52 protein-coding genes (2 of these 52 cut by a window edge) are annotated in these 55,393 nt (G+C 70.3%); 37 read left to right on the top strand and 15 right to left on the bottom strand.

The window, feature by feature from the left end; translation table 11 throughout:
• The 5 genes from ACN4JJ_RS01295 to ACN4JJ_RS01315 all read left to right on the top strand — a co-directional run.
• Positions 1 to 2,183: the 3' portion of a S8 family serine peptidase gene (locus ACN4JJ_RS01295; protein WP_440708097.1), read on the top strand. It extends 76 nt beyond the left edge of the window; 2,183 of the gene's 2,259 nt are visible here — the last part of the coding sequence; the start codon falls outside the window, past its left edge; the stop codon is at positions 2,181 to 2,183.
• Positions 2,184 to 2,297: 114 nt separating this feature from the next.
• A complete protein-coding gene (locus ACN4JJ_RS01300; RefSeq protein ID WP_440708098.1) occupies positions 2,298 to 3,638 on the top strand; it encodes an NtaA/DmoA family FMN-dependent monooxygenase in 1,341 nt (446 codons plus the stop codon).
• Entirely contained in the window at positions 3,635 to 4,525 is an 891-nt protein-coding gene (tenA, locus tag ACN4JJ_RS01305) for a thiaminase II (protein WP_440708099.1), read from the top strand. Before ACN4JJ_RS01300 ends, tenA begins: the two co-directional genes overlap by 4 nt.
• Before the next feature lie 55 nt (positions 4,526 to 4,580).
• Positions 4,581 to 5,630, top strand: a complete 1,050-nt coding sequence (locus ACN4JJ_RS01310) for an amidohydrolase family protein (protein ID WP_440708100.1) — start codon at positions 4,581 to 4,583, stop codon at positions 5,628 to 5,630.
• Positions 5,627 to 7,030 carry a GMC family oxidoreductase gene (locus ACN4JJ_RS01315; protein WP_440708101.1) on the top strand — a complete coding sequence of 468 codons (1,404 nt, stop codon included), beginning with the start codon at positions 5,627 to 5,629 and terminating at the stop codon, positions 7,028 to 7,030. The genes ACN4JJ_RS01310 and ACN4JJ_RS01315 overlap by 4 nt, the downstream gene beginning before the upstream one ends.
• Before the next feature lie 3 nt (positions 7,031 to 7,033).
• Here ACN4JJ_RS01315 and ACN4JJ_RS01320 read toward each other — a convergent pair whose 3' ends face one another.
• Positions 7,034 to 8,410: an amidohydrolase family protein gene (locus tag ACN4JJ_RS01320; protein WP_440708102.1), complete on the bottom strand. Its 1,377-nt coding sequence runs from the start codon at positions 8,408 to 8,410 to the stop codon at positions 7,034 to 7,036.
• Between the two features lie 234 nt (positions 8,411 to 8,644).
• Between ACN4JJ_RS01320 and ACN4JJ_RS01325 the strand changes: the two genes are divergently transcribed.
• From ACN4JJ_RS01325 to ACN4JJ_RS01355, 7 genes are all read left to right on the top strand, one after another.
• Positions 8,645 to 9,982 (top strand): amidohydrolase family protein, encoded by a 1,338-nt coding sequence (locus tag ACN4JJ_RS01325; protein WP_440708103.1) that lies wholly within the window; start codon positions 8,645 to 8,647, stop codon positions 9,980 to 9,982.
• Positions 9,983 to 10,102: 120 nt separating this feature from the next.
• Complete coding sequence (locus tag ACN4JJ_RS01330) at positions 10,103 to 11,149, top strand: ABC transporter substrate-binding protein (RefSeq protein WP_440708104.1); 1,047 nt, start codon at positions 10,103 to 10,105, stop codon at positions 11,147 to 11,149.
• Between the two features lie 4 nt (positions 11,150 to 11,153).
• Complete coding sequence (locus ACN4JJ_RS01335; RefSeq protein WP_440708105.1) at positions 11,154 to 11,792, top strand: TenA family protein; 639 nt, start codon at positions 11,154 to 11,156, stop codon at positions 11,790 to 11,792.
• A 1-nt stretch (position 11,793) separates the two neighbouring features.
• The gene (locus tag ACN4JJ_RS01340) at positions 11,794 to 12,687 is read left to right on the top strand and encodes an ABC transporter permease (RefSeq protein WP_440708106.1); all 894 of its coding nucleotides are present in this window, start codon (positions 11,794 to 11,796) and stop codon (positions 12,685 to 12,687) included.
• 1 nt (position 12,688) lies between these two features.
• On the top strand, positions 12,689 to 13,495 hold the full coding sequence (locus tag ACN4JJ_RS01345) for an ABC transporter ATP-binding protein (protein ID WP_440708107.1): 807 nt from the start codon (positions 12,689 to 12,691) through the stop codon (positions 13,493 to 13,495).
• Positions 13,492 to 14,568 carry an LLM class flavin-dependent oxidoreductase gene (locus tag ACN4JJ_RS01350; RefSeq protein WP_440708108.1) on the top strand — a complete coding sequence of 359 codons (1,077 nt, stop codon included), beginning with the start codon at positions 13,492 to 13,494 and terminating at the stop codon, positions 14,566 to 14,568. The genes ACN4JJ_RS01345 and ACN4JJ_RS01350 overlap by 4 nt, the downstream gene beginning before the upstream one ends.
• A gap of 48 nt (positions 14,569 to 14,616) precedes the next feature.
• Entirely contained in the window at positions 14,617 to 16,098 is a 1,482-nt protein-coding gene (locus tag ACN4JJ_RS01355; protein ID WP_440708109.1) for an SDR family NAD(P)-dependent oxidoreductase, read from the top strand.
• A gap of 8 nt (positions 16,099 to 16,106) precedes the next feature.
• On the opposite strand, the gene ACN4JJ_RS01360 is transcribed toward ACN4JJ_RS01355, so the two are convergent.
• Positions 16,107 to 17,411, bottom strand: coding sequence for an NtaA/DmoA family FMN-dependent monooxygenase (locus tag ACN4JJ_RS01360; RefSeq protein ID WP_440708110.1), 1,305 nt, complete (start codon positions 17,409 to 17,411; stop codon positions 16,107 to 16,109).
• Positions 17,412 to 17,560: 149 nt separating this feature from the next.
• Between ACN4JJ_RS01360 and ACN4JJ_RS01365 the strand changes: the two genes are divergently transcribed.
• On the top strand, positions 17,561 to 18,013 hold the full coding sequence (locus tag ACN4JJ_RS01365; RefSeq protein ID WP_440708111.1) for a helix-turn-helix domain-containing protein: 453 nt from the start codon (positions 17,561 to 17,563) through the stop codon (positions 18,011 to 18,013).
• Positions 18,010 to 18,348 (top strand): HepT-like ribonuclease domain-containing protein, encoded by a 339-nt coding sequence (locus ACN4JJ_RS01370; RefSeq protein ID WP_440708112.1) that lies wholly within the window; start codon positions 18,010 to 18,012, stop codon positions 18,346 to 18,348. Before ACN4JJ_RS01365 ends, ACN4JJ_RS01370 begins: the two co-directional genes overlap by 4 nt.
• Positions 18,349 to 18,367: 19 nt before the next feature.
• Here ACN4JJ_RS01370 and ACN4JJ_RS01375 read toward each other — a convergent pair whose 3' ends face one another.
• Together ACN4JJ_RS01375 and ACN4JJ_RS01380 are read right to left on the bottom strand one after the other, a co-directional pair.
• Positions 18,368 to 19,030 carry a GntR family transcriptional regulator gene (locus ACN4JJ_RS01375; RefSeq protein ID WP_440708113.1) on the bottom strand — a complete coding sequence of 221 codons (663 nt, stop codon included), beginning with the start codon at positions 19,028 to 19,030 and terminating at the stop codon, positions 18,368 to 18,370.
• 114 nt (positions 19,031 to 19,144) lie between these two features.
• Positions 19,145 to 20,641 carry an aldehyde dehydrogenase family protein gene (locus tag ACN4JJ_RS01380; protein WP_440708114.1) on the bottom strand — a complete coding sequence of 499 codons (1,497 nt, stop codon included), beginning with the start codon at positions 20,639 to 20,641 and terminating at the stop codon, positions 19,145 to 19,147.
• A 210-nt stretch (positions 20,642 to 20,851) separates the two neighbouring features.
• Between ACN4JJ_RS01380 and ACN4JJ_RS01385 the strand changes: the two genes are divergently transcribed.
• The 12 genes from ACN4JJ_RS01385 to ACN4JJ_RS01440 all read left to right on the top strand — a co-directional run bounded on the left by ACN4JJ_RS01385 (position 20,852) and on the right by ACN4JJ_RS01440 (position 33,916).
• On the top strand, positions 20,852 to 21,496 hold the full coding sequence (locus tag ACN4JJ_RS01385; protein ID WP_440708115.1) for a GntR family transcriptional regulator: 645 nt from the start codon (positions 20,852 to 20,854) through the stop codon (positions 21,494 to 21,496).
• A 95-nt stretch (positions 21,497 to 21,591) separates the two neighbouring features.
• Entirely contained in the window at positions 21,592 to 22,800 is a 1,209-nt protein-coding gene (locus ACN4JJ_RS01390) for a M20 family metallopeptidase (protein WP_440708116.1), read from the top strand.
• 52 nt (positions 22,801 to 22,852) lie between these two features.
• Complete coding sequence (locus ACN4JJ_RS01395) at positions 22,853 to 23,848, top strand: LLM class flavin-dependent oxidoreductase (protein ID WP_440708117.1); 996 nt, start codon at positions 22,853 to 22,855, stop codon at positions 23,846 to 23,848.
• The gene (locus ACN4JJ_RS01400; RefSeq protein WP_440708118.1) at positions 23,845 to 24,870 is read left to right on the top strand and encodes a 2,5-dihydroxypyridine 5,6-dioxygenase NicX family protein; all 1,026 of its coding nucleotides are present in this window, start codon (positions 23,845 to 23,847) and stop codon (positions 24,868 to 24,870) included. The genes ACN4JJ_RS01395 and ACN4JJ_RS01400 overlap by 4 nt, the downstream gene beginning before the upstream one ends.
• A gap of 15 nt (positions 24,871 to 24,885) precedes the next feature.
• Entirely contained in the window at positions 24,886 to 25,992 is a 1,107-nt protein-coding gene (locus tag ACN4JJ_RS01405; protein ID WP_440708119.1) for an aminotransferase class I/II-fold pyridoxal phosphate-dependent enzyme, read from the top strand.
• Positions 25,989 to 27,419, top strand: coding sequence for an amidase (locus tag ACN4JJ_RS01410; RefSeq protein WP_440708120.1), 1,431 nt, complete (start codon positions 25,989 to 25,991; stop codon positions 27,417 to 27,419). Before ACN4JJ_RS01405 ends, ACN4JJ_RS01410 begins: the two co-directional genes overlap by 4 nt.
• A gap of 21 nt (positions 27,420 to 27,440) precedes the next feature.
• Complete coding sequence (locus ACN4JJ_RS01415; RefSeq protein WP_440708121.1) at positions 27,441 to 28,688, top strand: MFS transporter; 1,248 nt, start codon at positions 27,441 to 27,443, stop codon at positions 28,686 to 28,688.
• A 22-nt stretch (positions 28,689 to 28,710) separates the two neighbouring features.
• Positions 28,711 to 29,637 (top strand): LLM class F420-dependent oxidoreductase, encoded by a 927-nt coding sequence (locus ACN4JJ_RS01420; RefSeq protein ID WP_440708122.1) that lies wholly within the window; start codon positions 28,711 to 28,713, stop codon positions 29,635 to 29,637.
• Positions 29,638 to 29,711: 74 nt separating this feature from the next.
• A complete protein-coding gene (locus tag ACN4JJ_RS01425) occupies positions 29,712 to 29,870 on the top strand; it encodes a hypothetical protein (RefSeq protein ID WP_440708123.1) in 159 nt (52 codons plus the stop codon).
• Between the two features lie 49 nt (positions 29,871 to 29,919).
• Complete coding sequence (locus ACN4JJ_RS01430; RefSeq protein ID WP_440708124.1) at positions 29,920 to 30,216, top strand: putative quinol monooxygenase; 297 nt, start codon at positions 29,920 to 29,922, stop codon at positions 30,214 to 30,216.
• Positions 30,217 to 30,486: 270 nt separating this feature from the next.
• Positions 30,487 to 32,937 carry a DEAD/DEAH box helicase gene (locus ACN4JJ_RS01435; protein WP_440708125.1) on the top strand — a complete coding sequence of 817 codons (2,451 nt, stop codon included), beginning with the start codon at positions 30,487 to 30,489 and terminating at the stop codon, positions 32,935 to 32,937.
• Between the two features lie 16 nt (positions 32,938 to 32,953).
• Entirely contained in the window at positions 32,954 to 33,916 is a 963-nt protein-coding gene (locus tag ACN4JJ_RS01440; protein ID WP_440708126.1) for a DMT family transporter, read from the top strand.
• Between the two features lie 11 nt (positions 33,917 to 33,927).
• Here ACN4JJ_RS01440 and ACN4JJ_RS01445 read toward each other — a convergent pair whose 3' ends face one another.
• Positions 33,928 to 34,422 (bottom strand): Ig domain-containing protein, encoded by a 495-nt coding sequence (locus tag ACN4JJ_RS01445; RefSeq protein WP_440708127.1) that lies wholly within the window; start codon positions 34,420 to 34,422, stop codon positions 33,928 to 33,930.
• Between the two features lie 57 nt (positions 34,423 to 34,479).
• Between ACN4JJ_RS01445 and ACN4JJ_RS01450 the strand changes: the two genes are divergently transcribed.
• A complete protein-coding gene (locus ACN4JJ_RS01450) occupies positions 34,480 to 36,369 on the top strand; it encodes an O-antigen ligase family protein (protein WP_440708128.1) in 1,890 nt (629 codons plus the stop codon).
• A gap of 14 nt (positions 36,370 to 36,383) precedes the next feature.
• Here ACN4JJ_RS01450 and ACN4JJ_RS01455 read toward each other — a convergent pair whose 3' ends face one another.
• Complete coding sequence (locus ACN4JJ_RS01455; protein WP_440708129.1) at positions 36,384 to 37,199, bottom strand: energy-coupling factor transporter transmembrane component T family protein; 816 nt, start codon at positions 37,197 to 37,199, stop codon at positions 36,384 to 36,386.
• Positions 37,196 to 38,959 (bottom strand): ABC transporter ATP-binding protein, encoded by a 1,764-nt coding sequence (locus ACN4JJ_RS01460; protein ID WP_440708130.1) that lies wholly within the window; start codon positions 38,957 to 38,959, stop codon positions 37,196 to 37,198. The genes ACN4JJ_RS01455 and ACN4JJ_RS01460 overlap by 4 nt, the downstream gene beginning before the upstream one ends.
• Positions 38,960 to 39,180: 221 nt before the next feature.
• Between ACN4JJ_RS01460 and ACN4JJ_RS01465 the strand changes: the two genes are divergently transcribed.
• Positions 39,181 to 40,695: a hypothetical protein gene (locus tag ACN4JJ_RS01465; RefSeq protein WP_440708131.1), complete on the top strand. Its 1,515-nt coding sequence runs from the start codon at positions 39,181 to 39,183 to the stop codon at positions 40,693 to 40,695.
• A gap of 143 nt (positions 40,696 to 40,838) precedes the next feature.
• Positions 40,839 to 41,078: a hypothetical protein gene (locus tag ACN4JJ_RS01470; protein WP_440708132.1), complete on the top strand. Its 240-nt coding sequence runs from the start codon at positions 40,839 to 40,841 to the stop codon at positions 41,076 to 41,078.
• Here ACN4JJ_RS01470 and ACN4JJ_RS01475 read toward each other — a convergent pair.
• The 3 genes from ACN4JJ_RS01475 to ACN4JJ_RS01485 all read right to left on the bottom strand — a co-directional run bounded on the left by ACN4JJ_RS01475 (position 41,075) and on the right by ACN4JJ_RS01485 (position 42,617).
• Entirely contained in the window at positions 41,075 to 41,614 is a 540-nt protein-coding gene (locus tag ACN4JJ_RS01475) for an ECF transporter S component (protein ID WP_440708133.1), read from the bottom strand. The genes ACN4JJ_RS01470 and ACN4JJ_RS01475 overlap by 4 nt on opposite strands.
• Positions 41,615 to 41,699: 85 nt before the next feature.
• The gene (locus ACN4JJ_RS01480) at positions 41,700 to 42,029 is read right to left on the bottom strand and encodes a hypothetical protein (RefSeq protein WP_440708134.1); all 330 of its coding nucleotides are present in this window, start codon (positions 42,027 to 42,029) and stop codon (positions 41,700 to 41,702) included.
• A 51-nt stretch (positions 42,030 to 42,080) separates the two neighbouring features.
• Positions 42,081 to 42,617: a hypothetical protein gene (locus ACN4JJ_RS01485; RefSeq protein WP_440708135.1), complete on the bottom strand. Its 537-nt coding sequence runs from the start codon at positions 42,615 to 42,617 to the stop codon at positions 42,081 to 42,083.
• A gap of 239 nt (positions 42,618 to 42,856) precedes the next feature.
• On the opposite strand from ACN4JJ_RS01485, the gene ACN4JJ_RS01490 reads away from it, so the two are divergent.
• Positions 42,857 to 43,828 (top strand): hypothetical protein, encoded by a 972-nt coding sequence (locus ACN4JJ_RS01490; protein ID WP_440708136.1) that lies wholly within the window; start codon positions 42,857 to 42,859, stop codon positions 43,826 to 43,828.
• A 74-nt stretch (positions 43,829 to 43,902) separates the two neighbouring features.
• Here the strand turns inward: ACN4JJ_RS01490 and ACN4JJ_RS01495 are convergent, their stop codons facing one another.
• On the bottom strand, positions 43,903 to 45,858 hold the full coding sequence (locus ACN4JJ_RS01495; protein WP_440708137.1) for a cell wall-binding repeat-containing protein: 1,956 nt from the start codon (positions 45,856 to 45,858) through the stop codon (positions 43,903 to 43,905).
• A gap of 48 nt (positions 45,859 to 45,906) precedes the next feature.
• Positions 45,907 to 47,157, bottom strand: coding sequence for an isochorismate synthase (locus tag ACN4JJ_RS01500; protein WP_440708138.1), 1,251 nt, complete (start codon positions 47,155 to 47,157; stop codon positions 45,907 to 45,909).
• 115 nt (positions 47,158 to 47,272) lie between these two features.
• Between ACN4JJ_RS01500 and ACN4JJ_RS01505 the strand changes: the two genes are divergently transcribed.
• From ACN4JJ_RS01505 to ACN4JJ_RS01520, 4 genes are all read left to right on the top strand, one after another.
• Positions 47,273 to 47,974, top strand: coding sequence for a class I SAM-dependent methyltransferase (locus ACN4JJ_RS01505; RefSeq protein ID WP_440708778.1), 702 nt, complete (start codon positions 47,273 to 47,275; stop codon positions 47,972 to 47,974).
• Between the two features lie 9 nt (positions 47,975 to 47,983).
• Positions 47,984 to 49,030, top strand: a complete 1,047-nt coding sequence (locus ACN4JJ_RS01510; protein ID WP_440708139.1) for a polyprenyl synthetase family protein — start codon at positions 47,984 to 47,986, stop codon at positions 49,028 to 49,030.
• A 74-nt stretch (positions 49,031 to 49,104) separates the two neighbouring features.
• A complete protein-coding gene (locus ACN4JJ_RS01515; protein ID WP_440708140.1) occupies positions 49,105 to 50,460 on the top strand; it encodes an FAD-dependent oxidoreductase in 1,356 nt (451 codons plus the stop codon).
• A 15-nt stretch (positions 50,461 to 50,475) separates the two neighbouring features.
• A complete protein-coding gene (locus tag ACN4JJ_RS01520; RefSeq protein WP_440708141.1) occupies positions 50,476 to 50,703 on the top strand; it encodes a DUF1653 domain-containing protein in 228 nt (75 codons plus the stop codon).
• Between the two features lie 64 nt (positions 50,704 to 50,767).
• On the opposite strand, the gene ACN4JJ_RS01525 is transcribed toward ACN4JJ_RS01520, so the two are convergent.
• Entirely contained in the window at positions 50,768 to 51,823 is a 1,056-nt protein-coding gene (locus tag ACN4JJ_RS01525; protein WP_440708142.1) for a DMT family transporter, read from the bottom strand.
• Between ACN4JJ_RS01525 and ACN4JJ_RS01530 the strand changes: the two genes are divergently transcribed.
• On the top strand, positions 51,822 to 53,255 hold the full coding sequence (locus tag ACN4JJ_RS01530) for an aminotransferase-like domain-containing protein (RefSeq protein WP_440708143.1): 1,434 nt from the start codon (positions 51,822 to 51,824) through the stop codon (positions 53,253 to 53,255). The genes ACN4JJ_RS01525 and ACN4JJ_RS01530 overlap by 2 nt on opposite strands.
• Positions 53,256 to 53,399: 144 nt before the next feature.
• Here the strand turns inward: ACN4JJ_RS01530 and ACN4JJ_RS01535 are convergent, their stop codons facing one another.
• Together ACN4JJ_RS01535 and ACN4JJ_RS01540 are read right to left on the bottom strand one after the other, a co-directional pair.
• A complete protein-coding gene (locus ACN4JJ_RS01535; protein ID WP_440708144.1) occupies positions 53,400 to 54,089 on the bottom strand; it encodes an NUDIX domain-containing protein in 690 nt (229 codons plus the stop codon).
• A gap of 26 nt (positions 54,090 to 54,115) precedes the next feature.
• Positions 54,116 to 54,613 (bottom strand): YajQ family cyclic di-GMP-binding protein, encoded by a 498-nt coding sequence (locus ACN4JJ_RS01540; protein ID WP_440708145.1) that lies wholly within the window; start codon positions 54,611 to 54,613, stop codon positions 54,116 to 54,118.
• Here ACN4JJ_RS01540 and ACN4JJ_RS01545 point away from each other — a divergent pair.
• Both ACN4JJ_RS01545 and ACN4JJ_RS01550 read left to right on the top strand, forming a co-directional pair.
• Positions 54,603 to 54,761, top strand: a complete 159-nt coding sequence (locus ACN4JJ_RS01545; RefSeq protein WP_440708146.1) for a hypothetical protein — start codon at positions 54,603 to 54,605, stop codon at positions 54,759 to 54,761. The two genes, ACN4JJ_RS01540 and ACN4JJ_RS01545, sit on opposite strands and share 11 nt — an antisense overlap.
• A 41-nt stretch (positions 54,762 to 54,802) precedes the next feature.
• On the top strand, positions 54,803 to 55,393 hold the 5' portion of the coding sequence (locus tag ACN4JJ_RS01550) for a lytic transglycosylase domain-containing protein (RefSeq protein WP_440708147.1). The gene runs 186 nt beyond the window's last position; the window shows 591 of its 777 coding nt (coding positions 1-591); its start codon is at positions 54,803 to 54,805; its stop codon lies off the right edge, out of view.

Here is a 55,393-nt window from a genome sequence, read left to right on the forward strand (position 1 = left end):
CGGTGCCGGCCGCAGCGCACGCCGATCCCGCTCCCGCCGGCGGCTCCGTCGTCAGCTCCGACGGCGTGCTGGCCTCGGCGCTCGAGCGGCTCGCCGCATCCGGAACCTCACCGGGTTCGGCGGAGGGCGCGTTGGCCGCCGGGCTCCCGGCCGAGGGATCCGGCAGCCTCGTCGTCGACGACGCCGACCGCGTGGTGGTCGACATCCGCTTCACCGGTCGAGCCGAGCAGGAGGCCGCGGTCGACGCCGTCTCCGCACTCGCCGAGGTGCGCTCGGTCACCGAGAGTGCGCCGACCATCGTGGCGTACGCCACCCCCGAGAGCTTCGCGGCGCTCGCCGCCCTGCCCGGTGTCGCGGCCGTGAACCCGGCCCTCACCCCGGCCGTGACGGGCGCCGCCACGCTCACCACGCCCGACGACGTGACCGGGGCCGCCGAGGCGGGCGCCGCCGCCGGATCCACGGCCGGCCCCGCACCGGCCGCCGCGAGCTGCCGCAGCATCCCGGTCAACTCCGCCGCGCCGCTGAAGGCCGACCTCGCGCGCGCAGAATTCGGCGTCGACGGCACCGGCGTGCGCGTGGGCATCATCTCGAACTCCTTCGACCTCAGCGGCCCGTCCGAGCCCGACGTGCTGGTCGGCAGCCTCCCCGGGCCCGGCAACCCCTGCGGCTACACCACGCCCGTGACGGTGCTCGAGCAGGAGAACCCGAAGCTGCTGAAGGCCACCGACGAGGGCCGGGCGATGGCCCAGGTCGTGCACGGCATCGCCCCCGGCGCCACCCTGAGCTTCTCGACGATGGGGGTGACGGATGCGGAGTTCGCCGACAGCATCCTGAAGCTGCAGCGCGACGGCGCCGACGTGATCGTCGACGACGCGGTGCAGTACGACGAGCCCTGGTACCAGCAGGGCCTGATCGCCCAGACCATCCGGAAGGTCACCGAGCAGGGCGTGCTCTACATCGCCGCGGCGCAGAACGAGAACAGCATCGGCACGATCGGCACCGACCCGGCCTACCGGAGCGTCGGGTCGTGGGAGGCCGAGGCCTACCGGCCCACCGAGTGCATCCCGGCCGTGGCCGAGTACGCGAAGACGCACTTCGCGCACGACACCTTCGACTGCAACGACTTCGCCCCCGACGGTGCGAAGGCCGACCCGCTGCTGATCGCCCAGTTCGACGTGGGCGACCCGGTGAACCCCATCAACATCGTGGCGCAGTGGACCGAGCCGGTCGACGGGCTGCAGACCACCATCGTGCCGTTCGTCGTGTTCAAGGCGTCGGCGGATGCCGCGCCGGTGGTGCTGGGCACCTCGAGCACCCTCGGCGCCGATGTGCCCGCCAGCCTGGCCCAGGTGATCACTCCGCCCGGCTCGAACGGCACCTACGGCGTCGTGCTCGCCCGGGTGACCAACCACGGCACTCCGCAGCAGCCGGGAGTGAAGATGATCTTCGCGCTCGACGACGCCGGCGTGGCGAACATCGAGTACTCGGGCGAGTGGCCCGCCGGAGTGACCATCGGCCCCTCGGTGTTCGCGCATCCGGCCGACCCGAGCACCTTCACGATCGGTGCCGCACCGGCCTTCGTGCCGACCGAGATGGAGCCGTACTCGGGCACCGGACCGGCGCGGTACCTCTTCGGCCCCGTCGAGACGGAGCGGCACAAGGCGGCCGAGAGACTGGCCGAGCCGACGGTGCTGGTGAAGCCCGACGTCGTGGGCGTCGACCAGGTGCAGAACACGTTCTTCGGCACCTACGTGCCCTCGGGGCCTCTGGAGGGGTACTACTTCTCAGGCACGTCGGCGGCGGCGCCGAACATCGCCGGTGTGGCAGCCCTCGCTCTGCAGCACTCGCCCGAGGCGACCGTGGGCGAGCTGCGCGCGGCGTTCGAGTCGACCGCCGTGCCGCTTCCCGCCCAGCGCTGGAGCTACGGCGTGAGCGATGAGAACGTGTGGGGCAGCGGACTCGTGGATGCCGCCGCCGCGCTCGCCGCACTGCCGGCGGCGCCCGCACCGGTGCCGGCTGCGGTGCCGGACAGCCCGCGCCTGGCCGCCACGGGTGAGGCGTCCGAGCCGCTCGGAGCCGTCGCGCTCGCCGCCGTCGCGGCGCTCGCGGCCGGTGGCGCGTTGCTGCTCGTGCGCACCCGCGGCCGCACTCGCCTTCGCGGCGCCGGCCGACGCCCCGAGTGAGCGGCGGGGGATGACGGCGGTCCGGACTCGCAACGTGATCGAAACGACGACGTGACCTCGCTGTAACCGGAATATTAGATCCTAGATCTCAAATAGATCTAGGAGGCGCGGACGATGTCGACAGACGACGGGCCTGGCGGCCGCATGCTCCATCTGAACCTCTTCATGAGGCTGTACGGGCATCATCCGGCAGCCTGGCAGCGACCGGGGACGAGCGTCGAGAGCGCCTTCGATCCCGACACCTTCGCGTCGCTCGCGCAGACCTGCGAGCGCGGGCTCTTCGATGCCGTCTTCCTGGCCGACTCGCACCTGGCGTACTTCGGCGGCCTGCACAACAGCGCCGCGTCGATGTTCGAGCCGATCTCGCTGCTCTCCTACATCGCCGCCACGACCACGAACATCGGCCTGATCGGCACGATGTCCGCCTCGTTCCACGACCCGTACAACGCCGCGCGGTCGCTGGCCTCGCTCGACCTGCTGAGCGGGGGCCGGGCGGGCGTGAACCTGGTCACCTCGCAGAGCGACGCCGAGGCGCCGCTGCACGGGATGGCGGCGCTGCTGCCGCCCGCCGAGCGGTACGCCCGGGCGCAGGAGTTCGCCGAGGTGCTGCTCGCCCTCTGGCAGAGCTACCCGCGCGACGCCGTGCGGATGGACAAAGTCGGCGGCGACTTCCTCACCCCCTCCGCCTTCCGCCCGATCTCCCACCACGGCGCCGCGTTCGAGCTGGAGGGCCCGCTCAACATCCCGATGAGCGACCAGGGCCGCCCGGTGATGGTGCAGGCCGGTGCCTCGCCGCAGGGCCGGGACCTCGCCGCGCGCTACGCCGAGGGCATCTACGGCATCGGCTCCACGATCGAAGACGCCCGCGACTACTACGAGGACATCAAGCGCCGCACCCGCGAGCACGGCCGCGACGAGCACGACATCGTGGTGCTGCCGGGGGTCGTCACCGTCATCGGCGACACCCAGGCCGAGGCCGTCGACAAGAAGCGGTTCCTCGACTCGCTCAAGTCGCTCGACCGCCAGCTCGCCGTGCTCGGCGGCTACATCGGCATGGACTGCTCGCGGCTCGATCCGAACGAGCGGATGCCGGAGCTGCCACCGCTCGACGACTTCCCGGGCCCGAAAGGACGCTACGTGATGATGCAGACGCTCTCGGTCGACGACGACGGGCAGAAGGTGACCGTGGGCACCATGCTCGAACGGATCTCCGCCGGCGGCGGCCACTTCACCTGCGTGGGGACGGCGTCCTCGATCGCCGACGAGCTGGTGCGCTGGTTCGACGGGCGCGCCGCCGACGGCTTCAACGTGAACGCGTCGACCCTGCCGGAGGGCATCGAGGAGTTCGTCGACCGGGTGGTGCCCGAACTGCAGCAGCGCGGGGTGTTCCGCACCGAGTACAGCGGATCGACGCTGCGCGGCCACTTCGGCGAGCGTCTGCGGGTGCCGGCATGAACGCCCCTGCTTCGAGCGCTCCCGCCACGGCCGCGCCGGCTCCCGCCACGACCGCGCCGGCTCCCGCCACGGCCGCGCCGGCTCCCGCCACAGCCGCGCCGGCTCCCGCCACGGCCGCGCCGGCTCCCGCCACAGCCGCGCCGGCTCCCGCCACGGCCGCGCCGGCTCCCGCCACAGCCGCGCCGGCTCCCGCCACGGCCGCGCCGGCTCCCGCCACCACGGCCGAGCTCCGCGACTCGGTCGGCGGCCTCTGGAACGCGCTGATCGAGCATCCGTTCCCCGCGGGACTCGCCGACGCGAGCCTGCCCCTGGAGCGGTTCCGCTTCTACGTCACCCAGAACCTGCTCTACCTGCCCGACTACGCGCGCATGCTCGCGGTGGGCGCCTCGCGCTCGCCCGACGGCGTCGTGCTGGCCGAATACACCGAGGCGCTCGTCAACATCGTGCAGGTCGAGATTCCGCAGAACGAGCGGATGCTCGCCGCCGTGATCGACCTGGCCGGCGCCGGCCCCGCCCGCGAGGGCATCCGCGCTCCCGCCACGGTCGCCTACACCTCGTGGTTGCTGTCGGTCGCGGCGAACGGCGACGCGAACGACATCGCGGCGGCGCTGCTGCCCTGTGCGTGGAGCTACGGCGAGATCGCGCGCGGTCTCGCCGCGGGGGCCGTCGAGCATCCGGTCTACAGCGGCTGGATCGCGTTCTTCTCCAGCGACGCCTACGACGCGGTGGTCACCACTCTGCGCGACTCGTTCGACCGCGAGCTCGCGGCCATGCCCGAACCCGCCCGCCGGCGCGCCGCCGACATCTTCGTCACGGGGTGCCGCCTCGAGCGCCAGTTCTGGGATCAGGGCTTCACCGGGAGCACCTGGCCCGACCTCACGGACTGACCGAACCGCACCGAACCGCCCCACCCCGGAACGCACCGAGCAAGAGAGCACCGCCATGACCCTGCAGATCGACGCCCACACCCACATCCTCTCGATGGGCACGGATGCCGCCTTCACCAAGCGCTACGGCCGGGAGGGCTCGCTCACCATCTACCGTGCCGAGGGCAAGCTGCCGAGCCATCGCTGCCCGGTCGACCACGAGTGGGAGGAGATCGAGGCCGCGGAGGGCAAGGACGGGTTCGGGGTCGTCGGTCCGCACGAGACGGTCGCGGCGCATCCGGGATTCGACAAGATCGTGGCCCTCGCCGTCAGCCCGCAGTACCTCGAGGGGCGCCTGATGGGCACGGTCGACGTGCTCGGCCAGACCGACGTGACGGGCGAGCAGCATCCGGAGCGCTGCAACGAGTACATCGCGGGATGCGTGCGCGCCGAGCCCGACAAGATCATCGGCTTCGCCTCGGTGAACCCGGCCTATCGCGGTGTGAAGGCCGCCGTCGACGAGCTGGCTCGGGCCGTGCAGGAGGACGGGCTCAAGGGCGTGAAGCTCTACCCGATGTATCAGCACTGGTCGCCGGTCGACCGCGACCTCGCCTTCCCGGTGCTGGAGGCGGCGCGCGACCTGGGCATCCCGGTGATGATCCACCAGGCGGGGTCCACCCGCATCGACGCGAAGATGGAGTACGGCCGGCCGGCGCTGCTGGACGACATCGGCCGCAACTTTCGCGACCTGAAGGTGATCATCGCGCACTGCGGCATCCCGTGGATCGAGGAGGCGATGTTCATGCTCACCAAGCATCCGAACTTCTACACCGAGATCAGCTATCACATCGCCACGATCACCCGCCGCGACCTCTTCCTCTACCTGCACCGTGCCGAGCCGTTCTTCGTGCCGCTGGAGAAGATCATGTTCGGCACCGACTTCCCGGGCTTCCTGTACGACCCGGTGGGCCTGCGGGCCAAGCTGCTGACCGTGAACGAGGAGGCCGCCGCGCTCGGGCTCGACCCGATTCCGCAGCACAAGCTCGACGGGGTGATGGGCGGCAACTTCGCCGTCCTCCTCGGGCTGGAGCAGCCCGAGGCGACGGATGCGGGGGTGACCGCATGAAGATCGTCATCGCCGGCGGCGGCAACGGCGGCATCCTGGCCGCGCACCGGCTCGCCGACCTCGCCGAGGTCACCCTGATCGAAGCCGGCGTCGACCCGGGCGACCCGGTACCGCGCCGGTTCCTGCACGAGCACGCGTTCCCGGATGCCGACTGGGACTACACCGACCTCGACTCGGGCCGTCACCTGGTGCGCGGCAAGGTGCTCGGCGGCGGCTCGAGCGTGAACGCGGCAGCCGGATCGCGCGGCCAGCCGAGCGGCTTCGAGGCCTGGGGCGAGGGCTGGCAGTGGAACGACCTGCTGCCGGGACTGCGGGCGATCGAGACCGACGAGCAGTTCGGCGAGCAGCCCTACCACGGTGACGCGGGCCCTATCCGTGTCACCCGCCTCTCCCAGAGTCCGCTCGACGACGCGTTCGCCGCCGCCTCACAGCGGAACGGGCATCCGGATTGCGCCGACCACAACGCCCCCGGCACGCAGGGGGTGGGACCCTGGCCCACCAACCGCGTCGACGAGGGGCGCTGGGGCGCGCTCGCCGCCGTGATGCCCCTCGTGCGCTCGCGGGTCACGCTCCGGGACCGCACCTTCGTGCGTCGGGTGCTGATGGAGGGGACCACCGGCGGTACGCGGCGCGCGGTGGGCGTGGAGGTCGAAGGCCCCGACGGGGTCGAGACGATCAAGGCCGATCTCGTCATCATCGCCGGGGGCGCCTACGGCACCCCGGAGCTGCTCTGGCGTTCGGGCTTCGACCTGCCCGGCATCGGCCAGGGCCTGCAAGACCATCCCTGGCTGATGATGGACGTGCTGGCGCGCGACGAGGCCGACGTCTTCGCGCGCCCGGTGAGCGGTTCGCTGTTGCGGGCCGGTGTGGCCGACGATCCCGCCGACGAGTTCCAGGTCTTCCCCTTCTCGACCTGGCTCTACGACCGCTCGGCGCCCCGCGCCTCCTACAGCGTCTCGGTCGCGCTCATGCAGCCGGATGCGCGAGGGAGCATCACCCGCATCGCGGATGGCCGCGACGCCGACCGCGGGCGCATCCGCCTCGGCCACCTCGCCACCGACAGCGATGCGGAGCGGATGGCGCTCGCCGTGCGGAAGACGGCCGACGTGATCGACGCGATGGCCGACGAGGGCATCGTGACCGTGCCGGCGGACGCCTGGTGGAAGACCGCCGATCTGATTCCGCGCCTGCGCGAGAAGGTCGAGACCTACAACCACCCGGTCGGCTCGTGCGGAATCGACCGCGTGGTCGACCGCCGCCTGAACGTGTTCGGCACCGAGGGCCTCAAGATCATCGACGCCTCGGTCTACCCGCGCATCCACGACGCCGGCCCCAACCTGGTCACGATGGCCGTCGGCTGGCTCGGTGCCGGCCTCGTGATCGACGACGAGCGCCTCTGACCGTCAGTGCGGGTGGCCGTGGCTCGCGGCGATGGCCGGCAGGGAGCGGTGGACGTGCGCCGAGGCCTCGGCGGCCAGCGGATTGGCCGAGACGCCGTCCTCGGAGACGAGGACGCCGCCGACGTACACCTTCTTGAGGTTGCGCAGGCTGCTGGAGAGCACGTAGTTGCGCACCGGATGCCACAGCGGTCCCATGTCGGGCCGGCGCGGATCGACCACCACGAAGTCGGCGAACTTGCCCACCTCGAGACTGCCCACCCGGTCGTCCACGCCCATGATCTCGGCGCCCCCGAGGGTGTGCAGTCGCAGCACCTGCTCGGGCATCATCGACAGCGGGTCCTTGGTGCGGGCGCGCTGCATCGCGATGCCCATCCGCATGTTCTGCCACGGGTCGGAGACGTCGGTGCAGGCCTGGTCGTCGAGCCCCATCCCCACCTTCATCCCCATCGCGATCATCTCGGGCACGAGCGCGACCCCGGAAGCGAGGCGGCCGTTCGAGGCGGGCTGCCACGACATAGCGGCACCCCCGGCGGCGGCCTGCTCGATGATCTCGGGCGTGGTCTGGATGAAGTGACCGAACATCATCCCGGGGCCCAGCGCGCCGGCATCCCGGTACTGCGCGAACTTCGCCTGCTGAAGCTCGATCGCCTCGGGCGACTCGAGGAAGTGCGCCTGGTTCGTCACGCCGAAGCGCTTCATCGCCTCGACCTCGATCCACGCGGCGTCCTCCCGCGGCGACCACTGCACCTGGCCCATGATCGAGGCGCCCAGCGCGAGCTCGGGCGAGAGCGCCCGGGTGTGCGCCACCTGCGCGGCGAAACGGTCGTAGATCTCCTCGTCGCTGCCGACGGTCGCATCCATCCCGATGGAGTCGACGAAGCGGATGCCGGCATCGTGGCATCCGTCGGCCTGGCGCGTGTGGTACTCGAGATCGCGCATGCCCGCGGTGCCGGTGCGCTTGCCCTCCACCATCCGCTCCCAGGCCTGCAGCGGATCGGTGAAGTTGTACGCCGTCGTGACCCCGTTGCCGAGGAAGTCGATCGCCCCGTGCAGCGTCGACCAGTAGATGTCGTCGGGGGAGGCGTGCGCGGTGGTGCCGAGCATCGCGTCGCACCAGCCGTAGAGAGTCTCGGCCACGCCGAGGCCACGCAGCCCGCTCGTGAACAGGTGCGAGTGCGACGACACGAAGCCGGGCGCCACGAAGGCGCCGGCCGCGTCGAGCGTCTCATCCGCCGTGGTTGCCGAGGCCGGCGCGTCGCCCGCCCCGATGGCGGCGATCCGCCCGTCCTCGACGAGCATCCAGCCGCGCTCGATGTACCCGGCGTCGTCGCTGCCGGCCGGAACGGTGATGAGTCGGGCGTTGGTCACCAGCAGGGACATGGTGCTCCTATCGGGTCGGATCGGGCGTGCGCCTCACACCCTAGCCAGCCCATGTTTCGTGCCTGTTCCAGGCCGGGTCACCCCTGGCCGCGGGATCACCGGCCTCGTGTTTCGGGCGTGTTACCGCGTGTGAACAGTGATCGAATCGGCTTGAAAGGGCCCCTCGGTGACCGTAGCCTCTAAATAAGATCTTAGATCTGAAAGACGCTCACGACCGATCCGGAGGACCACCCGATGCCCCGCACCATCATCCGAAACGGCATGATCCTCACGCTGGATGACGCGGGAACGTACCTCGAGAACGGCGCCGTGGTGATCGACGGCGACCGCATCGCGTGGATCGGACAGGACGCCGACGCCCCCGCCGCGATCGGCGAGGAACGAGACGGCGACACCGTCATCGACGCCACCGACAAGATCGTCATGCCGGGTCTGGTCGACCTGCACTTCCACACCGCGCTCGGCAAGGGCTACAACGATCACCTGCCGCTCTGGGAGTACCTCGACGAGTGCTGGTACCCCCTCATCCGCGCCCTCGACTACGACGCGGCCTACTGGGCGGCGATGGCCAGCTACACCGAGTCGATCAAGGCCGGCGTCACCACCGTCAACGACATGTACCGCAAGCTCGACGCGCTGGCCGATGCGGCCGAGGTGGTGGGCATCCGTGCCGTGCTGAGCAACGACATCGCGCTGGACGAGTTCCGCCTCGACACCCTGCAGGACAACGTCGACGCCTTCCACCGCAGCCACGGGGCGAACAACGGCCTGATCCAGGTGCGCTTCGGCATCGAGTGGCTGCCGCTGGCCTCGCCCGAGCTGCTGCGCGACACCCGGGCGCTCGCCGACGAGCTCGGCATCGGCATCCACATCCACCTGAACGAGTCGATGTCGGAGGTCGAGAACAGCCTCGAGCGTTTCGGCAAGCGGCCCACCGAGCTCGCCTACGAGCTGGGGCTGCTGGGTCCGGATGTCGTGGCCGCGCACTGCGTGCACCTGAACGACGACGAGATCCGGATGATGGCCGAGACCGGCACCCACATCTCGCACAACCCCTCCTCGAACGCCAAGCTCGGCAACGGCATCGCCCGGGTGCCGGAGATGCTGGCCGCCGGCATCAACGTGGGGCTCGGTCATGACGCCGTGGAGTGCAACAACTCGGCCGACATGTTCGAGGTGATGAAGTACTCCTCGCTGGTGCACCGCGCCCAGCGGCAGGACGCCTCGCTGATGCCCGCCGCCGACGTGCTGCGGATGGCCACGAACAACGGATCCCGCGCCCTCGGCCACGACACCGGCCGGCTGGCCGTCGGGGCCAAGGCCGACGTCATCCTGGTGGAGACGAACTCGGTGGAGTTCACCCCGATGCTGCGCGAGACCCCTGTGCACATGACCAGCCACCTCGTGTTCGCCGCGAACGGCGGGATGGTCGACACCACCATCGTCGACGGAAAGATCCTGATGCGTGGCCGCGAGCTCACCACCGTCGACGAGTCCGAGATCGTGCGGAAGGCGAACGAGGCCTTCCGGCGCACGGTGTCCCGGATGGAAGTCGTCACCCGGTCTGCCTGACCCGATCCGCCCGACGGCCGACCCGCCCGACCATCCCCGCCCGCCGTCCGGCCCCGACCCAGTCCCACCCTTCCCACCGCACGGCCCCCTGCACCGCCCGACACGAAAGAGGACCCAGCAATGATGAAGAAGCGACACCTCGCGACCGGAGTGGCGCTGGCCGCCACCGCCGGCCTGCTCGCCGCCTGCTCCAGCGGCGCCTCCAGCACAGAATCCACCGACGGCGCCGGCGACGGCGGACTCACCCACGTGACCTTCGCGCTGGACTGGACACCGAACACCAACCACACCGGTCTGTACACCGCGATCGAGAAGGGCTACTTCGAAGAGGCCGGCCTCGACGTGGAGATCCTCCCCTACAACGGTTCGTACCCCGAGACCCTGATCGACGCGGGGGCCGCCGACTTCGGCATCGGCTTCCAAGACGTGAGCACCTTCTCGATGGCGGCCGGCGCCGACGTGCAGGCCATCATGGCGCCCCTGCAGCACTGGGCCACCGCGATCGGAGTGCGGGCGGACGCCGACGAGATCAAGAGCCCCAAAGACCTCGACGGTCTCACCTACGCCGGCTTCGGAAGCGTCGCCGAGGTGCCCACGCTCTCGACGGTGATCAAGGACGACGGCGGAACCGGTGAGTTCGAGAACGTCACCCTCGGCACCAGCGCCTACGAGGCCCTGTACTCCGGAGATGTCGACTTCGTCATCCCGTTCGTGACCTGGGAGGGCATCGAAGCCGAACTGCAGGGCACGCCCATGAAGTACTTCAAGTACACCGACTACGGATTCCCGGACGACTATGCGCTGCTGGTGCTCGGCAACAAGACCTGGATGGGCGAGAACCCCGAGGTCACGAAGGCTTTCACCCAGGCGCTCGCCAAAGGCTACGAAGACGCCATCGCCGACCCCGACGGAACCGCGCAGATCCTGATCGACGCCAACCCGGACGTGCTGACCGAGCCGAAATTGGTGACCAAGAGCCAGGAGATGCTCTCCTCGGACTACATGCTCGATGAGAACGGCGACTTCGGCCTGATGACCGAGGAGCGCTGGGCCGCTCTGGGTGAGTTCTATCTCGATGCCGGCATCCTGGCCGACGAGAACGGCACCACGCTCACCGAGGCGCCCGACTGGTCGACGTTCTTCACCAACGAGTACCTGAGCGACTGATCCGATGACCGGACGCCCAGCCCGCACGCTCTCCGCGCGCCTCACCGCGATCATCGCGGAGAGCGTCGCGGGCTGGGCGGACCTGCCCGTGCTCGCCGGCATCCGTGCCGGAACGCTCGACCCGGCGCTGTTCCGCAACTACCTCGAGCAGGACTACCTCTACCTCCGGGCCTACGCCCGGCACTACAGCCGGCTCGCCGCCGCTTCCACCGACGACGAGACGCTGGAGTACTTCGTCGCCCTCGCCCATGGGGTGCTGGCCGTGGAGCTCGATCACCACCGGCGGGCCGCCGCCCCGTTCGGCTGCGACTTCGACGATCTGCGGCCCTCGACCGAGACGCGCGAGTACCTCGCCTTCTACGACACCTTCCACGACGACCCCGACGGGATGCTCGTGGCGATGCTGCCCTGCATCCACGGTTACGGGATCGCGCTCGACCTGCTGCGGGGCCCGGCGACCGGACCCTACCGCGAATGGATCGACATCTACACGGGCGGCGAGTACCAAGCGCTCGTGCAGCGCCACCTGCGGATGGTCGACCGGGCCTCGCTGAGCGAGGACCGCGCCGTCTCGATCACCGATCGGGCGCTGGAGCTCGAACGTCGCTTCTGGAACCAAACCCCCGAGTCAGTGGAGGCCTGAGATGACCAGTCTCGAGAATCGAAAGCCGGCACCGCCGGCCGCCGGCGCCGTGACGCCCGCCGTTCGCCCGACGCAGGCAGACCCGCCGTCGAAGCCGGTCAAGAAGAAGCGCGCTCGCCGCGGCTCGTTCTGGGGCAGCGTGCTGCCGCCGATCGTGATCGTGGCCCTGCTCGTGGTGATCTGGGAGGTCGGCGTCTCCGTCGCCGGGGTGCGCCCGCAGGTGCTGCCCGCCCCGTCGCGGGTCGTGGTGGAGGGGCTGGAGCGCGCCGACATCATCTGGGGTCACACGCTCTCCACCCTGCAGGTGACCCTGATCGGCTTCGCATTCTCGCTGATCGTGGCCTGGATCATCGCCATCGCGATCGACTTCTCGGGGGTGCTGCGCCGGGGGCTGATGCCGTTGCTGGTGGCCTCGCAGACCATCCCGATCATCGCCATCGCGCCGCTGATGATCATCTGGTTCGGCTTCGGGCTGCTGCCGAAGATCCTGGTGGTCGCCCTGGTCACCTTCTTCCCGATCGTCGTCGGCCTGATCGAGGGCTTCAACAAGGCGGATCGCGAGACCTCCAACCTGCTGCGCAGCATGGGCGCCGGCCGCTGGAAGGAGTTCACCTTCGTGCGGCTCCCCTCGGCCATGCCCTCCTTCTTCACGGCGCTGCGCATCTCGATCACCTACGCGGTGGTCGGCGCGATCTTCGCCGAGTACGTCGGAGCGCAGTCCGGGCTCGGCATCTTCATGAGCACGCAGAAGAACGCGTTCCGAACCGACCTGGTGCTGGCCGCAGTGGCCGTCACGGCCGTGCTGAGCATCACCCTCTACCTGCTGACCTTCGTGATCGAGCGTCTGGTCATCCCGTGGAGCTTCAAAGAGAGGAAGGCGCGAGGTGACCGCTGAGATGAGCACCCCCAGGATCCAGCTCGTCGGGCTGCAGAAGGAGTTCGACCTCGGCGGCGGTGAGAGCCGTCACGTGGTGGACGACGTCTCATTCTCGGTGCAGCCGGGAGAATTCGTCGCCGTCATCGGCCCCTCGGGCTGTGGCAAGAGCACGATGTTCAACATCATCGCCGGCCTCGAACTGCCGGATGCCGGCGAGGTGCGGGTCGATGGGCAGAACGCCGTCGGTCAGCGCGAGCACTTCGCCTACATGCCGCAGAAGGACCTGCTGTTCCCCTGGCGCACCATCGTGGAGAACGGCGCCCTCGGTCTCGAGGTGCAGGGAATGCCCAAGAAGAAGGCGCTCGAGCGCTCGAAGCAGTTCTTCCACACCTTCGGTCTGGCGGGCTATGAGAACTCCCACCCCTACGAGCTCTCAGGCGGCATGCGGCAGCGCGCCGCCCTTCTCCGCACGGTCGTGCAGGGCCGTGAGATCCTGCTGCTCGACGAGCCGTTCGGTGCGCTCGACTCGCTCACCAGGATCGAGATGCAGAACTGGCTGCAGGGCGTCTGGAGCGAGTACTCCTGGACGGCGGTCATGATCACGCACGACATCCGCGAGGCCGTGTACCTCAGTGACCGGGTGATCGTACTCACTGCCCGCCCCGCATCCGTGCGCCTCGAGCTCGAGATCGAGCTGCCCCGCCCGCGCGAGCTGTCGCTCGTCACCTCGCCCGAGTTCGTCGCCTACGAGGAGCAGCTCATCGAGGTGCTCCACGAGGAATCCCGAAAAGCCTTCGCCCAGCAGAACGGAGCACACTCCTCATGAAAGACATCGAGTACGGCATCTTCATGCCGGTCGGCAGCGGCGGCTGGATCCCCTCCGGCAACATCCCCGAGCTCGACGGCAGCTACGCCTACAACCTCGAGGTGGCGCGCGACTCGGAGCGCTTCGGCTTCGACTTCACCCTCTCGCAGGCGGTCTGGCGCGGGTACGGGGGAGTGTCCAAGCACTTCGACGTCAACCTCGAGTCGCTCGTCACCAGTGCGGGCCTGGCCCAGGCCACCACCGACATCGGCGTGTGGTCGACGGTGAATACGGCCCTGCTGCATCCGGCCGTCGCCGCCAAGATGGTGGCCACGCAGTCGCAGATCTCGAACGGACGCACCGGCCTCAACATCGTCGCCGGCGGCAACCGGATGTCGGAGAAGCAGATGGGCCTCGGTCTCGACCTCGACAACGCGGCCAAGTACCGCCGGGCGGGGGAGTGGGTCGAGATCGTGAAGGCGCTGTGGACCTCGAAATCGGTGGATTACGAGGGCGAGTTCTTCACCCTCGAGGACTGCCAGAGCGACCCGAAGCCGGTCGGCGGCATCCCGCAGATGATCTGCGCGGCGACCTCCGACACCGGGCTCGCCTTCGTGGCGAAGAACCTCGACGGCGTGCTGTTCGAGGGCACCTCGCGCGACTCGGTGATCTCGATCGGGCAGCGTGCGCGGTCCATCTCGCAGGCCAACGGCGACAAGCTCAAGACCTACTGCGTGTTCATGATCATCCCGGGCGACACGGATGCCGACGCCCAGCGCCGCATCGACCACTACAACGAGGGGCGCGACCTGGTGGCCATCACGAACATGGCGAAGGAGTGGGGCGCCGTGTCGCACGACCCCACCGCCTACAACCCCGACAACGAGAACTGGGCGTCGTCGACGGCGATCTCCACCGGCACGGTCGCGGGATCGACCGACTCGATCGCGGAGCAGCTGGCCGACATGATCGAGCACGCCGACGTCGACGGAGCGGTGTTCATCATGCCCGACTTCAAAGACGACCTCGCCGCGCTCGGCGAGGAGATCATGCCCGCCCTCGTGCGCGGCGGGTTCGGCCGTATCGCCGCCTGAGCCACGGGCTCGAGACGGCCCGGTTCGCGGCTCGACGTAGAATCTGCTGTGCCCACCGACAACCCCGACAGCCCCGATCCGCAGCGCCGTGCCATCGATCCCGACGAGCTGGCGGTGGCGCTGAAGGTCATCGCGCAGATCGTCGAGCTCGACGAGCAGCATCCGGATTTCGTCTCCGTGCGCCGCGCCACCGCGAAGATGTTCAAGGCCGTCAAGGTGCAGCGTCGCCGCGAGCTGCGCGCCGAGATCGCGGATGCCGACAAGCGCGTCATCGCGGCCACGGCCACGGGCGCCCCCGACCGCATCGACGACGAGACGCGCGGGATCCCGATCGGCGGCGCCACGACGGCGGGCGCCGCCGGCACCCTGCTCAAGGCCCGCAACTGCTACATCTGCAAGCAGCCGTACACCCTGGTGGACGGGTTCTACCATCAGCTCTGCCCCGCGTGCGCGGCCACGAGCCACGCCAAGCGAGACGCGCGCACCGACCTCACCGGCAAGCGCGCCCTGCTCACCGGGGGCCGGGCGAAGATCGGCATGTACATCGCGCTGCGACTGCTGCGCGACGGCGCCCACACCACCATCACCACGCGCTTCCCGCGGGATGCCGTGCGCCGATTCAGCAGCCTGCCCGACTCCGCCGAGTGGATCCACCGGCTGAAGATCGTGGGCATCGATCTGCGCGATCCGGCGCAGGTCATCGGCCTCGCCGACGAGGTGGCCGCAGCCGGGCCGCTCGACATCCTGATCAACAACGCCACCCAGACCGTGCGGCGCTCCCCGGGCGCCTACCAGCCGCTGGTGGATGCCGAGCTCGCGCCGCTGCCGAACGGGCCGCTGCCCGAGCTGGTCACCTTCGGGCACACCAACGACGAGCATCCGCTGTCGCTGGCGCAGTCGGTGAGTGCGCATCCGATCCTCGCGGCGGCCGCGGCCAAGGCCGACGAACTGACCGCGCAGTCGATGGCGCCGGGCTCGAGCTCGCTCGAGCGGCACGCGGCCGGCACCGCGATCGACGCCGGCGGACTCGTGCCCGACCTGCACGACGTGAACTCCTGGACCCAGCACGTCGACGAGGTCGATCCGCTGGAGATGCTGGAGGTGCAGCTGGCGAACACGACGGCGCCGTTCATCCTCATCTCGCGGTTGCGGCCGTCGATGGCGGCGAGTTCGTCGCCTCGTCGCTATGTGGTGAACGTCAGCGCGATGGAGGGCGTGTTCGGTCGCGGGTACAAGGGTCCGGGGCATCCGCACACCAACATGGCGAAGGCCGCGGTGAACATGCTCACCCGCACGAGCTCGCGCGAGATGTTCGAGACCGATCAGATCTTGATGACCAGCGTCGACACCGGCTGGATCACCGACGAGCGCCCGCACCCCACCAAGGTGCGCCTCGCCGAGGAGGGCTTCCACGCCCCGCTCGACCTGGTCGACGGCGCCGCCCGCGTCTACGACCCCATCGTGCGAGGCGAAGCCGGCGAGGACCTCTTCGGCGTCTTCCTCAAGGACTACGCCCCCAGCTCCTGGTGAGCTGAGCCTCAGAAGGCGAGCAGGTTCTCGCGGAGGGTCATGCCCGTGTAGGCGGTGCGGACGGCGCCGCGGCGTTGCAGGGCCGGCACCAGCGCATCCGTGATGCTCACCGCGAAGGCGCGGCTGGGCTGGAAGCCGGGGGCCTCGATCAGGAAGCCGTCGCCGCCGACCTCGGCCATCACCTCCACCATCTCGTCGGCGACGGTCTCGGCCGAGCCGATGAGGTCGACGCTGTCGCTGGAGAAGCCCATCTCCACGATGCACTGCCGCAGGGTCTTGCCGCTGCCCCACTGGGCGAGGCGCTCGAGGATGCCCTGGCTGCCCTCGGTGTGGATCGGCGGCAGCGGCTGGTCGAGGTCGTAGACCGAGAGGTCGTGGCCGGTCCATCCCGACATCCGCGCCAGGATGTCCAGCTGTGACCGCTCAGTGGCCAGGATGGCGTCGTAGAGGCCGCGCGCCTCGGCATCCGTGCGCGCCACGATCGGCGTCACGAGGTACAGGATCTTGCAGCTGTCGGGATGCCGGCCGTGCTCCACCAGACGGCGCCGGATGTCGTCGCGGAACGCCTTCATGGCCTCGGGTCCGCGCTCGGTGGCCACGATGCACTCGGCGTGCTTGGCCGCGAAGTCGCGCCCTGCGGACGAGGAGCCGGCCTGGATGAGCACGGGCTGCCCCTGCGGCGAGCGGACGGTGTTGAGCGGGCCGCGGGAGGAGGAGTGCCTGCCCCGGTAGTTGATCTCGTGCACCTTGGCCGGGTCGGCGTAGACGCCGGTCGCGTGGTCGCGCACCACCGCATCCGGAGCCCAGGAGTCCCAGAGCTGTTTCGCGATGGTCACGGTCTCGTCGGCGATCTCGTAGCGTTCGTCGTGCCCCGGATAGCTGTCGATGCCGAAGTTCTCGGCGATGCCGGCGCCCGCGGTGGTGACGAGGTTCCAGCCGAACCGCCCGTTGGTCAGCGAGTCGATGGTCGAGGCCAGGCGCGCCACCGAGTAGGGCCGGTTCCAGGTGGTGGACATCGTGGCGGCGACGCCGATGTGCCGGGTGTGCGATCCGATCACGGCCGTCAGCGGCACCGGATCGTGTTTCGGCGCCACGAAGGCGTGCTCGAGGTAGACGTCGCGGGATCCGCCGAAACTGTCCGGCACGGCGATGGCGTCTTCGAACAGCAGGATGTCGAAGCAGGCCCGTTCGAGGTTCTTGGCGAGCTCGACGTAGAAGTCGCCGGTCCAGAAGTCGCCCCCGCCCGAGGCCATCGGCCCGTTCCACTCGTCGGGCGCGAAGGCGGTGAAGAATCCGAGGTGGAACGGGCTCACGAGCGCTCCTTCTGAGATACCTGATCTGATATCTCAAACGTAGCCGCGCTGAAGCGTCACCGTGTTTCGTCGCTGTTACGGCCTCGAGAAGTGTGGACCGCCTCTCCCCCTGCGCGATATCGGACCGCTATCATCGGGGTGTGAGTGATATGAGCGTCGGGCAGCAGATTCGGCGACGACGGCTTGAGGCCGGTCTGTCGCAGCGGCAGCTCGCCCTGCGATCGGGCGTGCCGCAACCCAACATCGCCGCCTATGAACGAGACCGCCGCGTGCCGGCGACGGAGACGATGCAGCGGCTGGGGGCTGCCCTCGATCTGCCTACGCTGGCGCGTGTGCGAGCGGCGCGAGACGAAATCCTGAGCGCGGCCGCCCGACGGCGGATCGGTGATGTCCGGGTGTTCGGGTCCGTCGCACGCGACGAGGCCGGATCCGATTCCGACGTCGACCTCTTGGTGCACCCGGAGGCGGAGGCCTCCATCTTCGACGTGGCCGGGTTCATGGCCGAGGTCGAAGAACTTCTGGGGGTCAACGTCGACGTGGTCTCCGACAGGGGAACGGGACCGGCGATGCGCATCATCCGCGCCGAGGCGATCCCACTATGACCGAAGGCCTGGACCGGGTACCGGCGATTCTGGCCGATATCGAGCGCTTCGCGGTGTCAGCTCGCCGCGTCGTCGAGCGCGGGCACGGCCGCTTCGCCGATCCGGACGACGACGATCAGAGGCGGATCGCGCGATCGCTCGTCATGGACTTGTCCACGGCGGCCGACCGCCTGCCGGAATCGTTTCGCGGAGCGCATCCGGAGATCGATTGGCGGGGGCTCCGCGCGGTGCGCAATTTCATCGCCCATGACTACGACGGCACGGATGAGGAGATCCTGTGGCAGGCGATCGCGGTGCAATTTCCGCGGATCGCCTCGTCGCTCATGCCCTCATAGGAGGCACTTCGGCGGGGCGTCAGACGCCGAGGGCCTCGAGCTGCTGGGTCTGCACCGAGTGGAGGTGGGCGCGCAGGGCCGCGTCGGCGGCATCGGGGTCGTGGGCGGCGACCGCGGCGATGATGGTGCGGTGCTCGGCGAGTGAGCGCGCGATCGAGTCGGCGGAGAGGTTGACCCGGCCCACCCGGCGCAGGTGCATGCTGAGGCGCTGGTGGATCTCGTCGAGCAGGGCGTTCTTGAGCTGCTCGAACAGCACCTCGTCGAACTCGTCCAGGCTGGCGGCGGCGACGGCGAGCTCGCCGCGCTCGACGGCCGAGGCGGCGGAGTCGACCGTGGCGGCGAGACGCTCCGCGGTCGAGGAGCCGGGGGCCGCCGCGGCCCGCCGCACGCACTCCACCTCGAGGATCTCGCGTGCCTCGAAGATCTCGGCGAGGTCGGCCGCGCTGTACGACGACGCCCGGGCGCCGCGATAGGCGGCGATCTCCACCAGTCCGTCCTGCTGTAGCCGCACCAGCGCCTCGCGGATCGGCGTCTTCGACACGCCGTACATCTCGGTGAGCGTCGCCTCACGCAGGGGCTCGCCCGGGGCGAAGACCTGGTCGATCAGCGCTTCGCGTAACCGCTCGTACACACGGTCCTTGACCTGCAAGGGCGAGACGCGCTCGTCGCCGGTCAAGGACATGGCAGCTCCCGGGGTCTCGGATGGTGTGTGCACCATCCTGACACGCCCGCGGGTCGCGGATGCGCCGACACCCCCGATGCGCACGCGACGGGCCGATCCGCCGGCTGACGCCCCTCAGCTGAGGTCGATCCACACCGTCTTGGTCTGCAGGTACGGTTCGAGCGCCTCGGCCCCGAGCTCTTTCCCGTAGCCGCTTGCCTTGAAGCCGCCATAGGGGATGGCCACATCGAACATGCCGTACGTGTTCACCCACACCACGCCGGCGTGCAGTCCGGCCGAGATGCGGTGCGCGCGGGCCACATCCCGGGTCCACACCCCGGATGCCAGTCCGAACGCGGTGTCGTTGCCGAGCGCGAGCGCCTCCTCCTCGGTGTCGAAGCGGCCGACCATCCCCACCGGGCCGAAGATCTCCTTGCGCATGATGTCCATCTCGGCCGAGACGTCGGTGAACAGGGTCGGCTGCACGAAGTAGCCGTCGGTGAGTCCGGCCGCGGTCACGGGCGACCCGCCCACGACGGCGGTGGCGCCCTGGGCGATGCCGGAGGCGATCAGTCCGTCGACCCGGTCGCGCTGCTCACCGCTCACCAGCGGACCCATCGTGGTGCCGGCATCGAGACCGTTGCCCAGCTGCACGCCGGCCACGCGGGCGGCGAGCCCGTCGACGAAGGCGTCGTAGAGCGAGGAGTGCACGAACACCCGGGCGCCCGCGATGCAGCACTGACCCTGGTTGAAGTACACGGCCCCGAAGGTGCCGTCGATCGCCTTCTGCAGATCCGCGTCGGCGAAGATCAAGGACGGCGACTTGCCGCCCAGTTCGAGCGAGAGCCGCTTCATGTTGCCGCCGGAGGCCTCGAGGATCTTGCGCCCGGTCGCGTTCTCGCCGGTGAAGGTGATCTTGTCGACGTCGAGATGCCGGGAGAGGGGAGCGCCGGCGCCCGGCCCGTCGCCGGTCACGACGTTGACGACGCCGGGCGGGAAGCCGATCTCGAGCATCAGCTCGACCAGCCGCAGGGCCGAGAGCGGGGTCTGCTCGGCCGGCTTCAGCACCAGGGTGTTGCCGGCGGCCAGCGCCGGGCCCAGCTTGTAGCCGCACATCAGCAGCGGGAAGTTCCACGGGATGATCGCGCCCACCACGCCCACCGGTTCCCGCCGGGTGAACACGTGGAAGTCCATCCCCGACGAGGGCGCGATGGTGGAGCCCTCGATCTTCGTGACCCAGCCCGCGTAGTACTTGAACAGCGAGCCGGCCAGCGGCACGTCCAGCACGGTCGACTCGCCCGTGGGCTTGCCGTTGTCCAGCGTCTCGAGCTGGCCGAACTCCTCGGCGCGGCGCTCGATCTCCTCGCCGAGCTTCCAGAGCAGGTTCGCGCGTTCGCCGGGGGCGAGCGCGTTCCAGACGGGGAGAGCGGCGCGGGCGGCGGCGACCGCCGCATCGACGTCGGCGGCCGTGCCGGCGGCGACCTCGGTGAGCGGGGCGCCCGTCGCGGGATCGAACACCGCGATCGTGGCGCCATCGCTCGCGGGCCGTTGCTCGGCCCCGATGATCAGCCCGTGTTCGCGGTCGAGGAAGCGGCGCACCTCGGGGAGGACGAGGTCGCTGAGTACCGGCATGAGGGCTCCTGCTCAATAAAAGATCTGATATCTCATTTGAGCCTAGGCTTCGGATGCCGCCCCGAGCAATCCTGCATCCTCGCCGTTACAAGGAATTAACGCGCCGGGGTCACCGGGATGACAGGATAGCGAAGACAGAAAAGATCTCAGATCTGAAAACAACGGCGTCGTCCTGCGGCGCACGACTCGAAAGCGGCCACCGTGTCCACCGTGTCCACCACCGAATCGCTCGAGCCCGTCCAGGTGAAGGACGTCGTCTACCGGCGCCTGCGCGACAGGATCGTCGACGGCGTGTTCGCCCCGGGGGAGTCGCTGCGCGAGGTGGCGCTCTCGGCGCTGTTCGGCGTCAGCAAGACGCCCATCCGCGAGGCGCTGGTGCGCTTGGAGCGCGAGGGTCTGGTGGAGATCGCTCCTTATAGAGGAGCGCGGGTGAGGGAGTACACCCCCGACGCGGTGCGCGAACTGTTCGACGCGCGCGGCGTTCTCGAGACCGAGTGCGTGCGCCGGGCGGCTTCGCGCCGCGATCCTCAGGTGCTCGAGGCGCTCGAACAGAACGTGGCCCTCACCGAGCGCGCTCTTGATGCCGGCGACATCCCCACGGCGTCGGCCGGGCTGGATGCCTTCGACGACATCCTGTTCGGCATGCTGAAGAACCGGCTGCTCTCGGACGTGTTCGACCGGCTCAGCATCCACCTCAAGCGCATCGGCAAGCGGGGCGCGAGCGAGGAGCGCTTCCGTGAATCCCTGGCGTTCCACCGCGTGATCACGGCGGCCATCGCGGCCGGCGATCCCGTGGCGGCGGCCGCGGCGATGCGCGAGCACATCGGCTCGGTGCAGGTGCTCCAGGCGCCGTAACAAGCTGTTTACGTGATCGACTCGCGGATGGCTCGATCCGCGCCTCCTCGCAGATAAGATCTAAGACATCAGATCTAATCAGAGAGGAGCGTCGGATGACCGACCTCGTCAAGAGCGACCAGGATGTCGCGGGAATCGTCGCCGAGCACATCGACGTCGACCGGCTGGTGCAGCTGGTGCAAGACGTCTGCCGCATCCCGAGCGTTCTCGGAGACGAGGGTCCGCTGGCCGACTTCCTCGTGCGCCTGATGGCCGAGTCGGGCTTCGAAGACGCCCGCGCCCAGCCGGTCGTGCCGGATCGGCCCAACGCCATCGGCCACCTCGACTTCGGGCCCGGCAAGACGGTCGTGCTGACCGGCCACATGGACACCAAGCCGGTGTCGCACGGCTGGACCCGCACCGAGCCGTTCTCGGGCGAGATCATCGACGGCGCGATCTACGGGCACGGGATCATGGACATGAAAGCGGCTCTGGTCTGCCAGATCGTCGCGATGGAGGCGGTGCGGGCCTCGGGCCTGCCGGTGAAAGGCCGGCTGGCCATGGCCGCCGTCTCCGATCACATGGGGGCCCAGCTGGGCTCGATCGCCTACTTCGACGAGTACGACGCCGACTACTGCGTGCTCGGTGAGCTGAGCGACAACGAGATCTTCCTCGGTCACCGCGGCCGCTACTACTACGACATCATCGTGCGCGGCGTCTCGGCGCACACCTGCCACAAGCCGCTGGCCGTGAACGCGAACATGCTCGCGGCGCACGCCATCATCGAGCTCGACGCCTCCAAGCTCGAACCGCAGCTCGAGGACTGGGTGTCGAGCCTGTTCGGCAGTGAGACGTTCATGGCTCCCGGCCGCGTCTACGGCGGCCTGCCGCCCGGAGGCCCCTCGATGATCCCCGACGAGTGCGTCATCCGGGTCGACTGCCGCCCGCAGCCGGGGGTCACCCTCGAAGAGGTGCGCGAGGAGATCGAGCGCTGCCTGGTGAAGGCCAAGGAGCGTGAGCCCCGCTTCGAAGCCGATGTCGTGCTGGCCGACGTGAAGTCGGGCTACCTGGCCAAACCGGATGCCGAGGTCACCGAGCTGATGATCCGCGCGGTGCGGTCGGTGCGCGACGGCGCCGAGCCCGAGCTGCAGGTGGCCGGCTGGCTGGGCGACACCGCGAGCTTCGGCGACCGCATCCCCACCATCATCTTCGGACCGGGCGGCGAGCCGGTGTACTGCCCCGACGAGCACCTCTCGATCGAGGACATCGTCGAGGCCACCAAGGTGTACGCCGCCTTCGCGGCCTACGCTCTGCTCGAAGACTGACCCACCAGACCCCGGCCGGGCGCGCGCCCGTGCCGGGAGGAATGAGTTCTCCATGCGCTCAGGCGTCGCCCTCCAGCCGGCCTACGATCCCGAGACCTTCGGCGACATCGTGCAGAAGTCGGAGGAATGGGGGCTCGACGAGCTCTGGCTCACCGACTCGTCGCTGCACTCCCGCTACTCCTACTCGTACCTCACCATCGCCGCGCTCCGCACCACACGGATGACGCTCGGCACCGCGGTCACCAACCCGGTCACGCGGCATCCGGCCCTCGGTGCGGTCGCCATCTCGACCATCGACGAGATCTCGAAGGGGCGCGCGATCTACGGGATCGGTGCGGGCGACCGTCCGTTGGAGGCGCTGGGCTACAAGCCGGCCCGGCTCGCGCTGCTGGAGGACTCCATCGAGGCCGCCCGCCGGCTCTGGACGGGCGAGAGCGTGAGCTGGCAGGCGCGCGGCTTCGAGCTCGACGACGCGCACATGCGCTTTCCCCCGGAGCGGCCCGACATCCCGGTCTACATCTCAGCCTCCGGTCCGAAGACGCTCGAACTCGCGGGTCGTGTGGCCGACGGCGTCATCCTGCTCGCCGGCCTCCATCCCGACGGGCTGCGTTACGCGCTGGAGCACATCGACCGCGGGGTCGACATGGCCGGCCGCTCCGAGCGCCCGCAGATCTCGGTGTTCGCCTACGGCCAGATCAGCGACGACGAGGAGGCCGCGCTGGCCTCGGCCCGCACGATCGCGGCCTGGTTCCCGCAGACCGCGCCGATGTACTGCGAGCTCGCGGGCCTCTCGAAGGACCTGATCGAGAAGGTGCGCGCGCTCTACGCCGGCGGCGAGTTCCAGGAGGCCGAGGAGGCGGCCAAGCTGCTGCCCGACGAGTTCGTGTACCGGATGGCGCTGGCCGGCGGCGAGGCGACGGTGCGCGAGCACATCGCCACCCTCGAGGGCCTCGGCATCGACTCGATGACGGTGTTCCCGATCGGCGGAACCGTCGAGAGCCGCTTTTCCACCATCCAGGCCTACGCCGACATCGTGAGCCGGGCATGACGGTTCCGGATGCGCCCGGCCGCGATGCAGCCGGTCCGGCCCTCCTCCCCGAGGCGACCGTGGCGCGCGTGCTGGACACCTGCCTCGGAGTCGCCGCGGGGGAGCGGGTGGTGCTGCTGCGCGACGGCGGGACGGATGCGACCGTCGTCGCCGCGCTCGCGGCCGGGCTCGTCGAGCGGCGCGCGGTGCCGGTCGTGGTGGAGGTGCCCACCTTCGTGGTGCCGGGCACCGAGCCGCCGGCCTCGGTGGCCGAGGCGCTGTTGGCGGCCGATGCCGGCATCGAGCTCACCAGCGTGTTCATCGGCTCGAGCCGGGCCCGGCAGAACGCCACCGCGGCGGGGCGTCGCTATCTCGCCATGCCGGCGGTCGAGGCCGGCACGTTCCGCCTCGGCGGACCGCTCGACGTCGACTTCGACGCCCTGGTGGAGACGACCCTCACGCTCGCCCGAGCCTGGGAGGCGGCATCCGACTACCGCATCACCACGCCGGCCGGCACCGATCTGCGGGGTTCCGTGCAGGGCCGCAGGGGCCGCGCGCTCACCGGGGTGGCCCGCAATCCCGGCGACTACATGGCGCCACCGGATGTCGAGTCCGGCACCGCGCCGGTCGAGGGCTCATCGCACGGGGTGGTGGTGATCGACGGCGACTTCCTGTTCATGGGCAAGGGTCCGGTCTCCTCGCCCGTGACGCTGGAGATCCGCGACGGAGAACTGATCGGCCTCGACAGCGCCGCCTTCCGCGGTACCGAGGGGGAGCGACTCGCCGAGATGATCGCCCGCGTCGCCGACCCGAGAATGTCCAACCTCGCCGAGGTGGCCGTCGGCCTCAACCCCAACGGCTCCGTCTGCGGCGTGCCGATGGAGACCGAGTCCACCAAGGGCAGCGCCCACATCGCCTTCGGCAACTCCATCGCCTACGGCGGCACGGTGAACGCCCCCGCCCACCTCGACTGCGTCATGCGCGACGCCACCGTCTACCTCGACGGTGTGCCGCGCATCGTGGCCGGCGAACTCGTGAACTAGAGAACAGGACACACCATGACAGGCCAGACCAAGAGCTCTGGAGCGCCCTCGTTCGAGGCGCTGCTGGATCGCGACGACATCGTCTGGATGGGGCAGAACACCACGCACCTGCCGCCGGCTCCCGAGGTCGTCGCGGCGCTGGAGCAGAGCACCGCGAAGCACGAGTTCAACGTCTACGCCCCCGCCGGCGGCTTCCAGGAGCTGCGCGAGCGGATCGTGGACGACCTGCGCGGGCCCGATTCCGACCTGCCGCTGGACGCCTGGGTCACCGACGGTGCCGTCGGCGGCCTGCACCACATCTGCACCACCCTCGCCCCGCGGCTCTCGCAGATCATCGTCAGCGACCCGGGCTGGCCGTGGCCGGCGCGATTCGTCTCGCTCGCCGGCGTGCCCATCCGGGTGCTCCCCGTGTACGACGAGCCCACCCATCTGATGCAGGCGGCGCAGATCGCCGAGGTCATCCGGCCCCAGTCGCTGATCTACCTGATCGACCCGCTCAACCCGCTCGGCTCGAGCTACACCCGCGACGAGCTGCAGGCCATCGTCGATCTCGCCCGCGACACCGGCTCGACCATCATCCACGACTGCACCTACCGGCACTTCGCCGACGGGCACTCGCTCGCCGCCGAGCTCTACCCGGAGGGCGCCTTCAGCACCTACAGCTTCTCGAAGTGGCTGGGGCTCGCAGGGCTGCGGGTCGGCGCCATCGTGGCCGAGCCCTCCTTGCTCGCTTCGATCACCGCCGTTCCCGCCAACCCGCTCGGCGCGAGCATCCAGGGCCAGCGAGCGGCGCTCGCCGGGTTGAGGGTGAAGGGGCCGTGGCTGTCGAACCTGCGGGCCGTCAACCGCGCGAACCTGCAGCGGGTGGAGCAGATCGTGACCGACAGCGGCCTCGGCACGGTCGTCGTCTCGCCGTCGCAGGGCAACTTCCTCGCGGTCGACCTCGGTGACTCGGTGTGGACGGCCGACGCCCTCTGCGAGTCGATGCTCGAGGACGGCATCTTCATCCGTCCCGGAACGTACCAGTCGCCCTTGTTCGGCGACCGCTTCGTGAAGATCTCCACCTCGGTGCCGCCCGAGTGGATCGAACGCTTCGGCGCGGCCTGGCGGGCACGCGCATGACCGCCTTCATCCCGCTCGGCCTGGACGAGTACGAGTCCTCCAGTGCGATCTCGCTGGGCCGCCGGGTCGCCACGGGGGAGCTGTCGCCGGTGCAGCTGGCCGAGTGCGCGCTCGAGATCGCCGTGCGCGAGGAGCCGCGCATCAACGCCTACGCCGCCCTGATGCCCGAGCGGGCTGCCGCCTGGGCCGCCGAGCGCGAGCGCGAAGCCGCGGAAGGGCGCATCCGGGGCCCGCTGCACGGCGTGCCGATCGCCTCGAAGGACAACCTCTACATCGTCGGCGAGCCGGCCGGCAAGGGATCGCTGACGAGCCCGGACACCCCGGCGCAGACGGCCTCGCCGATGGTCGAGCGGCTGCAGGACGCCGGCGCGGTCATCATCGGCCGCACCACCACGCCGGAGTTCGGCTGGAAGGGCACCGGCAGCTCGCCGCGCACGGGCATCAGCCGCAATCCGTGGGACGCCTCGCGCACCACGGGCGGCTCCAGTGCGGGATCCGGTGCCACCGTCGGTTCCGGCGCGGTGCCCGTCGCCACGGGAACGGATGCGGGCGGCTCGGTGCGCATCCCGGCCGCCTTCTGCGGGGTGGTGGGCTTCAAGCCCACCCTCGGCGCGATCCCGGTGTGGCCGGGCACCGTCAACGAGAACCTCTCGCACGCCGGGGTGCTGGCACGGAGGGTGGAGGACGCGGAGGCGGTCTTCCGGTTGAGCCGTGGGCCCGACCCGCGCGATCCGCAGTCCTTCTTCTCCACCCCGGTACCGCCGGTCGCCGGCGTCGACGGGCGGGCGCTGCGGGTCGGCGTCATCCGGGAACCGTTCGGTATCGCGCCGAGCGAGGAGGTCTCGGCGATCACTGAGGAGGCCTTCCGTCTGCTGGAGCAGTCGGGGATCGCCGAGTTCGGCCCGGCCGAGATGCCGGCCGCCCTGCCCCGGGACGTGTTCGAGGCGCTGTGGGTGACCGGCCGCGGCTTCGGCTTCGAAGACCTCATCCGCGAGCACGGCGAGCGGATGGACCCCGGACTCGCACGCCTGGCGGGCCTGGCGGAGGGCTACTCGCTGCGCGAGTTCCTGGCGGCGCTCGGCCGCCGGCGCACCTTCAACGCCGCCGCGTTCGGGATGTTCGACCGGTGGGATCTGCTGGTCATGCCCACGATGCCGATCACGGCCTTCGAGGCCGAGCGGGAGGTGCCGCCGGGCGGTGAGGCGGACGCGCCGCTGCCCTGGATCACCTGGACGCCGTACACCTATCCCTTCAACATCAGCGGCCAGCCGGCCATCACCATCCCGACCCATCTGCGGCCGGGCCGGTTGCCGGTCGGCCTGCAGATCGTGGGTCCGTGGGCGCACGACCTCGACGTGCTCGGCTTCGCCGCCCGCGCCGAAGCCGTGCTCGATCACACGCACGAGACGCGGGTCGCCCGCGTGTGACGGCGTAGGATCGAAAGCACCATGAGCCGTCTTCGCACCCGCCGGATCGGGGCGAGCTTCCCGTGGCCGCTCGTCGTCGGCATCGTCTTCATCGGCTTCATCCTGCGCGGGCCGATCATCGCCGTGGCGCCGATCACGGGCGAGATCAGCTCCGACCTGTCGATGAGCGCCGCGCAGGCGGGTCTGCTCACCAGCCTCCCGGTGCTGTGCTTCGCGCTGATGACGCCGTTCGCCTCGCTGTTCGTCGGCAAGGCCGGCGCGAACTTCGCCACCACGATCGCCATCCTGGGCGTCGGGATCGGCTCGATCGTGCGCTCCGCCGGCGGCGTAGAGGCGACCTTCGCCGGAACGATCATCATGGGCGCGTTCATCACCATCGGCAACGTGGTGATCCCGGTCATCATCCGCCGCGACGTGCCGACCGAGCGCGTCGGCATCGTGACGGGGTCGTACACCGCCGCGATGAACGTGAGCTCGATGATCACCTCCATCGCCACGGTGCCGCTCGCCGTGGCCTTCGGATGGCGCGGCGCCCTGCTGGCCTGGACCGGCTTCGTGGTGCTCGCCGTCGTGGCCTGGCTGGTGGCGGTCGGGCCGCGGCGGGCATTCCGCTGGGGTCCGGTGAAGGCCGCGATCGAGACCGGCGCCTTCGAGACGGTGGCCATCGACACCCGGGGCATCCCGATCGCCGCCCCCGAGCCGCGCACCTGGACGAACCTCTCCGCCGTCTTCCTCGCCCTGGCCTTCGCCGGGCAGGCCTTCTCGTACTACGGTCTCACCGCGTGGTTCCCCACCATCCTCGAGCAGGAGCTCGGCTACTCGGCCGCCTCGGCGGGCTCGAGCTCGTCGATCTTCCAGATCGCGGCGGTGATCGGGGCGCTCGGCGTGCCGCTGCTGGCCAAGCGGATCGGCATCCCGCCCTCGTTGGGGCTCGTCGGCCTGCTCTGGATCAGCTTCCCGCTCGGCATGATCCTGGCCCCGTCGAGCTGGCTGCTGTGGGGCTTCCTCGGTGGCATCGCGCAGGGCGGCGGCATCACGATCGTGTTCATGCTGGTGGTGCAGCTCGCCCTTTCGGGAACCCACGCCCGCCGTCTCTCGGCGATGGTGCAGGGCTCGGGCTATGCCCTCGGCGCCACGGCTCCCACCCTCATCGGCGCCGTGCACGACGCCACCGGGGCCTGGACCCTCCCGCTCGTCGTGGTGCTGATCGCCACGTTCGTCTTCACGGGCGCGGGCCTGGCCGGAGCCCTCCGAGCCACGCGCCGCTGACGAGGCGGGTTAGGCTCGGGGCGTGGACTTCAGAATCTTCACCGAACCCCAGCAAGGCGCCAGCTACGACGAGCTGCTCGCGGTGGCCAAAGCCACCGAGGAGCTCGGGTTCGACGCATTCTTCCGCTCCGACCACTACCTGCGGATGGGCGACGGCGACCCCGGGGCCGGCCCCACGGATGCCTGGACGACGCTCGCCGGCCTCGCCCGCGAGACCTCGCGCATCCGCCTCGGCACCCTCGTCTCCTCGGTCACCTACCGCTACCCGGGCGTGCTCGCGATCCAGGTCGCGCAGGTCGACCAGATGTCGGGCGGCCGGGTCGAGCTCGGCCTCGGCACCGGATGGTTCGAACAGGAGCACCGGGCATACGGCATCCCGTTCCCGGCCAAGCGCTTCGGCCTGCTCGAGGAGCAGCTCGAGATCGTCACGAGCCTGTGGGCCACCGAGCCGGGCGACACCTACTCCTTCGCCGGCGAGCACTACACGCTGACGGATTCGCCCGCGCTGCCGAAGCCCGTGCAGTCGCCGCTGCCGGTCATCGTCGGGGGCAAGGGCGCCGCACGCACGCCGCGACTGGCCGCCCGTTTCGCCACCGAGTTCAACGTCCCGTTCCCGGATCCCGGCACCCTCCCCGGCCTGTTCGGCAACGTGCGCCGCGCCTGCGAGGACTTCGGCCGCGACCCCGACGACATGGTCTACTCGGCGGCCCTGATCGCGGTCGCCGGGGCCGACGAGGCGGAGTTCGCACGCCGGGCGGCGGCCGTGGGGCGCGAGCCCGCCGAGCTGCGCACCAACGGGCTGGCCGGCACGGCATCCGAGATCGTCGACAAGCTCGGAGCACTCCGCGAGCAGGGTGTGGAGCGCGTCTACCTGCAGATCCTCGATCTCGGCGACCTCGATCACCTCGACTTCATCGCCCGCGAGGTCGTGCCCCAGCTCGGCGAATAGGTCCGCCGGTTCTGTCGGGCGCGGCATCCGGATGCCCCGTGCCGGTTTCCGCGAGCGGGCGTAGGCTCGAGCGCATGATCGGTTTCGTCATCGCCCTGCTCGTCATCTGGATCGTCCTCGCCGTGCTCGGCTTCGCCATCAAGGGGTTGCTCTGGCTGGCCATCCTGGCGCTGATCCTGTTCGTGGCCACGGCCATCTTCGGCTACATCCGCCGCTCGTCGAAGAAGGTCTGACGGCTCGCGCGCTGTCGGGCCCGGATGCGGCAGGAATAGTGTGGACGGCATGACCGTCATCTCCATTCTCGAATTCCGTGTGAAGCCCGACGTGCTCGAGACCGCTCCCGCTGTCATCCACGAGGTGCTCACCGCCACCCGGGCACGCGAGGGCGCACTCGCTGTCGAGGTGACCGTCGACGTCGACGATCCCGCTCACTACCTCGTGGTGGAGCGCTGGGACTCGATCGAGTCGGACGACGCCTATCGCGCCTGGCGGACCACGCCCGAAGGCCGGAGTTCCCTCAGCGACCTGCTGGCCAGCCCGCCCACCCTCACCCGGGCGATGCTCACCGACACCCTCTGATCCTCCGGTTCCACCCCCCGGTCGCCCGCCCACCCTCGACAGAGGGTGCTCCGGCGTGTAATGTTGACCGGTCGGCTCTGGACACCGCGAGTTGCATCGCGGATGGGTTTGTAAGTCTGGTGGGCCGGTTTCCCAGTCAGTGCATGGATGCGCTGGTCACTGGTGAATGTCGCGTACGACACGGCCCCCGCTACTCCCGGGGATCTAGTTAGCACTTCCAACGCATTCGGTGTTGAGGTGTGCGCATTTCGAGATAACCCGGAAAGAATCATGCCCAAATCCAACAAGTCGGGCGGCTTCAAGGCCGCCAAGAACTACGAGCCCCGCACCCCCGCCGGCAAGGGCGGCCCCAAGGTCGGCAGCCGCAGCCCGGGCCACCGCGGCTACAAGGCCGTCGACGAGAACGCGCCGCGCAAGCAGCGCTGGAACTCGGATGACCGCGCCGCCCGCGGCTCGGCACCGTCGGGTCGTGGCGAGCGGCCGTCGTACGGCGACCGTCCCGAGCGCAGCGAGCGCTCCTCGTATGGCGACCGCGGCGCGCGTCCGGCCACCGGCGACCGCAACGAGCGCTCCTCCTACGGTGACCGCGGTGGGCGTCCCTCCTACAATGACCGCCCGGCGCGCGACGGTGGCGAGCGCGGCGGGTACAACCGTGGCGAGCGTTCCGAGCGCCCGGCCTACAACCGTGGCGAGCGTTCTGAGCGCCCCGCGTACAACCGTGGCGAGCGCAGCGAGCGTCCTTCCTACGGCGACCGCGGCGAGCGTCCCTCGTACGGTGACCGCCCGGCCCGCGACGGCTACCAGCGTCCGAGCCGTGAGAACGGCTTCAACAAGTCCGGCACCGGCACCGGCCGCTCCGAGCGTCCCGCCTACGACCGCGGAGACCGCGGCGACCGTCCGTCCTACGGCGACCGTTCCGAACGTCCCTCCTACGATCGCAACGACCGGTCCTCGTACGACCGCAACGACCGCGCTCCCCAGCGCACCGACCGCCAGAAGTGGAACGACGCCCGCAACGAAGAGCGCCGCGCCGAGATCGCGGCCGAGCGTGCCGCGAACCGCACCGCCGGCGGCAAGCCGCCGCGCGTCGACGACCGCGGCTACAACCGCAGCGCTCGTCCGAAGGCCGACTTCCAGCCCGGCGAGCGCGCCGACCGTCCGGCCCGTTCCTACGACGACCGCCCGAAGCGCAGCTTCGATCGCGATGAGCGTCCGGCTCGTTCGTTCGACGACCGCCCGAAGCGCAGCTTCGACCGCGATGAGCGTCCGGCTCGTTCGTTCGACGACCGCCCGAAGCGCAGCTTCGACCGGGACGACCGTCCGGCCCGGTCGTTCGACGACCGCCCGAAGCGCTCGTTCGACCGCGACGACCGCGCGCCGCGCACCGGCGGCTACGACCGCGGCGACCGCTCGCCGCGTTCCGACCGCGCCGAGCGCGGCAGCGACTTCTACCCGAACCGCGACGCGAAGCCGGCGCACTTCGGTGACGACGACGTGGTGCTCGAGCGTCTCGAGGCGCAGGCCACCCTCGCGGTCGACGTCGAGGGCGCGACCTTCGCGAGCCTCGGCCTCGGCGGCAACATCGTGCGCGTGCTCGGCGAGCTCGGCGCGGAGAGCCCGTTCCCGATCCAGTCGGCCACCATCCCCGAGGTGCTGAACGGCCGCGACGTGCTCGGCCGCGGCCGCACCGGCTCTGGCAAGACCATCGCCTTCGGCGCCCCCCTGGTGGAGCGCCTGATGGAGAACGGCGGCGGCGCCAACCGCAAGCCGGGCCGCAAGCCCCGCGCGCTCATCCTGGCCCCCACCCGCGAGCTGGCGCTGCAGATCGACCGCACCGTGCAGCCCATCGCCCGCGCCGTCGGCCTCTTCACCACCCAGATCTACGGCGGCGTTCCCCAGGCCCGCCAGGTGGGCGCCCTGCAGCGCGGTGTCGACATCATCATCGGCACCCCCGGCCGCATCGAAGACCTGATCGAGCAGCGTCGTCTCGACCTCTCCGAGGTCACCATCACGGTGCTCGACGAGGCCGACCACATGTGCGACCTGGGCTTCCTCGAGCCGGTGCAGCGCATCCTGCGCCACACCAAGGACGGCGGCCAGAAGCTGCTGTTCTCGGCCACCCTGGACAAGGGCGTGGCGAACCTGGTCGAGGAGTTCCTGGTGAACCCGAGCGTGCACGAGGTCGCCGGTGAAGACCAGGCCTCCTCCACGATCGACCACCGCGTGCTGATCGTCGAGAGCCGCGACAAGAGCGACATCATCAAGCAGCTCGCCGACCGCGAGGGCAAGACGCTCATCTTCGCCCGCACCCGTGCCTACGCCGAGATGCTCGCCGAGCAGCTCGAAGACGCCGGCTTCCCCGCCACCAGCCTGCACGGCGACCTCAACCAGTCGCGCCGCACGCGCAACCTGCAGCAGCTCACCAGCGGGCGGGTCAACGTGCTGGTGGCGACGGATGTCGCAGCCCGCGGCATCCACGTCGACGACATCGACCTGGTCATCCAGGCCGACGCTCCCGACGAGTACAAGACCTACCTGCACCGCTCCGGCCGCACCGGCCGCGCCGGCAAGCAGGGCACGGTCGTCACGCTCATCCCGCGCAGCCGTGGGCGCCGGATGCAGGAACTGCTCGGCCGCGCCGAGATCGACGCCGAGATGGTGACGGTCGCTCCCGGCGACTCACTGATCGGCGACATCGCGGCCGACCGCGCCGCGCAGTAAGGCTCCACCCCGCACCATGAGCATCGCTCCACCGCCGCACGCCGGCCGTCTGCCCCTCGGGGCGGCGGTCGGCGTCGCCGTCTTCTGCGGCATCCTGATGGCCACCCAGTCCCGCATCAACGGCGAGCTCGGGCGCCGGATGGGCGACGGCTTCACCGCCGCCGCGATCAGCTTCAGCATCGGCCTGGTGATCGTCGTCGTGATCACCGCGCTGATGCCCGGCGCCCGCCACGGTGTGGGCATCGCGTTCGCCGAGGTGCGCCGTGGCACTCTGCCCACCTGGATGCTGTTCGCCGGCTTCGGCGGCGCGATCTTCGTGCTCTCGCAGGGGCTGGCCTCCGCCGTGATCGGCGTCTCGCTGTTCACGGTCGCGTTCATCGGCGGGCAGACGGTCAGCGGCCTCGTCGTCGACCGCGTCGGCATCGGCCCGGGCGGCCGCCGGTATCTCACCGTGCGGCGCGTGCTCGGAGCATCCATCGCCCTGGCGGTCGTGATCTGGTCGGTGCTCACGCACCTCGACCCCGACATCCCGAGCTGGATGCTCGTGCTGCCGCTGATCGCCGGTGCCGGTGTGGCCGTGCAGCAGGCGGCGAACGGCCGCGTGGCCGGGGCGAGCGGGTCGGCTGTCACCTCCACCCTGTTCAACTTCATCGCGGGGTCGGTGGTGCTGATCGCCATCGCCCTCGTGCACGCGGCTCTGGCCGGCGGGTTCCCGGATGCGCTGCCGCCCGAGTGGTGGCTGTACCTCGGCGGCCCGATCGGCGTGACCTTCATCTTCGGCCTGGCGACCGCCGTGCGCACCACGGGCGTGCTGCTGCTCGGCCTGTGCTCGGTGGCGGGCCAGCTCGGCGGCTCGATCGCGGTCGACCTGATCGCCCCCGGCACCGGCCACGGTGTCGACGCCACCACCCCCGTCGCCGCGGCCCTCATCGTGCTGGCCGTGCTCGTGGTCTCCCTCCCGCGCCGCGGCCGCGTGTAGCGGCGCGCAGCTTAGGGGTGCAGCACGACTATCAGGTAGTTGAGCTTGCCGGTGGGCGTCTTGCCGAAATTGGTGACGGTCAATTCGAAGCGATACGCGCCGTCGGCCACATCCGCGTCGACCGTACCGGTGATCGCACCCGTGGTGATGTCCAGCGAGAGACCTGGCGGAAGCGACCCATCGCTCAGAAGCACGATAGGCGCCGGGTCGAAGCCCCTCGTCGATCCCAGAACTTGGTAATAGTAGCTGGAACCCGACCAGGCGAGGGGCGGCGGGCCGATCAGATCATTCGTCGCCCGGATGGACGTCGTGGGGCTGAACGAACCGGCTCCCAAGCCGGGCACGGTGTAGTTCACCGTCTGATCTGCCAGCACTGGAGCGTGTTCAGGCGCGTGATCGAGGTCGTGTGCCTGCGAGGTGAGCGGGGCGAGCCCCACCAGGGTACAGCAGATCGCTGCGGCGATCACGGCGTTCCGGCTAATCCGGGCGGTGGGAGAGAACTTCATCGAGAACCAATCTGTCTAGAACTATAAGTGAGGGTATATCACTAAAGTAAATAGATCATGACTGTCCGCACGCGAAATCTCCGGTTCGCCCGCAAAACCCCACTCGCCAGCGCGGCGATCGTGCTCTCCGTGCTCTCCACCGTTGTCTTCCTGCCCGGCGCCCTCGACATGTGGCAGCTTCCGAAGGTCGGCATGGTATTCGCGGGCTGCTTCGCAGCGGCTCTAGTCGCGCCGACAGGCGTGCTACCGCGCTGGTTCGTCGTCCTCGTTGCGTGTGCCGGCGGCGTTCTCCTGGTGTGTGCCTTGGCGGGGAGCGCTCCGGTGCCGCAGGTGATGGGTCGATGGCCTAGATATGAAGGTGTCGTTTCGATCTCGGCGTACTTCGCGGCCTGCTGGTTGGGAAGTCGGCTGCTCGGACCCCGCTCAGCGGACCGCCACAGCCGCCTCTTTATTTACGTCGTGGCGTTCTGCTCCATCATGCTCGGCCTGATCGCCGGTCTGGAAACGGCTGGTGTTCGACTGGTCTCCGGAACGGTCGACCGCACGGGCTCCCTTACCGGAAACGCGTCGGCCCAGGGCGTCCTCGCTGCCATGTTCTCGGCAGTGCTGGTGCCGGCCCTGCTTGGTCGGTGGGGTGGTGGGCGCCCTCGCCGGATCGTGCTGGCCGCCGCGGCTGCCTGCGCTGTCGGGGCGGTCGTGCTCTCCGCTTCCCGCGGGGCGATCCTCGCGCTGTTCGCTATTGCATTGATCGGTATCACGGTTGCAGCGACCCGCCACCCCAGGAGGATTCGTGCGATGGTCGCGGGCGGATGCTGCCTCGTGCTGCTGGCTGGGATCTGTCTGATCGTCCCGCTGACCAGGGATCGATTCCTAGGGCTGACTCCCTTCTCGGGTGCGACGATCTCGGGGCGCATCGCCTTATGGTCGGAGACGGCGCGGCTCGTGGCGGAGCGCCCGGTTCTGGGCGTCGGCCCGAGCGGTTTTGAGGACGCCATCGCCGCGGCTCACGATGATTCGTGGTTCGCACTTGCGGGAGACGCCGCCGTCGACTCGCCTCATAATTGGATCCTCCAGGCGGCAGTCGTAGGAGGCGTCCCCTTGGTGCTGCTAGTGGTAGGCCTGGCCTGCGCCGTCGCCGTCACCGCGTTTCGTGCGTGGCGGCGGCTTGTCGTCGCCGAGGCGAGCACCGCTCGCCTCGGCGGTGCGTCGCTCGCCGTCGTCGCGTGCGGACTTGCCATGCTGGCTGACCGATCCTCGCCCGCCACGTGCCTGTTTGCGGCCTTGCTGCTGGGGAGTCTTGTCGCAGTACCCCGCGTGTCGCTCCCAACCGCCGTAGCGCCGCGACGGTTCCGGGGTGTCGTCATTCCGGCAACCCTGGCGAGCGCGCTCCTTCTGCTCGTCGTATCTGCGAGCGCCGCAGAGATCGCCCTGGCGATCGGTACGTCGGATGTGGCCTCGTCGCGATTCGACGAAGCGGAGCGGGCGTTCGAGAGGGCCGAGTCTCTGCGTCCTTGGGACGTGGATGTCGACCTCATTGCAGCCGAGTCATTCGCGGCCTCAGCCGAGCGACCGGGCAGTCCGGTGATCGCTGCGCAATTGGCGGCATCGTGGGCCGACCGCGCGTTGGCAGCGGCTCCCGACTCCATAGCTGCGGCCAAAGCACTCGCGGTCGGTCAGCAGTACACGGGTGACCTCCCGTCGGCAGTGAGCACGCTTCGCGCCGCGGCTGCCCGAGCACCAGGGGATCCCGACGTCGCGCATCGGCTCGGCGGCCTCCTCACTCTTGGCAATGAGTGGGAAGACGCCCGAATTCAACTCGAGCGAGCCGTTCGGCTGGATCCGGACGGGGTCGGCCGGTGGCAGACCCTTGCATACTTATGCAGCCTGCAGGGAGACACGGAGTGCGAGAAGCGGTCAGCGGAACAGATTTCCTGGCTCGGAGGGTGAGGCGCCCGGAGGTGTCAGCGGGGGAGCAGGGCTGCGGCGGCGTAGAGGGCGACGGTGGCGAGCCAGAAGGCGAGCAGGAAGGTCCAGTCGCGGGCGCGGAAGGGGACGAGGTGGCGCTCGGTGCGGGTGGGGTGCGCGCCGAACGCGCGGGAGTCCATCGCGAGCGCGACGCGCTCGGCGTGGCGGATGCCGCCCGCCAGCAGCGGCACGACGTACCCGAGGTGTCGTCGGGCGGCGGCGAGCGGGCCCCGGCCCGCCGCCATGCCGCGCACCCGGTGCGCCTGGCGGATCACGTCGAGTTCGTACCCGAACCGCGGCACGAACCGGTACGCGGCCAGCGCCGTGTACCCCAGGCGGTACGGCACGTGCAGCTGCTGCACGAGGGCCCGCACGAGGTCGGGACCGGTCGACGTGAGCCCGGCGAGCAGCGAGAGCAGCAGGATCGCGGCGAGGCGCAGGGCTGTGGTGGCGCCGACGGCGAGGGCCGCGGTGGTGAAGCGGTAGTCGCCGACGGCGAAGAGGATGCTGCTGCCCGCCGCATCCGGAGCCGCCTCGGCCCACAGCCCGAAGCTGAACGACAGCAGCAGCGTCACCAACGGCAGCACCACGAGCAGCCCGAGCGCGGCGCGGCCTGAGAGGTGGGCGCCCACCAGGAGCAGCAGCAGGGCGAGCAGGGCGAAGGCCGTCGGCACGGCCGCGTCGCGGGTGAACACCAGCGCGATCATGGCGGGAAGGGGTCCGCCGATCTTGGCCAGCGGGTTCAGGCGGTGCAGAAAGCGCAGGGCTCCCCGGTCGGGCGCGTCAGCGTAAGGGTCGGGGCGCGCGGTCATCGCTCGGGCCCCAGATCGCTCAGCCGGCTGAGGGTGTGCCAGGCGGGGTCGCTGGTGGCGCGCAGGGCACGCACGAGCGGGGGCGCCCGCAGTCCGGCCTCCTCGAGGGCTCCGGATGCCAGCACCGCACCGGTCTCGTCGTGGTCGCGTACCCCGCCCTCGCGCATCACCACCACGTGCGAGGCGTAGTCGGCCACCAGCTGCAGGTCGTGGGTGACCACGATCACGGTGCGGCCCTCGTCGTTCAGCTGCCTCAGGATGTCGAGCAGGTGGGCGGCGCGCTCGCGGTCCTGGCCGAACGTGGGCTCGTCGAGGGCGAGGACCGGGGCGCCCGCGATCAGGGCCGTCCCGACCGAGAGCCGGCGCTTCTGGCCGCCGGAGAGGAGGAAGGGATGCTCCGCGCGCTGGGCTGCGAGACCGAAGCGGTCCAGCATCCGGTCGACCCGCTCGTCGATCTCAGCGCGCTCGAGGTGCTGCAGCTCGAGACCGTGGGCCAGCTCCTCGGCCACGGTGCCGCGCAGGAACTGGTGCTCGGGGTTCTGGAACACGAACCCGATCGTGCGGGCCAGGGTGCGGGCATCGGCGCGGGACGGATCGAGGCCCAGCACGTCCACCGTTCCGCGCGGGGGAGCGGAGACCCCCGCGATCGCCTGCAACAGCGTGGTCTTGCCGGCGCCGTTCGTGCCGACGATCGCCGTGAACGAGCCGGCGGGCAGCTCGAGGTCGATGCCGTGCAGCACCTCGGAGCGGGCGGCGCCGCGGCCCTTGCTCACGCGCAACCCGCGCACGCGCACGGCCGGGGCGGGGCCGGACGTGGTGCGCGTGGACTCGGTGGTGCCCGCGCGCGCCCCCCGCGCTCCTCGCGAGCGCTCGGCCCCCGGATCCGCCGGCGTCCCTTTCGGCGGCAGCCCGTCCAGCACCGCGGTCAGCTCGCCCGGCGAGAGGGGGAGTACCGGCACCTCGTGCCCGGCTGCCCGCAGGCGCAGCCCGGCCAGCGTCGTCGTGGGCAGCCACACCCCCATCTCCATCAGTGCGCCGACCTGCCCGCGCAGCACGGCATCCGGAGTCCCGTCGAAGGCCAGACGCCCGTCCCGGTCGATCACCACCACCCGGTCGACGAGTGCGATCGCCGCGTCGAGGTTGTGCTCGATCAGCACGATCGCGTGGCCGCCGTCGCGCACGAGTTCGCCGAGCACGGCGTACACCTCCTCGATTCCCGCGGGGTCGAGGTTCGCCGTCGGCTCGTCGAGCACGATCAGCGGGGAGCGCAGGGCGAGCGCACTGGCGATCGCGAGTCGTTGCCGCCCGCCGCCGGAGAGCCGGTCGGGGTTCTCGGATCGCCGCTCCCAGAGGCCCACCCGCCGGAGTGCGGCCTCGGCCCGCTGGAGCACCTCCTCCACGGGCAGCAGGAGGTTCTCGGGTCCGAAGCAGACCTCGTCCAGGAGCGTGCCGGTGACGATCTGCGCATCCGGGTCCTGGAACACCATCGACACCTGCGCGCTGAGCGCCGCCACGGTCGTCTCGGTGCTCCGGATGCCGGCGACCTCCACGGTTCCCTCCAGCGCGGCCGGAACCGCGTGCGGAACGAGGCCGTTCAGCGCGAGCGCGAGCGTCGACTTGCCGCTGCCGGACGGGCCCAGAAGCAGCACGACCTCGCCCGCGGCCACCTCGAAGGAGACGTCGTCGGGCGTGTTCTGCGCGCTGCCCTCGTGCCGGATGCGGGCGTGCGTCACCCGCAGCAGCGGCGAGGTGGAGGGCATGCGGCCTTTCGGGAACGGCGGCCGGATCGGCGTCCGATCCAGCTTAGGCAACCCTTCCTTCGAATGTCTTCCGCGGGGCCGGAAAGACACGTACGGAGAGGGATTTCTCCTCCGCTCTGGGATTTTTCAGGCTGTCTCCGTTAGTCTCGAAGAGCCCACGATCGTGGAGCCGCCGTTCTCGGTGCGCCCCGCTCACGAGTGAAACCCGAAAGTCTGTACGTTTGACAAGCCCTGATTCGCGCTCCGACGGTACGCCGTCGTTCGAGGCGAACCACGGCGCAGACACCCCGCAGCCCCTCAGCCGGCGGCAGCTGCGCGAACTCCGCGCGCTGCGCGAGGCGCAGGATGCGGCAGCCGAAGCCCGGGCCACGACGGCCCCGCTCACCCGGCGGCAGCTGCGCGAGCTCGAGCAGCTCGAGAACGCCCGCGGCCGCGAGTTGGCCGCGCAGGAGATCGCCGAGCTCGAGGTCGCCGAGTACGGATCGGGGCCGCTCGAGCCGCCGATCGAACTGACCCTGGAGCCGGTGCTGCTCGCGGCGCCCGACGAGACCGACGGCCGCGCCGAGGCGATCGCAGCCGTGGAGACGGACGTCCGCTCCGAGGTGGCGATCACCGCCGCGAACGGCGTCGCAGCCGAGACGGCCGAGACGGTCGCCCGCTCCGAGGCGCCAACGGTTCCGGATGCCTCATCCGCCGCCCTGCGAGACGCGTCGGCCGCCCGCCCCACCACCGGATCCATCGAGATCGCCTTCACCCCCGCCGACGTGCCCCTGCACATCGCCCCCTCGCGTCGCCGCAGCCGCGAACTCGCCGAGGAGCGCGCTGCGGCTCTCGCGCCGGTGGCGACCCGCGGTCGCGCACGGCGCAGCACGTCCGTCGCCCGGCCGGCCTCCGCATCCGTCGCCGCCCCGTCGGCACCGACGTCCCGCGCCGCCGGCTGGCGCCGCAGCTGGGCCAAGGCCGGCTTCAGCGCCGTGGCCATGGCCTTCGTGCTCGGCATCACGGCCGTCACCGCCCTGCCGAGCACCGTCTCGGCGAGCCCGGTCGACGCGAACGTCGTGAACCTCAGCCTCAACGCCAACACGCCCACGCAGCAGCTGATCACCGCCGGGGCGGCCTCCGAGCAGGTCGATCGCGACGGGTACAGCGTCTCCGACGTGGGCGAGCTGCAGGCCGCCGGCTACTCCACCGCGCAGCTGCTGGTGGGCCGTTCGCTCGCCCAGGAGCTCGTCAATGCGATGGATGCCGGCAAGCTGGTGGGCTCGCAGCCCGACCACATGAAGGAGATCCGCTGGATCGCCCAGGGCGTCACGATGCCCGACTGCGGTGTCGACTACCGCATCCTGGAGATCATCGCGATCGCGGTGCGCAACTTCGACCAGGTCGGCGTCAGCGACATCAACCGCAAGTGCACCGGCCAGATCGAGGGCGCGGGCACCAGCTCGTCGCACTACATCGACGGCGGCGGCCACGCGGTCGACTTCTACCTGCTCGACAACAAGAGCCTGAACGGTTCCGACGCCGGAACGCTCAAGATGATCAGCCTGCTCGACCCGGTGATGCCGGTCGGCTCCCGTGTGGGGCAGGCCAGCTGCCGCGCCTCCGCCGGCGTGACGGTGAACCTCACCAACTGGACCGAGTTCGACGACAGCTGCACCCACATGCACGTCGACGTGCCGGTGACGGATGCCCCGCTCCTCCTGAACGACGACGCGCTCCTCTCGCCCACGAAGTAGCGCCCCCGCCCTCCCCCGCGCCCCGTGTCACGCCCGCGAGGCGCCCGTCACTTGCCACAAGATGTGGCAAGTCGCCGCGAATACCGCCGACTTCTGCCAAGCCGAGACCGCATTCGGGCGACTTCTGCCAAGTCGCGGGCTGGATGGGCGACTTCTGCCAAGTCGCGGGCTGGACTGGTGACTTCTGCGAAGTCGCGGGCTGGACGGGCGACTTCTGCCAAGTGGCGGGCTGGACTGGTGACTTCTGCGAGGTCGCGGGCTGGATGGGCGACTTCTGCCAAGTCGCGGGCTGGACGGGTGACTTCTGCGAAGTCGCGGGCTGGATGGGTGACTTCTGCGAAGTCGCGGGCAAGCTGACGGGACGCGCGGGCGGGGGTGGCTAGCGGGCGATGCCTCGGGCGACGCCCGTGGCGGCGAGGGCGCGCGCGAGGGCCAGGGCGATCAGCGTGAAGATCACGGGGGAGATCACCGAGCCGGCGAGCAGGATGACCGTGCCCAGCGCATCCAGGTCGTTCGCGCCGACCAGGCGGTACATGCCGAACGCGAGGACGACGCCCGAGAGCACCGCGCCGGCGACGAACAGCCCGAGCGACCAGCGGCGGTAGCGGAAGAGGGCGAACGGGAGCTCCTGCACGAGCCCGATCCCCACGGCGATCAGAGCCGCCCCGAAGCCGAGCGGCTGGAACGCCGCCGAGACGAGCCCCGCGAGCACCGCCACCAGCAGCGCCACCCCGGGCCGTCGGAACAGGAACTGCGCGATCGCCCCCGGCACGAAGTACACCCCGAGCGTGAGCCCGTAGAGCACCGGGATGACGGCGTTGATCGTGCCGCCGAGGTAGGAGTTGACGATGAACAGGATGCCGCCGGCGACCCCGATCGCGGCGCAGCTGAGCAGCAGCCGCGTGCTCGTGTTCTTCATGCGTTCCTCCCCGTTCAGCTTAGAAGAGCGGAGGGAGGTGCCGGACGAGCGGCGTGCCCGGTGGGGCGGGAACGCTGCTGGTCGCTCAGAAGGCGATCAGCAGGATCACGACGGCCCCGATGACGGCGACCGCGATGAACACGAGGGCGGCGCGGGTGAACGGCGTCCACGCGGGTGTGCCGCTGCCTCGCACGCGGTAGCGGTGCAGGCCGAACAGCGCGAGCACCCCCGCGATGGCGACGAGCCCCGCCACGACGGTGCCGAACACGAACCCGTTCTTCAGGAACACGAACGCGAACACCAGCGCGATGATCGACGTCGCCAACGCCGTGCGCTGCCATCCGGCGACGGTGCGCCGTGGCCGGCGGCCGGCGGCGCCCGTTCCGTTCGTGCTCTCGGAACGTGCGGGGCTCATCCCCGAACCCTACTGGTTCGCGCGCCGCACGGAGGTCGCCGGGCGGTGCCGTCAGCGCGCGGCGGGTGCGGCCGCGCAGTTGGCGAGCGGCGCGCCCTCGGGGTCGCCGAAGCTGTACTGCCAGGCCACCTCCGTGACGAAGCCCGTCGTGCCGATCGCCACGTCGGCGCCGAGTTCGCCGTGCAGTCCGCTGACGTCGGGTGCCTCCTGGACCGTGACGAGCAGCGTGGTGTCGGAGCCCGCCGTGATCGCGACCGTGTTGTAGACGTAGGCGGCGCCGCCGTCGAAGTCGTCCGATCCGCTCGCGATCGCCCAGCCCGGCGACACCGCCACGGCCTGCAGCCCCTCCGGAAGGCACAGCACCACGAGCACGCCGACGTAGTCGCCCTCTTCGCTCGCCGGCACGGCAGGCAGGTCGTCCATGTACAGCGGGAAGGTCAGGATGCTCGGGTCGGCCGACGCGATCGGGGTCCCCGTGGTGAAGGTCGGGTCACCGCCCCCGCTGGCCGACGCGCCGGGTGCGGCGACCGCCAGCGCCACCACGGGCAGCGACCAGGCCCCCGCCGAGAGCACGGCGCGTCGAGACATCCCATCGGCGCGACGGCCCCGTTCACCGTTCCCTCGGAGGTCGTAACCCAGGGAGGGACTCCCTCCGAGGTCGGAACCCAGGGAGGGACGGGACACGGGCCCAGCGTTCTGAGGCGGGTTCTCGGGCATGGCCTCAGTGTAGGTTCCACCTCAGGCGCGCGAGGGCCTCGCCCCGGACTGGGGGTACCCGCCAGTGCTCGCCCCCCGTCCCCGCCGCACCCCGGATGTTACGGTCGGCCATGCCCGAAACCCCGCCCGACTCGTCGGTGCCGTCGCCCGCTCTCCCTCGATTCGAAAGCAGCGCGTCGCAGCGGTCGGGGGTCAGCGCGACGCAGCCCTGGAGGAGACTCACGCACCGGACCTCCAGCCCGCAGCCCGAAGGCGGACTCGCGCGGCAGACCGCGCCCGATCCCTCCCGTCGCAGCGGGGTAGCCCAGAGCGGGGTAGCACTGTCGAGCGGGCTCTCGCGACGGACCGTACTGGCCGGCGCGGCGTGGAGCGCCCCCGTCGTGGCGCTCGCCCTCGCCGTTCCGGGGGCCGCTGCATCCGGAACCGCGATCGCCTTCAGCGCCACGATGGTGTTCGCGGCCTCCCGGGCGCAGACCCTCGGCCTGTTCGGCACCGTCGCCGATCCAGCGGGCACGACAGCTGTGGGGCTGTCGTATCCCGCCGGATTCGGCGGGCCGGCCACCGCGGCTCTCGATGCCGAGGGGCAATTCTCCGTCACCGTGCGGTGCCCCGTCGGCACGAGCGCGGGAACGATCGTGGCCGCCGCGCCGGGGCATCGGTCCGGTTCCGTCACGGTCTCGGTGCAGGCCCCGGCGGGTGGTGCCGAGCAGGGAACCCTGAACTGGAGCCCGGATGCCGGGTCGGCGACCTTCGACGGTACCCGATGGGTGTTTCCGGCCCAGACGGGTTCGGTCTCGGTGAGCGTCGGGCGTGCTCTGCCGACCGGTATCGCCCTCACCTACCCGGACGGCTACAGCGGGCCCGAGAGTCTGACCGTCACGCCGGTTGCGTCCAGCGGCGCGGGCCCGGTCTCGGTCGTGGGTACTTTTCGCCTCGAGGGGCTGATCGCCGCGCCGGGCTCGCTCACCCCGGCCACGATCGTCGCCACTCCGGTGGGTCAGACGATCGTGACCTATGACCCGCCCTCGGCTGCCCTTGCCGTGCAACTGCTCGGTTCGGACGTCATCTGCGCCTGCGCGTAGCGCCAAGACTCAGACTCAGACTCAGGCTCCGTCTGCGGTGCAGGTTCCGGTCGTGGTCGGGACTCGGCCCTCGCTCACGAGAGATGCGTGCGGAGTTCGGTGAGGACCGCATCGGGGATGGTGGTCGTTCCGCCGAGCACGACGATCCGTTTCGGCTTCAGCCGGTCGAGCTCGTTCGCGACATCGGTGGGCACCCCGGCCGCGGAGACCAGCAGCACGGGTGCCCCGCTCACGATCGCCGCCGGAGACCCGGACAGTGCGTCCGGGAACACGGCTCCGGATGCGACGTACACGGTGTCGAGGCCGGTCGCGAACGCCGACGCCGACACCTGCGCGGACACGGAGAACCGGTCGGCGCCAGCGATCCGGGTCGTAGGCGCCACCCCGCCGAGGGTACGCGCGACGTCGTCGGAGACGGTGTTCGGCCCGCCCACGAGCACGATCCGCCCGGGCTTCAGCCGCGCCAACTCGGTCGCCACCGCGCCCGGGACCGCGTTCCGCTGGACCAGCAGCACGGGCGCGTTCTGCGACCCGTCAGCCGCACTGGCCGACAGTGCGTCGGGAAACACCTCACCCGAGGCCACATACACGACCGGTGCACGGGGTGCGACTCCCTGGGACAGTGCGGCCGAGACCTCGTATCGGTCGGCACCGGCTACGCGCCGTACCGAGGGCGAGAATGCGCTCAAAGTGCTTTCCACCGTCGCGTCGATGGAGGCGATTCCACCTAGCACCACGATCGAGCGCGGTTTCAGCCTCTGCAGTTCCTTCGCGACCGCATCCGGGATCGTACTCTTCTGCACCAGCAGCACGGGGCCGCGCTGTGCTCCGGCGATCGCCGACCCCGACAGTGCATCGGCGAACGTGCCTCCCGCCGCGATGTATGCCACCGGCACTCCCGGGTTGAACCCGTCATAGGACACCGCTGCCGACACCTCGAACCGATCCGCCCCACTCAACCGAACCAGCGGCTGTGTCGCAGAAGTACTGAGGGCCGCGACGCTGTTGTCTCCGTAGTTCGCTACGAACAATTGACTCGTTACGGGATCGACAGCCACGCCCTCGACGAATGTGGCCACTCCCGTATCCGGGCCCGCCGGAACGACTCGAGTGATCTTGTCGGTGCGTGAATCCAGGACTGTGATGCCGTCACCTCGGGTGCGACTGACGAAGATCTGGTGCGATTGGGAATCGATCGCGACACTCTTCAGTTCGCCACCGAGGACGACGGAACCCACGATCTTGTTCGTCGTCGTGTCGAGGACGACGAGCGACCGGTGAAAGAAATCGATGGCATATGCCTTCTGCAGCTCGGTGTCGATAGCGATGGAGCGCGGAGACCCGCCCGCCGGTGTGGGGATCACCGCGGTCACCTCCTCGGTGGTGGTGTCGATCACCGAGATCGAGTCGCTGTCATTGGTCACATACACCTGACGCGTCGCGGGATCGACCGCCACAGAGGACGGGTTGTTGCCGATGCCGTTGATGAGATCGTGAGCGATGACATGGTCGATCGTGTTCGTGTTCGTGTCGATCACGATCACCGTGTCGTTCGAGTAGTCCGTGACGTAGGCGCGCGCAGCGGCTGAATCCACGGCTACAGAGTCCATGCCGTCGCCGGTGGTGATGACCTTGGTGACTCGATTCATGTTCGAATCGATGATCGCGATCGTGCCGGAACCCACGACGTACACCTGCGCTCGCGATGGATCGATGGCGACCGCCTGAGGGAGGTTGCCTATTCCCGCGCTGACGTCATGCGGAAGCACCGCGATCACGGAATTCGACAGGGTGTCGATTGCTGTCACTGTGCCGTCGAGGTTGTTGGCGACATAGGCCCGATGAGCATCGTCTCGCACGGCGATGGCCATCGGTCCTTTACCGATCCCGGCGGCCGTGTCGTGCGGGATGACCGTGCGCAGCAGCACTGAGGCGGTAGCCGAGGGGGCGGTCCCGACAGCGCCCGAGAAGACTGCGGCGGCGATCAGGCCGACGGTGAGGGCTGCAGCGGTTCGGGCGTGAAGAGACATCCCCCCAAAATAGCAGAGGAATCCTCAGCTATCAAGCATCGGGAGGCGTCAGCCGAAGGCCTCCACGATGGGGCGGAACTTCATCTTCGTCTCGAGGTACTCGCGTTCGGGTTCCGAGTCGGCGACGATGCCGCAGCCGGCATAGGCCGTGATGTCACCGTCGGGGGCGACCTGCGCCGAGCGCAGCGCCACCGCCCACTCGCCGTCGCCGTCGGCACCGACCCAGCCCACCGGGCCGGCGTAACGGCCGCGGTCGAAGGGCTCGAGCTCGCGGATGAGCGCCAGGGCCGAAGCGGTCGGCGCTCCGGCCACCGCCGCCGTCGGGTGCAGCGCCGCGATCAGGTCGAGCGAGGTCGACCCGTCGGAGAGCGTGCCCAGCACGTCGCTGGCCAAGTGCCAGAGGTTCGGCAGCTTGAGGGTGAAGGGCTGCTCGCTCGAGCTCAGCGTGCGGCTGTGCGGGGCCAGCGCCGAGAGCACGCTCGCCACCGCGTAGCCGTGCTCGTCGAGGTCTTTCGAGGAGGTCGCCAGCGCGACGGCCTTGTCGTGGTCGGCGGCCGCATCCGTTCCCCGCGAGGTCGTTCCCGCGAGCACCCGGGCCGTGACCGTGCCGCGCGAGACGCTGACGAGCGTCTCGGGGCTGCTGCCGAGGAATCCGTCGACCGAATACGTCCAGCAGTCGGGGTAGCCGAGCGCGAGGTCGGTGAGCGTGCGGCGGAGGTCGGCGCCCTCCGGCAGATGGCCGGTGAGGTCGCGCGCCAGCACCACCTTGCTCAGCTGCTGGTCGGCGATGCGGTCGATCGCCGCCTGCACGGCGGCGCGGAAGTCGTCGGGGCCCATGCTGCCGGGCAGCAGCGAGAGCCGGTATTCGGGGCCGAGCGGGCGGGCCGTCGGATCGGGCACCAGGGCCGGATCCTCCCCCTCGACCGTCACCCGGGTGATCCAGTACTCGCCGTCGCGCTTGCCGAGCAGCAGGCGCGGCACGATCAGCACGCTCGTGGCGGCCGAGTCGTCGGCGAAGGCGAAGCTGCCGAAGGCCACCAGTCCGGTGCCCGAGACGCCGACCGGGTCGGTGACCGTGGCCGAGGCGACGACCTCTTTCCAGGCGGCGCAGGCCTCCTGCATCCGCTGCGCGCCCGAGAACTCCAGCCGGAGCGCCTCGCCGACGCCGGCGATGCCCTGGCCCTTGCGCATCCAGATCAGCGGATGCCGCGGATCGATCAGCGGCAGCAGCAGCTTGAGTTCACCGAGGCGGCTGGTCTGAACCCTCAGACGCGGGATCTCGGCTGCAGAAGCACTCACTTCTTCAGCTTACGCCTGGGAATCCGGCCCCTCGGCGCGCTCGCAGCGGGACTGAACGTAAACTGTGAGGGTGACTAAGGCTGACCTCACCAAACGACCCGAGCAGGTCTCCGCGATGTTCGACCAGGTCGCCGCCGGTTACGACCGCACCAACAACGTGCTCTCGGTCGGCAACGCCGTGCTCTGGCGGGTCGCGACCACCCGCGCCGTCGACCCGCGACCGGGCGAGAAGGTGCTCGACCTCGCTGCCGGCACCGGCACCTCCAGCGCCTCGCTGGCCAAGAGCGGCGCGCACGTCGTGGCGGCCGACTTCTCGCCGGGCATGATCGAGGTGGGCCGTCGCCAGCAGGCGGGCGTGCCCAACATCGAGTTCGTGGTGGCCGACGGGATGGCACTGCCGTTCGCCGACGAGGAGTTCGACGCCGTCACCATCTCGTTCGGGCTGCGCAACATCAGCGATCCGAAGGTGGCCCTGGCCGAGCTGTTCCGGGTCACCCGCCCCGGCGGGCGGATCGTCATCTGCGAGTTCTCGCGGCCGGTGAAGCCGCTGCGCGGCGCCTACTTCTGGTACCTCAAGAACGTGATGCCGGCCCTCGCGAAGGCCGTCTCCTCGAACGACGCGGCCTACGACTACCTCTTCGAGTCGATCGCCTCCTGGCCCGACCAGAAGACCCTGGCCTCCTGGCTGCGCGAGACCGGGTTCGTCTCGGTGCGCCACCGCGATCTCAGCGCCGGCATCGTCGCGCTGCACAAGGGCGTCAAGCCGCACGCCGCCAAGGGCGCTGCCGCACCGCACGCCGGTGCCGAAGAAAAGTAGGCTGTGACCGTGACACCCAGTCTCCGCCGAGCCGGCGGCCTCTCGCTAGCAGACCGCCTGTTCTCCACCGGAGAGGATCGGCGCACCGCCCGCCTCATCGAAGAGAGCATCGAGGCGCTCGAACGCCGTCTGGCCGAGGAGACCAAGTTCTCCGGCGGCCTGGTCGACGTCGTCTCCCGCTACCTGCTCGAGGCCGGCGGCAAGCGCGTGCGCCCGGTACTCGCCTTCCTCACCGCCCAGCTCGGCCGCGGCATCACCGACGAGGTCGTCACCGCGGCCACCTCGATCGAGCTCACGCACCTCGCCTCGCTCTACCACGACGACGTGATGGACGACGCCGATCAGCGCCGCGGTGTGCCGAGCGCCCAGTACGTGTGGGGCAACTCGGTGGCCATCCTGGCCGGCGACCTGTTGTTCGCGCGGGCCAGCGCCCTGCTCGCCATCCTCGGGGAGCGGGCCATCCGTCTGCAGGCCGACACCTTCGAGCGGCTGTGCCTCGGTCAGCTGAACGAGATGATCGGCCCGCAGGACGGCGAAGACGAGGTCGAGCACTACCTGCGCGTGCTCGCCGACAAGACCGGGTCGCTGATCTCGGCCTCGGCCCAGCTCGGCATCATCTTCTCGGGCGCCGACCCCTCGTACGAGCAGCCGGTGCGCGAGTTCGGCGAGAAGGTGGGCATCGCCTTCCAGCTCGTCGACGACGTGATCGACATCGCTCCGAGCGACGAGAACTCCGGCAAGACGCCCGGCACCGACATCCGGGCCGGCGTCGCCACGCTGCCCGTGCTGTACCTGCGTCAAGACGCCGCGGCCGGCGACTCCGCTGCCTCGGCCCTGCTCGAGCGGCTCGCGGCCGAAGCGCTCTCGGGTGCGAGTGCCGCCGACTCCGACGACGCCATCCGGATGCTGCGCGAGCACGCGGTGACCGGGCGAACCGTCGACGAGGCCCGCCGCTACGCCCACGAGGCCATCGCCGCGCTCGACCCGCTGCCCGCCGGCACCGTGAAGAAGACCCTCATCCGTTTCGCCGAGACCGTGGTGGAACGCACCAACTGACCCCGCGGGGCGCACCGTCGTCCGTTCCGCCCCGACCCGGCGGACCGCACCAACCGAACAAAGGAACCTCACCCGTGACCAAGCTCCGTTTGGCCATCGTCGGAGCCGGCCCCGCCGGCATCTACGCCGCAGACCTGCTCGTGAAGGCCGAGCGTCACTTCGACGTCTCGATCGACCTGTTCGAGCAGCTGCCCGCCCCCTACGGCCTCGTGCGCTACGGCGTCGCGCCCGACCACCCGCGCATCAAGGGCATCATCACGGCCCTGCGCGAGGTGCTCGACTCGGGTGCCATCCGCTTCTTCGGCAACGTGCGCTATGGCGTCGACATCACGCTCGACGACCTCAAGAAGCACTACAACGCCGTCATCTTCTCCACCGGCGCCATCCGCGACGCCGCCCTGAACATCCCGGGCATCGACCTCGAGGGCTCCTACGGCGCGGCCGACTTCGTGAGCTGGTTCGACGGGCATCCGGATGTCCCGCGCACCTGGCCCCTCGAGGCGCAGTCGGTCGCCGTCATCGGCAACGGCAACGTGGCCCTCGACGTCTCGCGCATCCTGGCCAAGCACGCCGACGACCTGCTGCCGACCGAGATCCCCGCCAACGTGTACGAGGGGCTCAAGGCCTCGCCCGTCACCGACGTGCACGTGTTCGGCCGCCGCGGCCCGGCGCAGGTGAAGTTCACGCCGCTGGAGCTGCGCGAGCTCGGCGAGCTGAACGACGTCGACATGATCGTGGCCGACGAGGACTTCGATCTCGACGAGGCGTCCAAGGCTGCGATCGAGTCGAACAAGCAGGTGTTCGTGATCAACAAGGTGCTGAACCAGTGGCGCGAGCGCTCGGTGGGTTCGGCGTCGCGCCGTCTCCACCTGCACTTCTACGCGAAGCCGCTCGAGGTCGTGGGGGAGGACGGCCGCGTGGCCGCGATCCGTTACGAGCGCACCGAGCCGGACGGCGCGGGCAGCGTGCGCGGCACCGGTGAGATCCGCGAGATCCCGATCCAGGCGATCTACCGTGCGGTCGGCTACTTCGGGTCGCCGCTGGACGGCATCCCGTTCGACGAGCACCACGGCGTCATCCCGAACCACGAGGGCCAGGTGCTCGACGACGACAACGAGGTCATCCCGGGCGTCTACGCCACGGGCTGGATCAAGCGTGGCCCGGTGGGTCTGATCGGCCACACCAAGTCGGACGCGATGGAGACCCTCGAGCACCTCAAGCGCGACCAGGCCAACTGGTGGGCGCCCGCCGAGCCCGAGGAGGACGCCATCCCGGCACTGCTCGAGTCGCGCGGTGTGGAGTACACCGACCTCGAGGGCTGGCACAAGCTCGACCAGCACGAACTCGGGCTGGGCGAGACGGATGCGCATCCGCGTCTGCGTGTGAAGGTCGTGCCGCGCGACGACATGATCGCCATCTCGCGGGCCTGAGGGCCGGCCGCGCGCATGCCTGAGCACTCCGAGGTGACGCCCGGGCGGTACCGCCACTACAAGGGCAACGACTACGTGGTGGTGGGCATCGCCCGGCACTCGGAGACCGAGGAGGAGTTCGTGGTGTACCACCCCGCGGCGGGCTCGCCCGAGGCGCTCTGGGTGCGCCCCCTCACGATGTTCGCCGAGACCGTGGAGGTCGACGGCGAGGTGGTACCGCGCTTCGCCCCCTTATTCGGTTAGCGGATGCAGAAATGCCGAGCACCGACGCCCTAGACGGGGTCGCTCCTCGGTATTTCTGCATCCGTCAACCGGACTGCTGCGGGGAGGGGGAACGGGAGACACGCGAGCGGACCGCGAGGGCCGCGCAGGCGATGACCGCGAGGGCGCCCACGACCGTGAGCACGGTCAGCGGCTCGCCGAGCAGGAGGGCCGCCCAGACGATGGTGAGCACGGGCTGCACCAGCTGGATCTGGCTGACCGAGGCGATCGGGCCGATGCCGAGCCCGCGATACCAGGCGAAGAACCCCAGGAACATGCTGAACAGGCTGACGTAGCCGAACGCGAGCCAGCCCTCGACGGGGGCGACCGGCGGATGCTGCGCCAGCGAGACCCCGGTGAGCACGAGCATCACGGGCGAGGCCGCCACCAGCGCCCAGCAGATGACCTGCCACGAGCCGATCTTCCGCGCCAGGAGGCCGCCCTCGGCGTAGCCGACCGCGGCCGCGACCACGGCGCCGAGCAGCAGCAGGTCGGAGAGGTGCAGGCCGCCGAAGCCGCCCGAACTCAGCACCGTGAAGCCGATCACGGCGGCCGCGCCGGCGAGCGAGGCCACCCAGAACAGCCGGCTCGGGCGCTCGCGGCCGCGCAGCACCGCCACCGCGGCCGTGGCGGCGGGCAGCAGCCCGATCACCACGGCACCGTGCGCCGCGGGCGCGGTCTGCAGCGCGAACGAGGTGAGGAACGGGAAGCCGACCACCACGCCGGCGGCGACCACGAGCAGCCGCGGCCAGAGCCGGCGGGCCGGGAGCCGGGTGCGCGTGACCGCGAGCACGATCGCGGCCAGGGCGGCGGCGACCAGCGCCCGCCCCGCTCCGACGAACAGCGGATCGAGCGTCGCGACGGCGATGCGCGTGAAGGGCAGCGTGAACGAGAACGCGAGCACCCCGAGGAAGCCCCACACGAGACCGCCGCGGCTGAGCCCGGCACGGGCAGGCGGTGCGCCGGATCCGGGTGCGAGCACGTGCGCGTCCGCGCCCCCGTGCTCGGTGCTCGCCTCCCCGCTCGTGCCGGCGGCATCCGTTCCCCCGCCCGCCGATAGCGGAGCGGCGTCAGGGGCAGTAGCGCTACTGTTGTGCTTCATGATCAACAGTAGCAGTGCGGAACGGATCGCGGCAGAGCTCCGCGCGGAGGTGCACGGCCTGCGGGCGGGAACACGCCTCCCGGGCACCCGCGCTCTCGCCGAGCGGTTCGCCGCCGGGCCCGTGACGGTGCAGCAGGCCGTGCGGATGCTCGTGCGCGACGGCCTCGTCGAGTCGCGACCCGGGGCCGGCAACTTCGTGCGGCATCCGGTGCCCGCACCCCGCTCGGACTTCGGCTGGCAGACCGCCGCCCTCGGCCCGGTGCGCAGCGAAGGCGGCTACGTCGGTTCGACCATGCAGACCGCGGGGGAGGAGATCATCGCCCTGCACGCGGGGTATCCCACCGACGAGCTGCTGCCGGTGCGTGCCGTGCAGGCCGCGCTGGCGCGGGCCGCGCGCTCGCGGTCGGCACTGGACCGCCCGCCCGCCTCGGGCCTGCCCGAACTGCGGCAGTGGTTCGCGCAGGAGGCGGCGGAGACCGCGGCGGGCGACGGCGCTCCGCCCGCGGCCGCCGACGTGATCGTGATGCCCGGCGGGCAGAGCGCGCTCTCGTCGATCTTCCGGGCGCTGGCCCGGCCCGGGGAGTCGATCGTGATGGAGTCGCCCGGCTACTGGGGCGCCATCGCGGCGGCCCGGCAGGCGGGGCTGGAGATCGTACCGGTGCCGCGCGACGGCGACGCCGTCGATCCGATCGTGCTCGCCGAGGCCTTCGAGCGCAGTCGCGCACGGCTGTTCTACGCCATGCCGCACTTCGCGAATCCGACCGGTGCCACCTGGTCGCCGGCGTCCGCGCGCGCGATCCTGGAGGTCGTCCGAGCTCACGGAGCCTTCCTGATCGAGGACGACTGGGCGCACGACTTCGCGCTCGACGGCGCGGTGCATCCGCTGGTGGCCCAGGATGCCGACGGGCACGTCGTGTCGGTGCGCTCGCTCACCAAGAGCGTGTCTCCCGCCATCCGCATCGCCGGAGTCGTGGCGAGGGGGCCGGCCCTCTCGCGCATCCGCACCGACCGGGTCGTCGACGGCCTCTACGTCAGCGGCGTGCTGCAGACCGCCGCGCTGGAGGTGGTGACCGCCCCCGGCTGGGCCCCGCACCTGCGCCGGATGCGCGAGCAGCTGCGGCTGCGGCGCGACACCCTGGCCGCACTCGTCACCGAGCTGATGCCGCCCGGCACGCTCACCTCGGTGCCCGCGGGAGGGCTGAACCTCTGGTTGCGGCTGCCGGCCGGTGTGGAGGTCGAGCGGTACGTGCGGGCCTGCGCGGCCGACGGGGTGCTGATCTCGCCCGGCACCGAGTGGTTCCCGGCCGAGCCGACGGCCGGATTCGTGCGGCTGAACTACTCCGGTCCCGCGCCCGGGCGCTTCGCCGAGGCGGTCACGGTGCTGGCGCGCCGGCTGGAGGGAGCGGGGAACCACACGCGCGGCGATGGGTGAATCGGCGGGTGAATACCGGGGGTCGCCCGACACGGCCCGCAACGGCGCTTCTAGGCTCGAGGCGTTCGCGGGCCGGCGATGCCTACCCATCACCGTCGGCCCGCGATACCGATCCCCGGCTCGCGCGGCCGGCGCATTCCGCGCTCAGGGCCTCGCGAACGGGCCGCTCAGAACGGCCCACTGCAGCAGCATGATGGTCTTCGCGTCGATGATGTCGGCGCCGATCCGGGCGAGGGCCTCGTCGATGCCCAGCTCGACCAGCTCGATGTCCTCACCCTCGTCGGCGAGCCCGCCACCGGCATCCGTCCGGTCGCGCTCGCTGTAGGGAGCGGCGAAGAAGTAGAGCTTCTCGGTGATCGACCCGGGGCTCATGTACGCCTCGAACACGCGCTGCACCTCGCCGATGCGGTGGCCGGTCTCTTCGTGGGCCTCGCGCCGGATGGCGGCCTCGGGGGCGTCGTCGTCGAGCAGGCCCGCGGGTGCTTCGAGCAGTTCGCCGTCGGGGTGGCCGTTGACGTAGGCCGGGTAGCGGAACTGGCGGATGAGCAGCACCGTGCGGCGGGCTGGATCGTAGAGCAGGATGGTGGCGCCGTTGCCCCGGTCGTAGGTCTCACGGTCTTCGATCGAGACGTGGCCGTCGCGGTGCCGGAACCGGATGCGCGTGGTGCGGGTGACGTACCAGTTCGAGCTGAGCAGGCGCACGTCGAGCACCTCGACCCGGGGGTTGCCCGTGAGGCCCCGTCCGGTGAGGTGCAGACCGGTGCGCCCCCGGCGGTCGGGTACGTCGACGCCGGGCGTCCCGGGCTCGGGCGCGTCGACGCCGGCCGTGTCCATTCTGTCGTTCAGGGGGCGCTCGCCGCTCAGCGGAAGTTGATGAACTGCAGGGCCACGTCGAGGTCGGCGCCCTTCAGCAGCGCCATCGTGGCCTGCAGGTCGTCGCGGCTCTTGGACGACACGCGCAGCTCGTCGCCCTGGATCTGCGACTTGACGCTCTTGGGCGCCTCGTCGCGGATGAGCTTGTTGATCTTCTTCGCGTCGTCTTGCGCAATGCCCTCCTTCATGGAGGCCTCGAGGCGGTACTCCTTGCCGCTCGCGTAGGGCTCGCCGGCGTCGAGCGAGCGCAGGGAGATGCCGCGCTTGATCAGCTTCGACTCGAAGACCTCGAGGATCGCCTTCACGCGCTCCTCGGAGTTCGCCTTCATCATCACCTTCTCGCCGCTCCACTCGATCGACGCCCCGATGTTCTTGAAGTCGTAGCGCTGCGCGACCTCTTTCTGCGCCTGGTTGAGGGCGTTGTCCGCCTCCATCTTGTCGACCTTGCTGACCACGTCAAACGATGAATCTGCCATGCCCGCCATTTTACGCGGGGAAGTCATCGTGACGAAGCCTCATGATGGCAAAGACAGGTGGCGAGTAGATCGGGAGATCGCCATGGAGATCCACAACGTGCCGGATGCCAGAAACGTGCGCGACATGGACTGCGGGATGGTGATCGAGACCTTCTGAGTGTTCAGGGGAACGTCGGTGGCATCTGCTTGAGTGGAGGGATGCGACTAAAGGGGCGGGCGACGGCGGGCGCCGCAATCGGGAGTGTCGCTGCGGCGGCACTCCTTCTCAGTGGGCTCAGCGGGTGCTCGGCGGGTGCCGTGGGCGGCGACGGGGGAGCGGATGCCACGTTCGCGGTGTTCGGGCAGGCCGAGGCATCCGGGGCCGGAACCTACAAGGGCGGCACGCCGACCGCCGAGCTGGTCGACGGCGAGTGGCTGGATCGGGTCGCCGAGGCGACCGGGATCCCGCGGCGGGCGCTGCAGGGATACGCGGGCGCGGCGATCGCGAGCAACGAGGTGCGGCCCGACTGCCACCTGGGGTGGAACACGCTCGCCGGCATCGGCTGGGTGGAGTCGCACCACGGCACGATCTTCGGGGGCAGCATCCTCGACACCGGCGTGACCAGCGCGCCCATCATCGGCGTGCCCCTCGACGGCGACGGGTTCCAGGAGATCGCCGACACGGATGCCGGAGCCGTCGACGGCGACACGGAGTGGGACAGGGCGGTCGGCCCGATGCAGTTCGTGCCCGCCACCTGGGCGGCCTGGGCCACCGAGGCGAACGGCGACGGGGTGCCCGACATCCACAAC

It is taken from the genome of Herbiconiux dendrobii (assembly GCF_052048175.1).
Classification (GTDB): Bacteria; Actinomycetota; Actinomycetes; order Actinomycetales; family Microbacteriaceae; genus Herbiconiux.

Coding starts and splice junctions, on each gene's coding strand:
- ACN4JJ_RS01320 (WP_440708102.1), bottom strand. CDS start 8,410: ATGTCCCTGCTGGTGACCAACGCCCGACTCATCACCGTTCCGGCCGGC.
- ACN4JJ_RS01335 (WP_440708105.1), top strand. CDS start 11,154: ATGACCGGACGCCCAGCCCGCACGCTCTCCGCGCGCCTCACCGCGATC.
- ACN4JJ_RS01435 (WP_440708125.1), top strand. CDS start 30,487: ATGCCCAAATCCAACAAGTCGGGCGGCTTCAAGGCCGCCAAGAACTAC.
- ACN4JJ_RS01540 (WP_440708145.1), bottom strand. CDS start 54,613: ATGGCGGGCATGGCAGATTCATCGTTTGACGTGGTCAGCAAGGTCGAC.
- ACN4JJ_RS01535 (WP_440708144.1), bottom strand. CDS start 54,089: ATGGACACGGCCGGCGTCGACGCGCCCGAGCCCGGGACGCCCGGCGTC.
- ACN4JJ_RS01405 (WP_440708119.1), top strand. CDS start 24,886: ATGACAGGCCAGACCAAGAGCTCTGGAGCGCCCTCGTTCGAGGCGCTG.
- ACN4JJ_RS01315 (WP_440708101.1), top strand. CDS start 5,627: ATGAAGATCGTCATCGCCGGCGGCGGCAACGGCGGCATCCTGGCCGCG.
- ACN4JJ_RS01440 (WP_440708126.1), top strand. CDS start 32,954: ATGAGCATCGCTCCACCGCCGCACGCCGGCCGTCTGCCCCTCGGGGCG.
- ACN4JJ_RS01530 (WP_440708143.1), top strand. CDS start 51,822: ATGATCAACAGTAGCAGTGCGGAACGGATCGCGGCAGAGCTCCGCGCG.
- ACN4JJ_RS01380 (WP_440708114.1), bottom strand. CDS start 20,641: ATGCCGGTACTCAGCGACCTCGTCCTCCCCGAGGTGCGCCGCTTCCTC.
- ACN4JJ_RS01330 (WP_440708104.1), top strand. CDS start 10,103: ATGATGAAGAAGCGACACCTCGCGACCGGAGTGGCGCTGGCCGCCACC.
- ACN4JJ_RS01475 (WP_440708133.1), bottom strand. CDS start 41,614: ATGAAGAACACGAGCACGCGGCTGCTGCTCAGCTGCGCCGCGATCGGG.
- ACN4JJ_RS01470 (WP_440708132.1), top strand. CDS start 40,839: ATGGGCGACTTCTGCCAAGTCGCGGGCTGGACTGGTGACTTCTGCGAA.
- ACN4JJ_RS01460 (WP_440708130.1), bottom strand. CDS start 38,959: ATGCCCTCCACCTCGCCGCTGCTGCGGGTGACGCACGCCCGCATCCGG.
- ACN4JJ_RS01390 (WP_440708116.1), top strand. CDS start 21,592: ATGACCGACCTCGTCAAGAGCGACCAGGATGTCGCGGGAATCGTCGCC.
- ACN4JJ_RS01545 (WP_440708146.1), top strand. CDS start 54,603: ATGCCCGCCATTTTACGCGGGGAAGTCATCGTGACGAAGCCTCATGAT.
- ACN4JJ_RS01415 (WP_440708121.1), top strand. CDS start 27,441: ATGAGCCGTCTTCGCACCCGCCGGATCGGGGCGAGCTTCCCGTGGCCG.
- ACN4JJ_RS01485 (WP_440708135.1), bottom strand. CDS start 42,617: ATGTCTCGACGCGCCGTGCTCTCGGCGGGGGCCTGGTCGCTGCCCGTG.
- ACN4JJ_RS01365 (WP_440708111.1), top strand. CDS start 17,561: ATGAGCGTCGGGCAGCAGATTCGGCGACGACGGCTTGAGGCCGGTCTG.
- ACN4JJ_RS01310 (WP_440708100.1), top strand. CDS start 4,581: ATGACCCTGCAGATCGACGCCCACACCCACATCCTCTCGATGGGCACG.
- ACN4JJ_RS01520 (WP_440708141.1), top strand. CDS start 50,476: ATGCCTGAGCACTCCGAGGTGACGCCCGGGCGGTACCGCCACTACAAG.
- ACN4JJ_RS01490 (WP_440708136.1), top strand. CDS start 42,857: ATGCCCGAAACCCCGCCCGACTCGTCGGTGCCGTCGCCCGCTCTCCCT.
- ACN4JJ_RS01450 (WP_440708128.1), top strand. CDS start 34,480: ATGACTGTCCGCACGCGAAATCTCCGGTTCGCCCGCAAAACCCCACTC.
- ACN4JJ_RS01425 (WP_440708123.1), top strand. CDS start 29,712: ATGATCGGTTTCGTCATCGCCCTGCTCGTCATCTGGATCGTCCTCGCC.
- ACN4JJ_RS01505 (WP_440708778.1), top strand. CDS start 47,273: ATGTTCGACCAGGTCGCCGCCGGTTACGACCGCACCAACAACGTGCTC.
- ACN4JJ_RS01455 (WP_440708129.1), bottom strand. CDS start 37,199: ATGACCGCGCGCCCCGACCCTTACGCTGACGCGCCCGACCGGGGAGCC.
- ACN4JJ_RS01430 (WP_440708124.1), top strand. CDS start 29,920: ATGACCGTCATCTCCATTCTCGAATTCCGTGTGAAGCCCGACGTGCTC.
- ACN4JJ_RS01300 (WP_440708098.1), top strand. CDS start 2,298: ATGTCGACAGACGACGGGCCTGGCGGCCGCATGCTCCATCTGAACCTC.
- ACN4JJ_RS01350 (WP_440708108.1), top strand. CDS start 13,492: ATGAAAGACATCGAGTACGGCATCTTCATGCCGGTCGGCAGCGGCGGC.
- ACN4JJ_RS01345 (WP_440708107.1), top strand. CDS start 12,689: ATGAGCACCCCCAGGATCCAGCTCGTCGGGCTGCAGAAGGAGTTCGAC.
- ACN4JJ_RS01495 (WP_440708137.1), bottom strand. CDS start 45,858: ATGTCTCTTCACGCCCGAACCGCTGCAGCCCTCACCGTCGGCCTGATC.
- ACN4JJ_RS01325 (WP_440708103.1), top strand. CDS start 8,645: ATGCCCCGCACCATCATCCGAAACGGCATGATCCTCACGCTGGATGAC.
- tenA (WP_440708099.1), top strand. CDS start 3,635: ATGAACGCCCCTGCTTCGAGCGCTCCCGCCACGGCCGCGCCGGCTCCC.
- ACN4JJ_RS01400 (WP_440708118.1), top strand. CDS start 23,845: ATGACGGTTCCGGATGCGCCCGGCCGCGATGCAGCCGGTCCGGCCCTC.
- ACN4JJ_RS01445 (WP_440708127.1), bottom strand. CDS start 34,422: ATGAAGTTCTCTCCCACCGCCCGGATTAGCCGGAACGCCGTGATCGCC.
- ACN4JJ_RS01480 (WP_440708134.1), bottom strand. CDS start 42,029: ATGAGCCCCGCACGTTCCGAGAGCACGAACGGAACGGGCGCCGCCGGC.
- ACN4JJ_RS01370 (WP_440708112.1), top strand. CDS start 18,010: ATGACCGAAGGCCTGGACCGGGTACCGGCGATTCTGGCCGATATCGAG.
- ACN4JJ_RS01375 (WP_440708113.1), bottom strand. CDS start 19,030: ATGTCCTTGACCGGCGACGAGCGCGTCTCGCCCTTGCAGGTCAAGGAC.
- ACN4JJ_RS01525 (WP_440708142.1), bottom strand. CDS start 51,823: ATGAAGCACAACAGTAGCGCTACTGCCCCTGACGCCGCTCCGCTATCG.
- ACN4JJ_RS01340 (WP_440708106.1), top strand. CDS start 11,794: ATGACCAGTCTCGAGAATCGAAAGCCGGCACCGCCGGCCGCCGGCGCC.
- ACN4JJ_RS01395 (WP_440708117.1), top strand. CDS start 22,853: ATGCGCTCAGGCGTCGCCCTCCAGCCGGCCTACGATCCCGAGACCTTC.
- ACN4JJ_RS01410 (WP_440708120.1), top strand. CDS start 25,989: ATGACCGCCTTCATCCCGCTCGGCCTGGACGAGTACGAGTCCTCCAGT.